55 protein-coding genes, 1 other RNA gene and 2 pseudogenes (1 of these 58 cut by a window edge) are annotated in these 56917 nt (G+C 53.0%); 28 read left to right on the top strand and 30 right to left on the bottom strand.

Going from position 1 to position 56917, the window contains the following annotated elements; genetic code table 11:
• From argS to FRIGORI9N_RS13050, 15 genes and pseudogenes are all read right to left on the bottom strand, one after another.
• Positions 1-1253, bottom strand: partial view of an arginine--tRNA ligase gene (gene argS, locus FRIGORI9N_RS13115; protein ID WP_159572046.1) — the 5' portion only. It extends 487 nt beyond the left edge of the window; the window shows 1253 of its 1740 coding nt (coding positions 1-1253); its start codon is at positions 1251-1253; the stop codon falls past the left edge of the window.
• A 96-nt stretch (positions 1254-1349) separates the two neighbouring features.
• Entirely contained in the window at positions 1350-3143 is a 1794-nt protein-coding gene (locus FRIGORI9N_RS13110) for a PAS domain-containing protein (RefSeq protein WP_236550896.1), read from the bottom strand.
• A pseudogene (locus FRIGORI9N_RS15595) lies at positions 3144-3500 on the bottom strand (GAF domain-containing protein); the annotation flags it as partial.
• Between the two features lie 311 nt (positions 3501-3811).
• A complete protein-coding gene (locus FRIGORI9N_RS13105) occupies positions 3812-5062 on the bottom strand; it encodes a DUF2254 domain-containing protein (RefSeq protein WP_159572040.1) in 1251 nt (416 codons plus the stop codon).
• A 10-nt stretch (positions 5063-5072) separates the two neighbouring features.
• On the bottom strand, positions 5073-5360 hold the full coding sequence (locus FRIGORI9N_RS13100) for a hypothetical protein (RefSeq protein ID WP_159572037.1): 288 nt from the start codon (positions 5358-5360) through the stop codon (positions 5073-5075).
• A 15-nt stretch (positions 5361-5375) separates the two neighbouring features.
• Complete coding sequence (locus FRIGORI9N_RS13095) at positions 5376-6008, bottom strand: FMN-binding negative transcriptional regulator (protein ID WP_159572034.1); 633 nt, start codon at positions 6006-6008, stop codon at positions 5376-5378.
• Between the two features lie 4 nt (positions 6009-6012).
• Positions 6013-6402 carry a hypothetical protein gene (locus tag FRIGORI9N_RS13090; protein ID WP_159572031.1) on the bottom strand — a complete coding sequence of 130 codons (390 nt, stop codon included), beginning with the start codon at positions 6400-6402 and terminating at the stop codon, positions 6013-6015.
• 43 nt (positions 6403-6445) lie between these two features.
• Positions 6446-7186, bottom strand: coding sequence for a sulfite exporter TauE/SafE family protein (locus FRIGORI9N_RS13085; RefSeq protein ID WP_236550895.1), 741 nt, complete (start codon positions 7184-7186; stop codon positions 6446-6448).
• 16 nt (positions 7187-7202) lie between these two features.
• Positions 7203-7730 carry a GNAT family N-acetyltransferase gene (locus FRIGORI9N_RS13080; RefSeq protein WP_159572025.1) on the bottom strand — a complete coding sequence of 176 codons (528 nt, stop codon included), beginning with the start codon at positions 7728-7730 and terminating at the stop codon, positions 7203-7205.
• Positions 7731-7735: 5 nt separating this feature from the next.
• Positions 7736-8302: a TIGR00730 family Rossman fold protein gene (locus tag FRIGORI9N_RS13075; RefSeq protein WP_159572022.1), complete on the bottom strand. Its 567-nt coding sequence runs from the start codon at positions 8300-8302 to the stop codon at positions 7736-7738.
• Between the two features lie 42 nt (positions 8303-8344).
• Positions 8345-9517, bottom strand: a complete 1173-nt coding sequence (locus tag FRIGORI9N_RS13070) for a hypothetical protein (RefSeq protein ID WP_371717279.1) — start codon at positions 9515-9517, stop codon at positions 8345-8347.
• 41 nt (positions 9518-9558) lie between these two features.
• The gene (locus FRIGORI9N_RS13065; RefSeq protein ID WP_159572019.1) at positions 9559-10554 is read right to left on the bottom strand and encodes a glutathione S-transferase family protein; all 996 of its coding nucleotides are present in this window, start codon (positions 10552-10554) and stop codon (positions 9559-9561) included.
• Positions 10555-10607: 53 nt separating this feature from the next.
• Positions 10608-12149 carry a cryptochrome/photolyase family protein gene (locus FRIGORI9N_RS13060; protein WP_159572016.1) on the bottom strand — a complete coding sequence of 514 codons (1542 nt, stop codon included), beginning with the start codon at positions 12147-12149 and terminating at the stop codon, positions 10608-10610.
• 8 nt (positions 12150-12157) lie between these two features.
• Positions 12158-12325: a DUF2256 domain-containing protein gene (locus tag FRIGORI9N_RS13055; RefSeq protein WP_159572013.1), complete on the bottom strand. Its 168-nt coding sequence runs from the start codon at positions 12323-12325 to the stop codon at positions 12158-12160.
• A gap of 5 nt (positions 12326-12330) precedes the next feature.
• A complete protein-coding gene (locus FRIGORI9N_RS13050; protein ID WP_159572010.1) occupies positions 12331-13272 on the bottom strand; it encodes a MerR family transcriptional regulator in 942 nt (313 codons plus the stop codon).
• Positions 13273-13673: 401 nt separating this feature from the next.
• On the opposite strand from FRIGORI9N_RS13050, the gene folE2 reads away from it, so the two are divergent.
• The 11 genes from folE2 (at position 13674) to rfaE2 (ending at position 23276) form a co-directional block, all read left to right on the top strand.
• On the top strand, positions 13674-14477 hold the full coding sequence (folE2, locus tag FRIGORI9N_RS13045) for a GTP cyclohydrolase FolE2 (RefSeq protein WP_159572008.1): 804 nt from the start codon (positions 13674-13676) through the stop codon (positions 14475-14477).
• Positions 14478-14594: 117 nt separating this feature from the next.
• Positions 14595-15908, top strand: coding sequence for an NAD(P)/FAD-dependent oxidoreductase (locus FRIGORI9N_RS13040; RefSeq protein ID WP_159572005.1), 1314 nt, complete (start codon positions 14595-14597; stop codon positions 15906-15908).
• Positions 15908-16726 carry a DUF1365 domain-containing protein gene (locus FRIGORI9N_RS13035; protein ID WP_159572003.1) on the top strand — a complete coding sequence of 273 codons (819 nt, stop codon included), beginning with the start codon at positions 15908-15910 and terminating at the stop codon, positions 16724-16726. Before FRIGORI9N_RS13040 ends, FRIGORI9N_RS13035 begins: the two co-directional genes overlap by 1 nt.
• The gene (locus tag FRIGORI9N_RS13030; RefSeq protein ID WP_159572000.1) at positions 16723-17949 is read left to right on the top strand and encodes a cyclopropane-fatty-acyl-phospholipid synthase family protein; all 1227 of its coding nucleotides are present in this window, start codon (positions 16723-16725) and stop codon (positions 17947-17949) included. The genes FRIGORI9N_RS13035 and FRIGORI9N_RS13030 overlap by 4 nt, the downstream gene beginning before the upstream one ends.
• Entirely contained in the window at positions 17946-18515 is a 570-nt protein-coding gene (locus FRIGORI9N_RS13025) for a chalcone isomerase family protein (protein WP_159571997.1), read from the top strand. Before FRIGORI9N_RS13030 ends, FRIGORI9N_RS13025 begins: the two co-directional genes overlap by 4 nt.
• Positions 18516-18531: 16 nt before the next feature.
• A complete protein-coding gene (locus FRIGORI9N_RS13020; protein WP_159571994.1) occupies positions 18532-19917 on the top strand; it encodes an MFS transporter in 1386 nt (461 codons plus the stop codon).
• Positions 19914-20468, top strand: coding sequence for a DUF3833 domain-containing protein (locus tag FRIGORI9N_RS13015; RefSeq protein WP_159571991.1), 555 nt, complete (start codon positions 19914-19916; stop codon positions 20466-20468). The genes FRIGORI9N_RS13020 and FRIGORI9N_RS13015 overlap by 4 nt, the downstream gene beginning before the upstream one ends.
• 36 nt (positions 20469-20504) lie before the next feature.
• On the top strand, positions 20505-21311 hold the full coding sequence (locus tag FRIGORI9N_RS13010; RefSeq protein WP_159571988.1) for an SDR family oxidoreductase: 807 nt from the start codon (positions 20505-20507) through the stop codon (positions 21309-21311).
• The gene (locus tag FRIGORI9N_RS13005; protein ID WP_159571985.1) at positions 21298-21774 is read left to right on the top strand and encodes a nuclear transport factor 2 family protein; all 477 of its coding nucleotides are present in this window, start codon (positions 21298-21300) and stop codon (positions 21772-21774) included. Before FRIGORI9N_RS13010 ends, FRIGORI9N_RS13005 begins: the two co-directional genes overlap by 14 nt.
• Positions 21775-21905: 131 nt before the next feature.
• The gene (locus FRIGORI9N_RS13000; protein WP_159571982.1) at positions 21906-22769 is read left to right on the top strand and encodes a ferritin-like domain-containing protein; all 864 of its coding nucleotides are present in this window, start codon (positions 21906-21908) and stop codon (positions 22767-22769) included.
• Between the two features lie 12 nt (positions 22770-22781).
• Positions 22782-23276: a D-glycero-beta-D-manno-heptose 1-phosphate adenylyltransferase gene (gene rfaE2, locus FRIGORI9N_RS12995; RefSeq protein WP_159571979.1), complete on the top strand. Its 495-nt coding sequence runs from the start codon at positions 22782-22784 to the stop codon at positions 23274-23276.
• Here the strand turns inward: rfaE2 and FRIGORI9N_RS12990 are convergent.
• The 5 genes from FRIGORI9N_RS12990 to FRIGORI9N_RS12970 form a co-directional block, all read right to left on the bottom strand.
• Positions 23273-24409, bottom strand: coding sequence for a mechanosensitive ion channel family protein (locus FRIGORI9N_RS12990; RefSeq protein WP_159571976.1), 1137 nt, complete (start codon positions 24407-24409; stop codon positions 23273-23275). The genes rfaE2 and FRIGORI9N_RS12990 overlap by 4 nt on opposite strands.
• Positions 24410-24507: 98 nt before the next feature.
• Positions 24508-24906: a hypothetical protein gene (locus FRIGORI9N_RS12985; RefSeq protein WP_159571973.1), complete on the bottom strand. Its 399-nt coding sequence runs from the start codon at positions 24904-24906 to the stop codon at positions 24508-24510.
• Positions 24907-24950: 44 nt separating this feature from the next.
• Positions 24951-25886 (bottom strand): PPK2 family polyphosphate kinase, encoded by a 936-nt coding sequence (locus tag FRIGORI9N_RS12980; RefSeq protein WP_159571970.1) that lies wholly within the window; start codon positions 25884-25886, stop codon positions 24951-24953.
• Positions 25861-29451, bottom strand: a complete 3591-nt coding sequence (locus tag FRIGORI9N_RS12975) for an indolepyruvate ferredoxin oxidoreductase family protein (protein WP_159571967.1) — start codon at positions 29449-29451, stop codon at positions 25861-25863. The genes FRIGORI9N_RS12980 and FRIGORI9N_RS12975 overlap by 26 nt, the downstream gene beginning before the upstream one ends.
• Before the next feature lie 111 nt (positions 29452-29562).
• On the bottom strand, positions 29563-30207 hold the full coding sequence (locus FRIGORI9N_RS12970) for an EcsC family protein (protein WP_159571964.1): 645 nt from the start codon (positions 30205-30207) through the stop codon (positions 29563-29565).
• A 322-nt stretch (positions 30208-30529) separates the two neighbouring features.
• On the opposite strand from FRIGORI9N_RS12970, the gene FRIGORI9N_RS12965 reads away from it, so the two are divergent.
• From FRIGORI9N_RS12965 to FRIGORI9N_RS12915, 11 genes are all read left to right on the top strand, one after another.
• Positions 30530-30712 (top strand): Flp family type IVb pilin, encoded by a 183-nt coding sequence (locus FRIGORI9N_RS12965; protein WP_159571961.1) that lies wholly within the window; start codon positions 30530-30532, stop codon positions 30710-30712.
• Positions 30713-30733: 21 nt separating this feature from the next.
• On the top strand, positions 30734-31228 hold the full coding sequence (locus tag FRIGORI9N_RS12960; RefSeq protein ID WP_256366124.1) for a TadE/TadG family type IV pilus assembly protein: 495 nt from the start codon (positions 30734-30736) through the stop codon (positions 31226-31228).
• Between the two features lie 24 nt (positions 31229-31252).
• Positions 31253-32218, top strand: coding sequence for a Flp pilus assembly protein CpaB (cpaB, locus tag FRIGORI9N_RS12955; RefSeq protein ID WP_159571955.1), 966 nt, complete (start codon positions 31253-31255; stop codon positions 32216-32218).
• Entirely contained in the window at positions 32215-33612 is a 1398-nt protein-coding gene (locus tag FRIGORI9N_RS12950) for a type II and III secretion system protein family protein (RefSeq protein ID WP_159571953.1), read from the top strand. The genes cpaB and FRIGORI9N_RS12950 overlap by 4 nt, the downstream gene beginning before the upstream one ends.
• Before the next feature lie 12 nt (positions 33613-33624).
• Positions 33625-34824, top strand: a complete 1200-nt coding sequence (locus FRIGORI9N_RS12945; protein ID WP_236550894.1) for a hypothetical protein — start codon at positions 33625-33627, stop codon at positions 34822-34824.
• A 119-nt stretch (positions 34825-34943) separates the two neighbouring features.
• Positions 34944-36185, top strand: coding sequence for a CpaF family protein (locus FRIGORI9N_RS12940; RefSeq protein ID WP_236550905.1), 1242 nt, complete (start codon positions 34944-34946; stop codon positions 36183-36185).
• Entirely contained in the window at positions 36182-37090 is a 909-nt protein-coding gene (locus tag FRIGORI9N_RS12935) for a type II secretion system F family protein (RefSeq protein WP_159571945.1), read from the top strand. Before FRIGORI9N_RS12940 ends, FRIGORI9N_RS12935 begins: the two co-directional genes overlap by 4 nt.
• Positions 37091-37100: 10 nt before the next feature.
• A complete protein-coding gene (locus FRIGORI9N_RS12930) occupies positions 37101-38054 on the top strand; it encodes a type II secretion system F family protein (RefSeq protein ID WP_159571942.1) in 954 nt (317 codons plus the stop codon).
• Between the two features lie 6 nt (positions 38055-38060).
• Positions 38061-38888, top strand: a complete 828-nt coding sequence (locus FRIGORI9N_RS12925) for a hypothetical protein (protein ID WP_159571939.1) — start codon at positions 38061-38063, stop codon at positions 38886-38888.
• A complete protein-coding gene (locus tag FRIGORI9N_RS12920; protein ID WP_159571936.1) occupies positions 38885-39187 on the top strand; it encodes a hypothetical protein in 303 nt (100 codons plus the stop codon). Before FRIGORI9N_RS12925 ends, FRIGORI9N_RS12920 begins: the two co-directional genes overlap by 4 nt.
• Positions 39188-39195: 8 nt before the next feature.
• The gene (locus tag FRIGORI9N_RS12915; RefSeq protein WP_159571933.1) at positions 39196-40179 is read left to right on the top strand and encodes an ATP-binding protein; all 984 of its coding nucleotides are present in this window, start codon (positions 39196-39198) and stop codon (positions 40177-40179) included.
• On the opposite strand, the gene FRIGORI9N_RS12910 is transcribed toward FRIGORI9N_RS12915, so the two are convergent.
• Positions 40176-41261 (bottom strand): HD-GYP domain-containing protein, encoded by a 1086-nt coding sequence (locus FRIGORI9N_RS12910; protein ID WP_159571930.1) that lies wholly within the window; start codon positions 41259-41261, stop codon positions 40176-40178. The genes FRIGORI9N_RS12915 and FRIGORI9N_RS12910 overlap by 4 nt on opposite strands.
• 149 nt (positions 41262-41410) lie before the next feature.
• On the opposite strand from FRIGORI9N_RS12910, the gene FRIGORI9N_RS12905 reads away from it, so the two are divergent.
• Positions 41411-41719: a hypothetical protein gene (locus tag FRIGORI9N_RS12905; RefSeq protein WP_159571927.1), complete on the top strand. Its 309-nt coding sequence runs from the start codon at positions 41411-41413 to the stop codon at positions 41717-41719.
• Here FRIGORI9N_RS12905 and FRIGORI9N_RS12900 read toward each other — a convergent pair.
• Together FRIGORI9N_RS12900 and FRIGORI9N_RS12895 are read right to left on the bottom strand one after the other, a co-directional pair.
• The gene (locus FRIGORI9N_RS12900; protein WP_159571924.1) at positions 41703-42206 is read right to left on the bottom strand and encodes a disulfide bond formation protein B; all 504 of its coding nucleotides are present in this window, start codon (positions 42204-42206) and stop codon (positions 41703-41705) included. The genes FRIGORI9N_RS12905 and FRIGORI9N_RS12900 overlap by 17 nt on opposite strands.
• 6 nt (positions 42207-42212) lie before the next feature.
• A complete protein-coding gene (locus tag FRIGORI9N_RS12895) occupies positions 42213-42563 on the bottom strand; it encodes a hypothetical protein (RefSeq protein ID WP_159571921.1) in 351 nt (116 codons plus the stop codon).
• 128 nt (positions 42564-42691) lie between these two features.
• On the opposite strand from FRIGORI9N_RS12895, the gene tal reads away from it, so the two are divergent.
• A complete protein-coding gene (tal, locus tag FRIGORI9N_RS12890) occupies positions 42692-43642 on the top strand; it encodes a transaldolase (protein ID WP_159571918.1) in 951 nt (316 codons plus the stop codon).
• On the opposite strand, the gene FRIGORI9N_RS12885 is transcribed toward tal, so the two are convergent.
• The 7 genes from FRIGORI9N_RS12885 to FRIGORI9N_RS12855 all read right to left on the bottom strand — a co-directional run bounded on the left by FRIGORI9N_RS12885 (position 43635) and on the right by FRIGORI9N_RS12855 (position 53554).
• Positions 43635-44855: a CaiB/BaiF CoA-transferase family protein gene (locus FRIGORI9N_RS12885; RefSeq protein WP_159571915.1), complete on the bottom strand. Its 1221-nt coding sequence runs from the start codon at positions 44853-44855 to the stop codon at positions 43635-43637. The two genes, tal and FRIGORI9N_RS12885, sit on opposite strands and share 8 nt — an antisense overlap.
• An 11-nt stretch (positions 44856-44866) precedes the next feature.
• A complete protein-coding gene (recR, locus tag FRIGORI9N_RS12880; protein ID WP_159571912.1) occupies positions 44867-45502 on the bottom strand; it encodes a recombination mediator RecR in 636 nt (211 codons plus the stop codon).
• 9 nt (positions 45503-45511) lie between these two features.
• Positions 45512-45838: a YbaB/EbfC family nucleoid-associated protein gene (locus FRIGORI9N_RS12875; protein WP_040512993.1), complete on the bottom strand. Its 327-nt coding sequence runs from the start codon at positions 45836-45838 to the stop codon at positions 45512-45514.
• Positions 45839-45860: 22 nt separating this feature from the next.
• On the bottom strand, positions 45861-47675 hold the full coding sequence (gene dnaX / locus FRIGORI9N_RS12870) for a DNA polymerase III subunit gamma/tau (protein ID WP_159571909.1): 1815 nt from the start codon (positions 47673-47675) through the stop codon (positions 45861-45863).
• Between the two features lie 35 nt (positions 47676-47710).
• Positions 47711-47807: signal recognition particle sRNA small type (gene ffs, locus FRIGORI9N_RS12865), an RNA gene on the bottom strand.
• Between the two features lie 10 nt (positions 47808-47817).
• Positions 47818-51045, bottom strand: a complete 3228-nt coding sequence (locus FRIGORI9N_RS12860) for an exodeoxyribonuclease V subunit beta (RefSeq protein ID WP_159571906.1) — start codon at positions 51043-51045, stop codon at positions 47818-47820.
• Positions 51038-53554 carry a PD-(D/E)XK nuclease family protein gene (locus FRIGORI9N_RS12855; protein ID WP_159571903.1) on the bottom strand — a complete coding sequence of 839 codons (2517 nt, stop codon included), beginning with the start codon at positions 53552-53554 and terminating at the stop codon, positions 51038-51040. The genes FRIGORI9N_RS12860 and FRIGORI9N_RS12855 overlap by 8 nt, the downstream gene beginning before the upstream one ends.
• Positions 53555-53709: 155 nt before the next feature.
• Between FRIGORI9N_RS12855 and trxA the strand changes: the two genes are divergently transcribed.
• From trxA to FRIGORI9N_RS12835, 4 genes and pseudogenes are all read left to right on the top strand, one after another.
• A complete protein-coding gene (trxA, locus tag FRIGORI9N_RS12850) occupies positions 53710-54039 on the top strand; it encodes a thioredoxin TrxA (protein ID WP_159571900.1) in 330 nt (109 codons plus the stop codon).
• A gap of 122 nt (positions 54040-54161) precedes the next feature.
• Positions 54162-55418: a transcription termination factor Rho gene (gene rho, locus FRIGORI9N_RS12845; protein ID WP_008250210.1), complete on the top strand. Its 1257-nt coding sequence runs from the start codon at positions 54162-54164 to the stop codon at positions 55416-55418.
• Positions 55419-55515: 97 nt separating this feature from the next.
• Positions 55516-56109 (top strand): LemA family protein, encoded by a 594-nt coding sequence (locus FRIGORI9N_RS12840; protein WP_159571897.1) that lies wholly within the window; start codon positions 55516-55518, stop codon positions 56107-56109.
• Positions 56109-56917: pseudogene (locus FRIGORI9N_RS12835) on the top strand (YgcG family protein); the annotation flags it as partial. The gene FRIGORI9N_RS12840 and the pseudogene FRIGORI9N_RS12835, both read left to right, overlap by 1 nt.

The following is a 56917-nucleotide window of genomic DNA, read 5'->3' as shown; positions in this document are numbered from 1 at the left end:
TCCAGCATAGGCTGGCTTTCATCCACCCCGCCCGACCAGCAAATCAGGTCGCGCACGGTGACATAACTGCCGGCACGCTTGGAAATTTTCACTTCCTGACCGCCCTTCATGACAGTGACCATTTTGTGCAGTACGTAATCGGGGTAGCCCTGCGGAACACCCACATTGCATGCCTGTAAGCCGGCGCGCACGCGGGCAATGGTACCGTGGTGGTCGGTGCCCTGCACATTGATTACCTTGCCAAAGCCGCGCTTGAATTTCTGGATGTGATAGGCCACATCGGGCACAAAGTAGGTGTAACCACCTTCGGATTTGCGCATGACCCTGTCTTTGTCATCGCCGTAATCGGTCGAGCGCAACCACAGTGCCCCGCCTTCTTCAAAGGTTTTACCAGAAGCAACCATCAGCGCCACTGCGTCTTCTACCTTGCCCTCGGAGTAAAGCGAGCTTTCAAGGTAAAACTGATCGAATTTCACACCAAAGGCTTGCAAATCCAGGTCTTGCTCGGCGCGCAAGTACGCCACAGCAAAGGCGCGAATTGACTCCAGGTCTTCCACATTGCCATTGCCTTTCACTGGTTCACCGTCAGCGGCCTGCACTTCCCGGCCAGCCAGAAAATCGACGGCGATATCGGCAATGTAATCGCCGTTGTAGGCACTTTCGGGCCATTCAGCATCGCCGGGTTTAAACCCTTTGGCACGGGCTTGAACTGAAATCGCCAAGGTTTGAATTTGCACCCCGGCATCGTTGTAATAGAACTCTTTGTGAACCTTCCAGCCCTGCGTTTGCATGGCTGCCGCCATGGCGTCGCCCAATGCAGCCTGGCGACCATGGCCTACGTGCAGCGGGCCTGTGGGGTTGGCCGAGACAAACTCGATGAGTACAGTTTCGTCAGCATGGGCCTGTGATTTACCAAATTCCGGACCTTGCTTCAGTACCTCGGCCACCACAGCAACCCGGGCTTGCTGGCTTAACCGAATATTGATAAAGCCTGGGCCTGCCACCTCAACAGCGTCGACCAGCCCCGCACATGACGGATTGGCCTTCACATGGTCGGCCAGCAATTGCGCGAGTTCGCGTGGGTTGCGGCGCGCGGGCTTGGCCAACTGCATGGCCAAATTGCAGGCTGCATCGCCGTGGCTGGCGTCTTTGGGCTTTTCCAGCGCCGCCACGCCCTCGAAGGGCTGATTAAGGGCAGCAGCAGCGGCCGCTTCGAATGCGGCGATCAGTGTGTTTCGTTGTTGGGCAAGCATGTGGAGGCGTCGGGGCAGTGTTGATGAGCTAAGCCCCTGATTGTACCAAGGATTCCACGCAAGGTACTTGAACCAACAACATGCCCAGCCTTTGAATTATTGGTAAGCGCCGGGTTCCCGCAACACCAACAGCACATGGCGCGTCGAACTGCGTACCTCCGTCGAAGGGCGAACCTCAACAACACACGAGCGGCTCACCCCGTTGGGGTCGAGGTACTGGAGTTGAACCGAAGCATTTTGCCACTTCATAATGGCCTGGGTTAACTTGCGCACGCCACTTGATCCAAATGTCGCGACAGCAAACCATTCGGGATCTGCATTCAATATTGAATCCGGGCCTCTATTGAACCTGTTCCCGAATGCATCATTGACATACACAACACTACACGTGTCAGTGGATTCTGCATTTAATTCAAGCAAAACAACGGGTGATTCACTAAGCGCAAGTGCCTGCTCGGCAAAGGACAGTTGCTGCTGGTTTCTGTGTTGACTTGTAACGTCATTAATTACGCAGTAAGACGCGTTGTGCCCACGAATAAACTTTGTTTTGATTAGTTTACCGGTGGTGGGTACATACAGTTCATACGACTCGGACGCACCTTGATATCTCATTTCCGAAAGCGCCTTCGACAGCGCTGCCGGGGTCAGCCCGGGAAGCAATGTTTGTATTGATATGCCAGCAACAAAACCACTTACAGCACCCAAAATACATTTGCGGGCTGCTGAATTGGCAAAAACCACCAAGTTCGAGTTGTCGAATTCAAGCAAGCCATCGCTCATATTCTGGAGAATCAAATCTCGAGTGAAAGAATTGGTTTCAGCGTCCAACCTGGCGGCTCTTGGCTCGGTCACGTCAATCAGAAAAACACTTAGATTGGGCTTCTCGCCAAGTACGGTGTCGACATTTAACAGGATCTGATACCAGTGTGTAAGCCCAAATTGTTCCCGTTTAAATTCAAGTCGCTCTGATGAACAGCTTTCCAGGCATCGCGAAAGAACGGCCTTCAACTCACGCCCAGAGAATATTTCCAGCGCGACAAGCACCTCATCCAGAGGTGGCGCGTGGCCCAAAAGGCCAATCGTTTTACGAAGCTCGGGCGCTATGTATATTTGACCAGTTGCTCCGTGACAAAAGAAACCGGGAGCGCACAAGGCTTTTGACATCGATTCGTTGTAGGCAGCGGCCAGATCCATACTCTGGGACTGCAAGTTAACAGTTAATGCTGCCAGGAACACACCAGCTGTGGATGAATCTGCACCGCCGTCCCAACTTAGTTGAACAGTGTATGTACGAAAGTAACCACCATGATTCTTGAGCTGAAGCGTTAAACTGCGCCGCCCACCATTGTCGCGTACTGCCTTGCAAGCCTTAATAAAGCTGGCGATATTGGCTGGGTGAAGAAAATCCAGCAGCCGGAAGGTCAAACTGTGGGTATCACCAACAACTTTTGCCGTGTAATCGGGGCAGATGTGAAATTCGCAGTGATCAGGAATAATCAACACCGACGATTTTGGTGCATCACGCTGCACGATGTGAATTTGCATCTCGCCACGTTTGTGTAACGATGCCCCCTGCCCTGCTATTTTTACCTGTTCGCAAACTTTAAGCACGGTGCCATCGGCTAGACCCATTTGATAGCTGAAAGGCTCACCAGAAGCCCTACTCCTTTCTTCCAGCACGCGCTCACGATCACAATCGAATACTTGTCTGGTAAACCAGTCTTTAACGACTGCGGTTTCTTTCGGGAAGCCCAGAAAATGCGAAAGGGTCGTATCCATTACCACGCTGTCATTGACCAGAACTCGGGTCCAAACAGCGTTGAACTCCGTTCCAGGGATGGTTCTAGGCGTATTTGAGCGGCTACTTTTCAGGAGCAACAATTCGGCCATGCGACCCATTTTCTCAATGATCTGTACCTCTGAAACAGTCCATTGGCGAGGCGTTACATCGAGAATACAAAAGCTTCCAATTCGCGAGCCCGCGGAACAATACAATGGAACACCGAGATACGATCTGAGCCCCAACGGGCCTGTGACCAAAGGATTCAACTTGTACAAGGGGTCCGTTAATGTGTCTTGGATTTTGTATGGCTCGCTACTTTGAATGGTGTGCGTACAAAATGAACCGCTTCGATCGGACTCGCAAACATTCAATCCTGTTTTCGCTTTGAACCACAAGCGATCCTGATCAACCAAAGAAATCAGACAATACGCCGCATTGAACACCCGAGATCCGAGTTTGACCAAAGCATCCAGTTCTGGCTCGGAAGGACTGTCCAACAGTTGAGTTCTGTATAAATCGGCCAACCGGTCCGATTCTTTTTGGTTGGGAAAGGCATCAGAAACGATCAAGAGAAACTCACCAGAATCAAGGATTTTTGCAATATCGAGCTCGGGCAGACAAACCTGAGACGCGTGCTTTTTTGCGTTGCAACACTTAGCACACGTTATCGCATGAACCAATTCAATGAACTGTGTGAAATAGTAAAATTATTGCGAATGAAACAATCGTTTTCAAATTGTGGCGTCAAAAAAACAAACTACTTAATAAATTTAAATTACTTACAGAGAGACGCCCTTCTGACCGCCTCAATGTCTTCGGGCAAAGTCATGGCCAACTCATTTCTGGCCAATGCCCTTCGAGAATGCTCCAGGCAAGCCGAGCGAATGGCTGGATTGCCAAAACCGGCCATGGCAACAAATGCCTTTTGCAAGCGGATAGACACCTCGACCGTGCCCGCTGCATCCCTGGCCAATCCATTGAAAGCATCATCAAACATGTCAACTTCTCGAATGGAGGGAACGCTGATGCGGTCGTACACCACCGTGTCATCCGGGCTGTTGTCCCCACTGGCCCATTGATGAAAAAGTCGTGTGGCCGTGCCAATGACGTCAATGGCAGTGCCGGGATCATTCACCGCCGGGGACAAGGCCCGGCTGGCAATCTCGCACAAAACAATCAAGCCGAATCTAGGGTCTTGGTCGTAAGTTCGCTGATCGGCCAAGTAAAAGGCAGCCGCCAATTCAGCCAGGCAATCAATTTGCTGCTGGGGTGAGCCCTGTATAAAGGCCACCGGGTTAGCCGGCGTACAAAACTTACCTGGCAACACGACCATTTCGATTTCGATATCAAATTTTTCAGCACAGGCTTGCAACGACGGCATGTCGACGCGTTGCAAATACCCTACCTTTGACAAGACCAGCGGAACGCCCTGCAAAGTGGTGGAATTTGAACCTGGCTTACCACCAAGATAGGGTTGCTTTAACCGGCTGACAAATGACGCTGCCACGGCCACTTCAACTTTGTCAATGGTGTTACCCATGCGACCAAGGCGGGCAATGCTGTCCATCCACCGTATGAACGTGAGGATAACCAAGGCAAAAACCAGCACACTGACCACGAACAGTGCAAACCGGCCCGCGTGCTCGTACAGATCGTTCTGAAGAGCCACCAATGACACAGCCCCATAAATAAACACGCCGATAAAAACAGACAGGGCGTTCTGCGAGGTGTCGTCTGCCAACACCACTGAAAAGGCGCGCGGCGTGGCGGAATTGCTGGCCGAGGCATAGGCAGTCACCATGGCCCCAACGGCAAACATGGCAATAACCAACATGCTGGAGGTGACCAAATTCAGCAAAGTCTCAATGGAATCAGTGCTGACATCGGGCACCCAGACGGACGCATTGGTTTGATCAGCCAATGTCGCCAAAAACGCAAAGGCAACTGACAGCAAACTGACCAGCAAGGGTTTCACCCAAAGCTTTTCGCGAATTCGGTTCCAGTGGAACAACAGGTTTTCCCGCATTGCTAAGTCCTTATTTCTTTTTGGCTACCCAGGCAAAATGCCTTTGCAAGGCTTCATCGGCGAGCAATGTTTCGGCGCTTGAAAATTGCTTGGCCAACCGCATTTCATCATACAAATCATGAATACCATCGTGACAAAGCCTGCAAATATTGACGCCCTTGTTCAAGGTTTCTTTGTCGAAATTCTTTCTGTAAAAGGCACGACGGTGCAACTTCTTGGGAATCAAGTGATGAAACGTGAGTGCTGTGAATCGACCGCAACACAGACAATGACCACTTTTCAGGCGTAAGGACGACATTGCAGTGGCACCTGCTCAAAGACTTTTCTTCACCAGGTCACGCATTTGAAGAGCCTTGTCAGTGCCTTCGCCTTCAAGTCCCTCAACAACTGTCACCCGGTTTTTAGGTGGTTGGTTTTGACTCACTTTCCATTTGCCCACCATGCTTTCGATTTGAACCTCAAAACCCACAATGGCCTGCTTGATTTGGTTCAGAAATTCAGCAGGCGCGTCATTCACGGACCAAGGCATGTCTCGCCGACTTTCCTGCTGCGCAGTTAAATCTTCAAGTTGCTGGTGCAGCCATGCGGCATCATCCACCACCTGCATCTGCCCTTTCACATGCACCACTGCGTAATTCCAGGTGGGCACCACCTTCTCCGTTTCCTTTTTGGTCGCATACCAAGAGGGCGTAATGTAATGTTCAGCCCCCTGAAAAACCAACAGGGTTTGTGGCGACACTGCCAAATCTGACAGCATTGGATTGGCCCGCGCCACATGGCCACGCAGTACTTTTTGCCCGCGGGTATTTTCAGCAAACACCATGGGAATGTGATTGGCATTCAGCCCCGAGACCGACATGGTGATTACCGTGGCTAACGGGTGGGCTTTGATCAAACTCAACAACACCGGAACCGAGGTTTCCTCAAACTGCTTGGGCAAATACATGGGCTTACTTCACGATTTGAATTTGGGCTGGGTCGACTACAAGAATTCGGGTTTGATCCGCAAATTGCTCAACCAAACCTGACACCACAATGGTTTTACCAAAAAAGAATTTTGGCAAGTCGTGAATACCTTGATAGGAATACCAAGTGGCGACACGGCCATCAATGACCACAGTCAGGTTGGCAGAATCGCGAAAATTGGTGTGTGAATTGAGATCGACTTCATCACGATCAGTGCGAAGTTTGCTGGAGCGAACTTTCATTTGAACCTGGACTTCCTGATTCAATCGGGTAAGCGCCTTCTCTGCAGCGATCGGGGCTGCCTGAACCAGGCCGATGCCCGCCAAACCGGTCAAACCCGCCGATACGCACAGGGCAAGAAGCATGCGCCGCATGTTTTACTCCAAGGCATTTGTGTGGCTTTCAGTGTATATCAGCCTACAGCCAAACGACACGCACAATCATGTACCCGCCCAAGGCCAGTAGGCCTACAAAAAATACGGTTTTGAATGTTTCTGCACTTATTAGCGTTCGGCATTTTTGCCCGGCCAATACACCTGCCATGGTGGGAATCAGGCACAAAGTGGATTCCCAGGCCGCCGCCAGTTCGAACCGCCCTTTGAAATACAAACCCACCGCCAAGGCAAAAGTGCCCACGGTGAATACAAGCCCCAAGGCTTGCAGCAATTCATCTTTGCTCATACCCAATGAATTCATGTAGGGCGCAGAGGGCACTGACGACACCCCGGTTGCCCCAGCCAAAAAGCCGGTAAGCCCACCCACTACTGGCGATGCCCAACGTTCATTGCCTGCATTCACATGCATATTGAACTTGAACAAGCCCAACATGGCGTACACGAACAACACCAAACCCAATGCCAGCGTGGCATAGACTGGCGTGCTACCGGTTAATACGCCCACGCCGAAGGCCGCACCAATGCACACCATGATCAACAGCGCACTGAACCGGCGCAAGGCCTGCAGAAAACCGGGACCAACCAGCATTTGCCACACATTGCTCACCATGGAGGGCACCACGATTAATGCAGCCGCCTGCACGGGCGGCACAACCACGGCCATCAAGCCGATCGCAATGGGCGGCAGGCCCATGCCGGTCACACCTTTCACAAAACCTGCCACCAAAAAAGCCAGCCCCACAACCAGGGTGTAATCGTTCACTTCCAAAATTTGTCCTTTAGATTGGTACTGGGCTGGAATTGCCGCCATCGCCCAAAGCACGTTGCATGATGAGTGTGCCCACCCAGCGATTGAATTTGTAGCCCACGTTGGGCATGCGCCCTACTTCTTCGAAACCCAGCTTGCTGTGCAATTCAGCCGAACCGGCCGTGCCCCCTTGTGTAATGACGGCCACCATTTGACGCCAAGGGCCTAGTTCACACCGGCGAATGACCTCGCTTAGCAAAGCCGCGCCGATACCCTTGCCTTTGTGGCTTGGCGACAAATACACCGAGTCTTCAACCGTGTATCGATATGCGGGCCTGGGCCTGTAAGTGGCTGCATAGGCATACCCCACAATTTCAGCGTCAATTTCGGCAACCAGGTAGGGCAACTTTGTGTTCAGTATCGCTTGCCAGCGTGCACACATTTCTTCAAGTGTGGGAGGCACCAACTCGAAGGTGGCCAGTTCATGCAATACGTAGTGCGCGTAAAGCGCGTGCACGGCAGTCATGTCAGCCAAGGTGGCATCACGAATCGTAAGCATGGTGCTTATACCCACTTCACCACTGCAGGCGCTTCGTATTCCTTGAACGCTGCCAAAAGCTTGCTGGCATCGGTGTGTGCCATCAGCATGTTGCGGTGCTGCGGGCGAATAAAAGCCTCTGCATGTGCATGGTCCAGAAATGAAAGCAAGCCATCGTAATAACCGTTTACATTCAAGATACCCACAGGTTTGTGGTGGAAACTGAGTTGCGCCCAGGTCAGGATTTCAAACAATTCTTCGAAGGTTCCCAAGCCACCGGGCAAGGCGATAAAGCCATCGGACAATTCCGCCATCATGGCTTTGCGCTCGTGCATGTCACGGGTTACATAGAGCTCGGTGAGCGCGGGGTGAGCCAGTTCTTTGGTGACCAGTGTTTGAGGAATGACACCAACCGCACGCCCGCCAAGCCTTAACACCTCTTCAGCCACAGCCCCCATCAAGCCCAAATTGGATCCGCCATAGACCAGCCCCAGCTGGTTGGCCACTAGCGCTTGGGCCAAAGCCCTTGCGCCTTCGGCATACTCGACCCGGCTGCCCGAGCTTGAACCACAGTACACACAAATGTTTTTCATAGAGGTTCAAGCAAGAAGATGGGGCTACCCCCGATCGAAGAATCAAAAAAATCTGGAATGCAATGCATTAACCCAAGCTTGGCGTGCTTTAACGGCCACTTGCGCCACTGGCTCGCCTGCTTGAGCATTGGCGATTTTATCACCAAGGAAAGCTTTGTAATGCCCCTGTTCCACTTCTGCCACAGCATGATCTACACATTGGCTTAATGGACTGTCACCGAGCAAGTGTTGAATCAGGCGGTTCACTTGTTGCAAACGTGCTGGCTTGCGAAATACATCCACCCGATTAAAAAACTGGCCTGTCGCGGCGGCATCAAAATGAGCTTGCTGCGCGAAAGCATGACTAATCGACGCAACCACTGCCAAGTCCTCGGTATCGCGGGGCAAACGCCATGCTTTGGCAAGTGACTTGATTTGAGCAGGATTCAGGAAAAACCCCAGTGAATACACCCAACGGTCCTCGGCATTTCGCAAACCGTTCAAGCGATCGTACTCGGGTTTATCGAAGCCGGAAAACGGCACCTGACAGCTTGGGGCCAGTTCGCCCCAGGCATTTAATTTGCCAATCAACTTCAGCATGCGAGAAGGCTTTTCTTCGCCCATGCCTTTGTGCAGCTCGGCATAGACCCGCTCAGCCACCAAGTGTTTCAACTCGCCGCTGTTACGCAGTTCGCCGCACAGGGCCATTGTTTCTTCAGCCACTGAGAAATCAAGAAAACGCGCAAGAAAACGCGCCAATCGAAGCACGCGCAGCGGGTCTTCAGTAAAAGCGCTGCTGACATGACGCATCAATTTGTTCTGAAGATCCTGAACACCATTGAACGGATCGACCAGCGCACCAGTCGCACTCATGGCCATGGCGTTCACGGTGAAATCGCGCCGCGCCAAGTCTTCTTCCAGGGTGACCGAAGGGTCTGCGTGAAAGGTGAAACCCTTGTAACCATGGCCACTTTTTCGCTCGGTGCGGGCCAAGGCGTATTCTTCTTTGCTCACAGGGTGAAGAAAAACCGGAAAATCTGCACCGACTGGCGTGAATCCCGCAGCCAGCATATTGTCTACCGTGGCGCCAACAACAACCCAGTCTCGATCGCTGCTGGTACGGCCCATTAAGGGATCACGAACGGCGCCGCCGACCACATAAACCTGCACAGTAGGCGGTAGTTGTGCGATCACGGAGTCAGTCTGAAAACCTTGTAGTTTGGGGTGAAAGGCCATGGGCAACACAGAAATCAATGTTGCCCAAGATTACCACCGAATCAAGCCAAGTGGCTTGAGGGCAAACGGGTGCGGTTGTGCTCACGCGTGTAATCAATTGAAGGACCGGCAGGCACAACCCGGGTTGGGTTGATCATGTCGTGGCTGTAATAGTAATGCCGCTTGATGTGATAAAAATCGACTGTTTCGGCAACACCGGGCCACTGGTACAACTCGCGCACATAATTGGAAATGTTCGGGAAATCCTCAAGCCGTTGTCGATTGCATTTGAAATGGCCGTGGTACACGGCATCAAAACGAATCAGGGTTGTAAACAAACGCCAATCAGCCTCGGTGATTTGAGCACCCACCAAAAAGCGGTTGTTCTCAAGAATTTTCTCAATTGAATCGAGTGCCATGAACACGCCGTTGTAGGCTTCTTCGTAGGCGCCCTGTGTGGTTGCAAAACCGGCACGGTACACACCGTTGTTGATGTTGTCGTACACCAGGCCGTTGACGCGATCGATCATCGTACGCAAGTGCTCGGGGTAATAATCGTCGCTGTTCCCTGTCATTTCATTGAATGCGGAATTGAACATACGAATGATTTCCGACGATTCATTGCTGACAATTTGATTCGTTTTTTTACACCACAACACAGGCACAGTGACACGCCCCGAATAATCGTTTTTGTGGCGCGTGTAAATTTGATGCATGAACTCGCTGTTGAACAGGGCGTCGCCCGTGCTGGCGGCATCGGTGTTGAAAGTCCAGCCGTTGCTCAGCATGTCAGGGCTAACCACCGACACGCCAATGTGACTTTCAAGATTTTTCAGTTTTCGGAAAATGAGTGTGCGGTGCGCCCAAGGGCAGGCCAAAGACACATAAAGATGATACCGACCACTTTCAGCCTTGAAGCCGCCCGCGCCTGTTGGCCCGGCACTGCCATCGGCGGTTACCCAGTTGCGAAGTTGCGCACTTTCGCGCTGAAATTTGCCACCACTGGAACTGGTGTCATACCACTTGTCATGCCACTGACCATCTACAAGCAAACCCATGTGTGTACTCCTTGAATTGCAACAACCAGCCTTAACCTTAGCAAAGCAGGCGCTTACAGTTGTTCAATATTCTTGAAGGTGTCGGCCACTTTTTCCCGAAGTTCAGTGCGTTGGGCATCATCCAGCCGCGCGATGTTCTTGGCCATCAGGCCGGTACGCGGGTTGGCCGACAGCATTTTTTCATGCTGATCCAGAAAGCCCCAATATAGCGTTGTGAACGGGCAAGCCTTATCGCCGGTTTTTTCGATCGGGTTGTATTTGCAAGCAGTGCAATAGTTGCTCATGCGTTTGATGTATGCACCCGATGCAATGTAAGGCTTGCTGGTGAATCGCCCGCCATTGGCAAACAAAGCCATGCCTGCCACGTTGGGTAGTTCAACCCACTCCACGGCATCCACGTATACGGCAAGAAACCAGTCTTCGACCTGTTGGGGAACAATACCGGCCAACAAGGCAAAATTACCAATCACCATCAAGCGTTGAATGTGGTGCGCGTAGCCATAATCAAGCGTTTGGCCAATGGAATCTTTCAGGCAATTCATGTGGGTTTGCCCGGTCCAGAACCACTTGGGCAAGTTGTGATTGGCCTGTAGAAAGTTGTCCTCACGCATCTTGGGCATGTCGAGCCAATACACACCGCGCATGAATTCGCGCCAGCCCAGAATTTGACGGATGAATCCTTCCGCACTGGCCACATCCACCTTGCCTGCGCGGTATGCAGCCTCTGCTTTTTGAATCACTTCAAGCGGATGCAGCAAATGCAAGTTGATAGCACTCGACACCAAGGAATGCCAGCCAAATGGCGTGTCGGTCCACATGGCGTCCTGGTAAGACCCGAAATTTGAAAATCGATGTTCGATGAATGTATCAAGCGCCTGCAAAGCCTGCGCGCGTGTTACTGGCCAAGCGAAGTTTTTCAGCGTGCCGGGGTGATCCGGAAAATTTGCTTCAACCTCAGAAAACACGGCGTGGGTTATTTCATCAGGCTCAAAAAACTCAGGGGGCGTAATGTTGCCGGGGCCAGCTTTTGGAAATGCACTGCGATTGTCGGCATCATAGTTCCATTTGCCCCCGGCTGGCTCACCGCCATCCATGAGCACACCCGTGCGCTTTCGCATTTCCCGGTAAAAGTATTCCATGCGCATTTGCTTGTAGCCGCTGGCCCATCTCGCAAACTCTGCACGGCTGCACAAATAATGCGTGTCTTCCAGCATGCGGAGCTTCAGGTTTTCGGACTTGGCCAGCTTTAAAAATTCCTGCTCCAGTCGCCATTCGCCGGGTTCAGCCATGTCCACACTGGTAAAGCCATGCTGTTTGCACAACGCAGCAATTTCCTGCACCAAGTTGTTTTGACCGGTGTCGCCAAGTTTGCGGTAGTGAACGGTGTAGCCGGCTTTGCGCAATTCTTCAGCAAAGTGGCGCATGGCACCGAGAAACAAGGCGATACGTACCTTGTGAACCCACACCACGGTTGACTCAACCGGTGATTCCACCATAAGGACTTCGGCTGATTCGGGAGGGTTCGCCAGTAGTGCCGGATTTTGAAGGTCGAGCTGATCGCCCAACACCACCACTGCTTTGACTTTGCTGCTCATATTATTGACTACTGCTTTTTTGGGGCTGCCTTGCGGCAGGCGTCTGAACAATACTTCACTTCATCCCAATTCTTGGCCCAGTTTTTTCGCCAAGTCATTTCCTTGCCGCAAGCCACGCAAGGCTTGCTGGGCAAATACGATTTATTGCCCTTGTACGACTGCTGCTTACTGGCCACAACACTTACTGTTGATTGAATTTATTGCGCAGGCGCCAATCGGCAATCGACTCGCTGATGGACTCCAGGCTGGAGAGCAATACAAAGTCCTCGGAGGGCTTTTTACGCAAGGCTGTCGAAGAACCACCACACCAGATTTCAACCATTGGTGGCAATTTCTCTCGCAACTCGGCAACGGCCTCGAGCACCGCAGGCGAGCTTTGAATGACAGAGAAAGACAAGGCCACAATGTTGATGTTCTGGGCTCGGGCGGCCAACACAATGTCATACGTTGGCGTTTGAGTTCCCAAGGAAACGCACTGTGCGCCTTCCATGGAAAAAATACATTCAGCCATCAACAAACCCAAGCCATGCAGCTCATTGGGCAGGGTGGTTAACAACACCCTGGGGCCTTTGCGCGTGGAGGGAATGGTGTTCAAGGCATTGCGCAACACAACTTGAATGGTTTCGGTGTAAATGTGTTCTTCGAAAATTTCAAAGTAACCGCGCGCCCAAGCATCGCCCACCATCGCATTAAGCGGAGCCACCACCTCAACCACAAAACGGCGCAAACCCATGGTAAGTGCAAGGCGCGACATGGTCTGTCGGAACTCCTCGGCGTCGTGTCGCTTGATCAATTCCATGTAGCCGTTCAGTTCATCGAGACTGTCTGGCGCCACATTCATGCGAGTGCCGGCACTGCTGACTTCGGCCAGCTTGACCAACTCATCAATGCTTAAACCTATGATTTTTCCGGGGCGATGACCGCCATCCAGAAGGCGCTTGATGACGCGAAGTTTTTCAACCTGATCGATCGAGTAAATGCGCTCGCCGAAGGAATCGCGCCCAGGTTGGGGAAAGTTGTAGCGTTTCTCCCAAACACGCAAGGTGTCTTTGGGCAAGCCGGTGTCCCGCTCGACTGCTGCTATTGAAAATGAGGGTTGGCTTAAATCTGCACGCTCATTCATACCTGAACCTGACCACGGTGAAACTTCAACATCTTTGTTTTGTCCTAGACAAATTGACTTGCCACACTGAACGAATAATAATGGAACTCAAAGCTTGATTGCTAATCAAATTAGCACATTGGCTGAGATTTAACCACACATATAGAGACATTCAAGTGGAATTCGTACATTGTAAAGACAACTATCTGTCTAGTCCAGTCCGGGTAAACCTGTGGAACACTGCCGCATTGTTTACCCCGGTATTGGGCACTCCGTTGCTTGGGTCTATGGCACAAGCGGCAAGTTGTGGAAACCTTCAAAAGCAATGTTTCACCGACACGCCAGGAAGTTACACAGGCAATACGCCGTGCACTCGATGCACATCCAATCACCAGCAGTAATTATTATTGGAGCGCTTCATCATGAATGCACCGGACGGACTATTTTTACCTGACGAACAATCACGCGCGGACAAGCGCAACATTGCCATTCAGCGCGTCGGCGTGCGTGCGATCAAACACCCGATTATCGTTGAAACCCTGGAAGGCCCCCAACCCTCTGTGGCCACGATTGACATGTCGGTATTTTTGCCTAGCGATGTAAAAGGCACCCACATGTCGCGCTTTCTGGAAATTCTGCAATCGCAAGAAAGCGCACTGACCCCGCAGGGCATGAAGCACATGATGCATGACATGCTTCAGCGACTTGATTCGAGCGCGGGCACCATCACCATGAAGTTTCCCTACTTCGTGCGCAAGGTTGCGCCCGTCTCGGGTGTGGCCAGTTTGCTGGATTATGAAGTCACGCTTGAAGCGGACAACAACGGCAAGTCGACCGATGTTTTCATGACTGTGGTGGTTCCGGTCACCAGCTTATGCCCTTGCTCCAAAAAGATTTCCGAATATGGTGCCCACAACCAGCGCAGTCACATCACGATTCGGGCTTTGGTGGCCGACAACATTGCGGTGGAAGAACTGATCCGCATGGCGGAAGAATCGGCTTCTTGCGAACTGTGGGGCTTGCTCAAGCGCCCTGACGAGAAATATGTGACCGAGCGCGCTTACGACAATCCGAAATTTGTTGAAGACTTGGTGCGCGACGTGGCCATTCGTTTGAGAGCCAGCAAAAAGGTTATGGCCTATCGAATTGAAAGTGAAAACTTTGAATCGATCCACAATCATTCTGCGGTGGCCTGGATAGAAGAGGACAAACGTCAAGAAAAGTAAGAAGTAAGAGGTAAGTTGGCCCTGGCTTCAAAAGCCGGGGTCAAATTCATTTACTGCAGTAAATAAAAGGTTAGGATGCTGGTAAAAACCCTTGCCTTTTTTCAACACCGAGTACAAATGACCAAGAATTCAAAAGAACTGCTGCCGAAAGTCGCCATTGTAGGTGGTGGTATTTCCGGTCTGACAGCCGCTTATGCGCTACGAGACCATGCACACACCACCCTGTTTGAGGCCAATGCGTACATTGGCGGCCACACCAACACGGTTGATATTGAAGTGGAAGGCAAGCAGGTTGCCGTGGACACCGGTTTTCTGGTTTACAACGAGCGCACCTACCCCAACCTGATCCGCTTGTTCGATGAGTTGGCGGTTGAAACCGTGGAATCGGACATGTCTTTTTCAGTGTGTTTGCCCGAGCTGAACATTGAATGGGCTGGCACCAACCTGAATACTGTATTTGCGCAGCGCCGCAATTTGTTGCGCCCGCGCTTTCTGCGCATGTTGCTGGACATTGTGCGCTTCAACAAAGAAGCAACCGCCATGGTGGCTGATGCAGGTCGAGCCGCTCTTTTCCAGAGCAAGGCAAAAATGCACCTTGGTGATTATCTGGTTGAAGAAAAATACAGTGCAGAATTCCGCGACTGGTATTTGATACCCATGGCGGCGGCCATATGGTCTTGCCCCAGTGAGCAAATGCTGGCCTTTCCGCTGGCCACGTTCATTCAGTTTTGCCACAACCATGGTTTGCTGCAAGTCAACGACCGGCCCAAATGGTTCACCGTGAAAAACGGGGCACGCAATTACGTGCAAAAAATATTGCCTTTCGTCGATTTGGTCCACTCGAACACACCCGTACTTGAAGTTGACACCACGGGCACAAAACCCGCCGTGAAGACAAAGCTGGGCGAGCAAGAGTTTGACTATGTCATCGTGGCCTGCCACAGTGATGAGGCGCTGGGCATGCTGAAAGGCAACGACCTGCAAAAGGCGCAGTTGCAACACATTAAGTACCAGCCGAACGTGGCCTATCTGCACACCGACGTGAAGCTGATGCCCAAAACACGGAGTACCTGGTCATCGTGGAATTACTTGAGCGATGTGCTGAATCCGCAACCGAGCGTGTCGGTGACCTATTGGAGCAACTTGCTACAACCCCTGCCTGTTGAAAAGCCGATTTTTGTGACCTTGAACCCGATTATTCAACCTGACGCGAAGCAGGTATTTCGGGAAATTCATTACTCTCACCCAGTGTTCGATGTGCCTGCGGTTCAAGCACAACAGGTCTTAAGCGAACTTCAAGGCTTGAACAATGTCTACTTGGCAGGTGCGTGGATGAAGTATGGTTTCCACGAAGATGGTCACACTTCGGGCTTGAATGCAGCGCGTGCGTTGATCGACAAACTGGCGAAAATCAAACAGAAGGCAGCTTGATGGCGCAAGAGCGTTTTCAACTCAGCAATGTAAAACTGGCTTGGGGCCTGGTGAAGCATCACCGGTCACTTCCCAAGCCCAATGGCTTTACCACGGGCGCGTGCTTTGTGCGCCTGACCTTCTCGACCCTGCATGAACCAAAACCAGCGCACGCTTACCCAGTGATCGATGGCCGGGGTTTGGTGTCGGTGTCTGCCAGCAATTATGGATTTGAACCCCACGCGCTGAAGTTTCCTGAGTTTGTGACTGAACTGGTGTCCAAAGTTGAGGCAAAAACAGGCAGATCGCTTCAAGGTGAAGTGCATTTGCACACCTTTCCCAAAGTATTTGGCTATGTATTCAACCCAGTCAGCTTTTGGTACTTTCACGATGAAGCACAACAGTGTCGCGCTGTGATGTGCGAGGTGAACAACACCTTTGGTGAACGGCATTTTTACTTGCTCACTGCACCTGAAAGCCAGGCACCACTGAACAAGGGCATGTTGTTGCACGCTAGGAAAGAATTTCACGTTTCGCCTTTCTTCCCGGTTTCAGGGCGTTACGAGTTCAGGTTTGCAAGCAGTGCGAACCGAACCATGGCGCGAATCAACTACTTTGAAGGCTCCATTCAACAGCTCAGCACCAGTGTTAGCGGCGAACTGGTGCATCCAAACACCCTGCTCTGGGGTAAAACCTTATTGAAATACGGCTGGTTTACATTGGCTGTAATCGCAAAAATTCATTGGCAAGCGGTGAAACTGCTGTTTAAAGGCGCGAAGTTTCATGGCAAGCCTGCCCCACCCCGTCAAACAATTACGCAGACTGAACTCGAAGCATGACTCAAGCCATTACTTTTTCCCAGTTTCGACTGCCCAGCCATGCACCGTCATCGGCACAGTGGACCCTGAAATTGCTGACCAAACTCAAGAAGGGACGCCTGGAGATTGTGACTCCTGAAGGCGTGCACCTGCTGTTTGGGGGCGAAGAAGACCAACCCAGTGCGAAAATCAAATTGAACTCGTGGGCGGTATGCCAGCGCGCACTGAAAGCAGGTGACATCGGCTTTGCCGAAGCCTACATTGCAGGCGAGTGGGAAACACATGACATTGCTTCGGTATTGGGCGTGTTTCTTGAAAACCGCAAAGCAGTGGAAACAGTGATTTATGGCAGTTTTCTGGGCAGTATTGCTTACAAAATCAAACATTTGTTGAATCGCAACACCAAGGCTCAGGCCAAGAAAAACATCCATGCCCACTACGACTTGGGCAACCCGTTCTACCAATTGTGGCTAGACCCCACAATGACTTATTCCAGCGCCCTTTTTGACGGCAACACCAGCCTGAGTCTGGAACAAGCGCAGCATGCCAAATACGAAGCCATGTTGAATTACCTGACACCCCAGACGGGCGAGCAGGTTCTGGAAATTGGATGTGGCTGGGGCGGATTCGCCGAGAAAGCATGCGCAGCAGGTGCCAGCCTGGTCGGCTTGACCCTGTCGACTGAACAACTGGCTTTTGCCAAAGCGCGTTTGGCAAAACAGGGTTTTGCTGAGCAGGCCGATTTCCGTCTTCAGGATTACAGGGATTGCCGTGGCCAATTCGACCACATTGCATCCATTGAAATGTTTGAAGCGGTGGGCGAAGAATATTGGCCCGCCTATTTCCAGTCGGTAAACCGCTTGCTGAAGAATGGTGGCAAAGCGGCAATTCAAACCATTGTGATTCAAGACGAGCTGTTTGACCGTTATCGCAAAGGCACGGACTTTATTCAGCAGTATATTTTCCCGGGCGGCATGTTGCCTTCACCCGCAAAATTCAGAGCCATGGCAGAAAAGCATGGATTGCGCGTGGTGTCGGAAAAAGCCTTCGGGAAAGACTATGCTGAGACATTGCGTCGCTGGCGCTCTCAGTTCATGAAAACGCTGGAGCAAGTAAAAAATCAGGGCTTTGACGATCCGTTCATTCGCACCTGGGAGTTTTACCTGGCCTACTGCGAAGCTGGCTTTGAATATGAAAGCACCGATGTCATCCAGTTTTACCTCGAGAAGGTGGAAAACCAATGAAGTTGTTCCCGGCCCAGTTCATTCAACATGTTTTGCTAGGCCTGACCTTGCTGGGCACAGCGCCCCTGGCCCTGGCCAACAGCAATTTGAATGCGCCGCCCAAACAAGTCATTCAAACCATTGAGAACGCGAAACGGATGGGCCATGGCACACTTCGCTGGTTTGGCCTGCGTGTGTACGACGGCCAATTGTGGTCCAACACCGACCCCGAAGGATTCAACTACAAGCGCGACCCCGCATGGCTTGAACTGAAATATGCCAGAGACTTTGACGGCAGCGACATTGCCGAACGCAGCATTGAGGAAATGGAAGAAATTGGCGCGGGCACCGAGGTGCAACGCCAAGGTTGGCGGGTGAAGTTGACATCAATCTTTCCAAATGTGGAAAAGGGGCACACCTTGAGTGCGCTATTCACGCCCGGCAAAGGCGTACTGTTTTTTCGCAATGGCCTGCCCCTGGCCAAAGTAGATGACCCGGAACTGGCCGAGGCGTTCATGGGCATTTGGTTGGACCCAAAAACCTCTGCGCCCGAAATGCGCCGCGAACTGATTGGCTTGAAGCGTTAATCACGGCCCCGCCGACATGAACCCAATGCCCCGAACCAGCGCCAAAGACCTGCTGAATTATGGCCTTCTGGGCTGGGCCTTGGGCGCCGTGGCAGTACCCATCTATATTCAGGTGCCCTACCTGTACTCCCGAATTTACGAAGTTCCATCGGCATGGGTGGGCATTATTTTGCTGTTGTCACGCCTGCTCGATGCTGTACTCGACCCCGCAATTGGTTTGTGGGTGGATCGCCGCAGCGGCCAGGGCAACCGGTACGCCCTTCCCCTGCTGCTTGCGGTGCCTTTGCTGTTGCTGGGTATGGCGGGTGTATTTTTTCCCTTGGGTAGCAACCCGACTGAATACGCAGCCAGCCTGATGGTGAGTTTGATTGTGGTGCACCTGGGCTACAGTTTTGCCAGCATTGCCTACCAAGCCTGGGGGGCAGAATTGGGCCACACCGACAAGGAACGGTCAACGTACGTGGCGGTGCGTGAAGGCGTGGGCATTCTGGGTGTGGTGTTCGCCGTGTCGTTGGCGCTTGAAACGAACGCAGGCCTGATATTCACGGTGTTCGCGGTGATGCTGGTGATAGGCATGTTCTTGCTCTTGAAGTTTTCACCCCAACCCGATCGTAGCGCGCAACAGCCGGTAAGTGCTCTGGCTCAAACATTCAACCATGTGCAAGCTGGCGCATTGGCGGCCATCCGCAAGGGGTTTGCCGATATTGTTCAACCTTTGCGCAGGCAAAACTTCCGAAAACTGATGGGTGTGTTTTTGTGCAATGGCCTGGCCGCTGCATTGCCCGCCACGCTGGTGCCTTTTTACATGCGCGACCGACTGGGTTTGGGCGATTCCGACCAATGGGTGCTTGCTGTGTACTTTTTGGTGGGTGCAGCATCCACTGTGTTCTGGGTTTGGCTTTCCAGCAAAATCGGCCTGGCTCGGGCATGGCTCTTGGGCATGATTTTGTCCATTCCAGCCTTCATCATTGTGATCGTACTCGGAGAAGGCGACCTGGCGGGTTACCTGCTTGTGTGCATTGTCACTGGCTTTGCATTGGGCGCAGACCTGTCGCTGCCTGCCGCATTGGTGGCACGCTTGATTGAAGAAAACGGCGAGCGCGGTAAAACAGAAGGCACCTATTTCGGACTTTGGAACTGGATCAACAAATTCAATTTGGCGCTGGCACCCAGCTTTGCGCTGGGCACCTTGCAATGGTTCAGTTATTCGGCCGACATGGCAACAACCGAGACCTATCAAAACATGGGGCTGTTACAACAATTGGCCAACGACCCGCTGCTGTGGGTGTACGCCTTGGTGCCTTGTGCACTGAAGCTTCTGGCCATTGTGCTGTTGGGCCGTAGCGGTCTGGCCAGCCTGAACCAAACCACAAGCAACACAGCAATCGGGAGTACTGCATGATTTACGCACAACAATGGGCACGCAAGCTGCAACTGGCTTTCCTCGCCTTGGCCGGCGCACTGGTTTTAACAGCGTGCGCAAGCCCGCAACCCACCGACTATGCACAAGAAAAACCGGTGCTGGACCTGAAAGAATATTTCAATGGCACCATTGACGCCTGGGGTGTGTTTCAGGACCGATCTGGCAAAGTAGTGAAGCGGTTTACAGTGGTGATGAAATGCACTTGGGACGGCAACACCGGCGTGCTGGATGAAGACTTTACTTACTCCGACGGCACCACACAAAAACGGGTGTGGACGCTGAAAAAAGACGGCAACAAATACACCGGCACGGCTGGCGATGTATTGGGGCAAGCCAACGGAGAAACTTCCGGCAATGCATTTCAATGGAAGTACACCATGCTGCTGCCCGTGGACGGCACCACCTACGAGGTGCAGTTCGACGACTGGATGTACCAGATGGACGACAAGGTGATGCTGAACCGTGCCACCATGAGCAAGTTCGGTATAGAGCTGGGTGAAGTATTACTTAGCTTTCGCAAACGCGACTGAGTACAAAACCGAGCGGCAAACTACAAAGGAAATCGCATGAGCTTTAATCCGAAACTGACCCAATGGCAAAACAAACGGGTGTGGCTGGTGGGTGCATCCACTGGTATCGGCGAAGCATTGGCCCGCCAACTCGACCAACTGGGCTGCAAGCAAATGTTATCGGCCCGCAGCGCAGACAAGCTGACCACATTGGCCGGGGAGTTGCAACATGCCACCGCCCTGCCCTTGGACATTACGCAGCAAACTGCGGTGAAGGCCGCTTTTGACAATGTCATGGCAGCGTGGGGAGGCGTGGATTTGATTGTGTTGATGGCGGGCACTTACTCGGAAATGTCGGTTGCTGAATTCGACATCGAGAAAGTGAAACAGCAAATCGACGTGAACCTGAATGGCACCATGTACGTGCTGGCCAACCTGCTGCCCAAATTGCTTGAACAAAAATCGGGGCACCTGGCGATAGTGTCCAGTGTGGCAGGCTATCGGGGCTTGCCGAACTCGCTGGCGTATGGCCCCACCAAGGCTGCGCTGATTAACCTGGCTGAGGCCTTGCACGTGGAGCTGCAGCCACACCACGTGGGTGTGAGCGTGGTCAACCCAGGGTTTGTCGACACCCCGCTCACCCGCAACAACACCTTCCCGATGCCTTTTTTGATTACAGCAGAAAAGGCTGCACAGGAAATTATTACAGGCCTTGAAAAAGGCGAATTTGAAATTCATTTCCCCAAGGCATTCACGCGTACCCTGCGCACCTTGCGTGTATTGCCCTATTCGCTTTATTTTGCGGCGGTGCGCCGAATCACGGCCAATAAAAACAAACCGGAACTGGGCAATGAACAAAGATAGTCACGCAAAAAGCCTGGCACCGCTAGACCGCCAGAAGCTCTCTGAACCTTTGCGCAGGCTGATTGATTTTTTTGAACACATCACCGAGCAAACAGTGGCAGACATGCCCAAATTTTATGCGGCTGATGCTTATTTCAAAGACCCGTTCAACGAAGTCAACCAGGTTGAGGACATCGCACGTATTTTTGGCGAGATGTTCCATCAGGTCAACAACCCACGCTTTGTGGTGCACACCGCATTTGAATCCGGCCAACAAGTATTCATGGCCTGGGACTTTCTGTTCGAAATGAAGCGCTTCAAGGCCGGGCAGGTGCAGTGCATCAAGGGTTCGTCGCACCTGTTGTTGAACCATAACGGGCTTGTACAGTCCCACAGAGACTACTGGGACACGGCTGAAGAGCTATACGAGAAGATCCCGGTGTTGGGAGGACTGATGCGCTGGCTAAAAAAGCAAGCGGGCTAAAAGCCTGAACCAGACGGGTTTTGGCGTACACTTGTGCACATAAATGCCCCGTGTCACCAAATCTTCATGCGCTTCATGACATGTCTTGTTAAAATCACAAAGTCAAATCTATTCAGTGAAGGTGGAGCAACATGTTGTATCCAGAGTTATTCAGGTCATTGGAATCCGTTCGTTGGAACATGGAGAAGGACATCAATTGGGATCAATTCGATGCATCCAGGTTGTCTGAAGAACAGGCCCAAACCATCAAAATGAATGCAATTACCGAGTGGTCAGCCTTGCCTGCCACTGAAATGTTTTTGCGAGACAACAAACACGACAGTGACTTTTCCGCCTTCATGTCGATCTGGTTTTTTGAAGAGCAGAAACACTCGCTGGTCCTGATGGAATACCTGCGTCGCTTCCGCCCCGACTTGCTGCCCACCGAAGAAGAGCTGCATGCAGTGCGCTTTGAGTTCGACCCGGCACCACCGCTTGAAACACTGATGCTGCATTTTTGCGGCGAAATTCGCCTGAATCACTGGTATCGCTGCGCCTCGGACTGGCACACCGAACCCGTGATCAAGCAGATCTACAAAATTATTTCCCACGACGAAGCCCGCCACGGCGGTGCTTACCTGCGCTACATGAAAAAAGCCTTGGTCGAAGTGGGTGATGGTGCACGTGCGGCTTTCAGCAAAATTGGTGTGCTCATGGCTTCGGCTCGCCGCACCCAAAAGCCTTTGCACCCCACCAACCTGCATGTGAACAAAGACTTGTTCCCCAATGACACGGTGCAAAGCCGCCTGCCCGATCCCGATTGGCTGGAAAACTGGCTGGATGGTCAAATTCGCTTTGATGCCGACTGGGAAAAGAAAGTGGTTGACCGCATTTTGCACAACATGAGCTTGCTGTTTGAACGCACCTTTGAATCGGTGCAAGACCTGAACCGCTACCGCAAGGAAGTGATGGCGCGCTTGGGCGCAACAGAACCACCTGTTGGCAACGCAGCCTGATTTGATTGCACTATGACAACAACAGGAAAACCGGCACGCTTTGAAAAAAAGGTGTGCCACCCCAGCGAACTTGCAGAACGCGCCAAACAACTCAAAGGCCCCGTGGTATTTACCAACGGGGTTTTTGATTTGCTGCACCGTGGGCATGTCACTTACCTTGACCAGGCTGCGCAAGAAGGCCAAAGCCTGATCGTGGCAGTGAACTCGGATGAATCAGTCAAACGCCTGGGCAAAGGCCCTGACCGCCCCATTAACACGCAAGCTGATCGAATGTATGTGCTGGCGGCGCTGGAATGCGTGGCCCTGGTCACCTACTTCGAAGAAGACACTCCATTGAATGCAATTTTGGCGGCCCGACCCGATGTACTGGTGAAAGGCGGCGATTGGCCCGTTGAAAAAATGGTGGGTGCCAAAGAAGTTCAAAGTTGGGGGGGCACCGCGCTTTCGATTGCGTTTGAACACGAGCGCAGCACCACGGCCACGCTCGAAAAAATCCGTAAACTCTAAACCTTGCCAGGCGCAACGCTGGCCTGCGCAAATTGTTCAGGCAAACTGGCCACATGCAACGTGGTGGTTGGAAATGCTATTTCAGCACCGTGTTGCTCAATGATCTCGGCGATTTTCAGCAACACGTCCTGCTTTACTTCGTGGAACTTCACCCAAATTGTGGTTTTGGTAAAGGTATACACCAACAAATTCACACTTGAACCACCAAACTGGTTCAGGTTCACAATCAAGGTTTGATCGTCGTCAATTTCGTCGTGATCAATCAACATGCGTTTCACACCGTCTGCAATCGCTCTAACCTGGGCAATGTCGTCGTAACGCACACCAATGGTTTCCTGAATTCGACGGTGCGTCATGCGCGATGGGTTTTCCAGGGAAATGGTACTGAAAGTGGCATTGGGCACGTACAGCGGGCGTTTGTCGAAAGTACGAATGCGGGTGAGTCGCCAGCCAATGTGCTCTACAGTGCCTTCAATGTTTTTATCCGGTGAACGCACCCAATCACCCACTACAAATGGGCGATCCATGTACACCGTTAAACCCCCAAAAAAATTGGCCAGCAAATCTTTGGCGGCAAAACCCACTGCAATACCGCCCACGCCACCAAAGGCAAGCACGCCTGAAATACTGAACCCCATATTTTGAAGAATCACCAGCACCGCGGTGATGATGATAGAGGCACGCAGCAACTTGCCAATTGCGCTCGCGGTGGTGGCATCAAGCGGTTCTTTGATCCGGTCGGGGTTTTGAAGCGCCACTTCAAACCGCTTTGCCAAACCAAACAAGAACCAGGTGATCAACACAATGATGCCAACCCGACGCGTGGGATCGATGAATTCGAAAATTTCGGCGTTGTTTGCCATGTGCGTAATTTTGGCCGCCCATGAAATACCCAACAGCCAAATCAGCAGCTTCAGTGGCTTGCGGGCACTTTCAAGAAATACATCATCCCAGGGATTGTTCGATTTTTCTGCAAGGCGCCCCAAATGATTGAACACCAAGCCAACAGAATAACTGACCAACAGGGTGAGAAAAACCACCGCGAAAACCTGGTACACCCATGTGTTGTAGGCCAAAAATTCAGGGGGCACACCCATGCCGACGAGCCATTCTTGTACGCTGGCAAAATTCATGACAACTCGTTCAATGAAACAAAAGAGACAGTGTAGAGAACCTGAAAAGCAAAAATGCCCCCGAGGGGGCATTTTTGGTGACTACATTTGACAGAAGTTTATTTCTTCTCGGCTTTTGCCTTACCGCTGGCCTTCGCATCGGCTTTCACGTTGGCGTTCACGTCGGCATTGGCCTTGACGTCAGCGGCTGACTCCACTTGACCAGTGCGCTTGCCAACTTCGCCTTTTGCTTCAGAATGCATGGCGCCAGCTTCGTTGCGCATTTCATTGCCCTTGGACTTTGCGCCTTTCACTGCCGCGCTGGATTTGCCTTTCAAATCTGCGTTGGCATTTGCATTGGCATCCGCTTTGGCCTTGGCATCGGCGTTCAAAGACACACCCGGCACTTCAGCGTTCACGCCAACACCAGTGTTCACACCCAAGCCCACCGCCATGGCGGAGGCCGAAAACATCAGGGTACTGGTGATAACGGCGAGTTTCAATGTAGTTTTTTTCATGGTTAAAGTCCCCTTGAAATTTTGTTTGGGAATCGAAATAACGGTTATGTTCCTTGGGCGGTTGACGACTTTCGCCAGAACTCGCTTTTTGCGACAACAGGATCTGGGTCAGGCCAAGCCAACCCCATGCGCTCCAGCGTGCCCACCAGGATTTCTGCCACCAGCATATTACGGAAACCTTTGTGGTCAGCAGGAATAATCCACCAAGGCGCCTGTTTGGTGCAGGTTTTTTCGAGCACCTGTTCGTAGGCATTGGCGTACATGCTGTAATTCTCGCCACAGTGAAGGTCTTTTTCAGTCAACTTCCAGCGTTTGTCGGGAGTTTCCCAACGCTCGACCATGCGTTGATGCTGCTCTTCACGGGAAATATTCAGGAAAATTTTGAGCACTGTGGTGTCTGTTTCAACCAGCAAGCGTTCAAAATCATTGGTCTGACGAAGGCGCGCTTCAATCCAGGTGGCCGACACATTGTCCTGAATAATCGGCATGATGATGCCATCGTAATGCGAGCGGTTGAAAATCACCGATTGCCCGGCACCGGGCACATGAGGATGAACGCGCCACAAAAAGTCATGTGCGGCTTCTTGCTCGGAAGGTTCTTTGAAGGACACCATGCGCAGGGCCATCGGGTGTACCGAACGCATAATGGCGCGGGCTGCACCGTCTTTTCCAGCGGTGTCCATGCCTTGCAAAATAACCAGCAGCTTGTGTTCGCCTTGTGCATAAAGGCAAGTCAACAAATGGTTCAGTCGTTCCGACAACTGGTCGACGCGCTCGTGCATGTCCTCTTTGGAAGGCATGTCGCCGTAACGGGTAGGCCATTGACGCAAGCGAACCGCTTTGCCATTGACCATACAGGCTTGCCCTAAAATTTCCCACTGACTTTCAGGCACCAAGGCATCGGGCAATACTTTTTCAGAGCGCTTGGTTTCTTTGCGTTTGGTGACTTTGGCTTCAGGTTTGTTGTCTGCTTTGGTCATGCTGATCCAGGTTGTGCTTGTTTTCCACGGACTTTTGAATCTCGAACCGCACTAGTTCAAATGATTGGGCACGAACCTGACCAAAACCTTTCACCTGATTGAACAGGTCAAGAAGGTGCTCGGTCTGTTTGCTGTGCTGCAACATTGAAGGATTATTGTGCATCAGTTCCAACCAGGTTTCAAACCAACTCACCAGTAAAGTCTGGTTTTTACGCTCTAAACTTCCTCTAAATGGGTCAAATGCAGTGTTTCGCAAGTGGCGCAAAGTGGCCAAAACCTTGAGCACAGGGAAAAACCAGGGGCCCAGTTTAATTTTTCTTGGGCGACTGCTGTGCCCGGCCAGCCAAGTGGGGGCAAAGTGAAAATACAGCTTGGCCCCCGGCTCAAATTGCGCCATGGCGTGCTGTTGCCAATCAGGGTTGGTGTGCAAGCGAGCCACCTCAAACTCGTCTTTGAAAGCCAACAATTTGAAATACGTGCCGCACAAGCGCACCCACTGGTGTTGTAAACCCAGCGACTCAAAACCCGAACGCAAAGGCAACACCTTGGCGGTAAAACGGCTTGCGAGTTTTGCGTTTTGATACTGCGTCAACTCGGACTCATAGCGGGCCAGCTTGTCATTGTCGGTCTCTGATTTGGTGGCAGAAGCGGCGTGGTTGTTCAACAAATCCTGCAGAAGGTCAGGCTGGGTCACCGCCAATCGACCCGCATCAAAAGCCATCAGGTTTTCATTCACTTTCACGCCATTTAATTCAATCGCTTTGCGCAGTGCAGCCAAGTGAAGGGGCAAACACCCCCGCTGCCATGCAGCCCCCAAGAGCAAAGCGTTTGCATACACGGTGTCACCAAAAAGGTGCTCGGCTAGCCACTGAGCACGAATGGGCGAATACTGCCGCTGCGGCTCGTGCAAGGCACGGGCAATATCTGCATGCATTTGATCTACGGGGGCGCACCAGTCTCGCTGGGCAATAAAATCGGCGGTGGGAGACGTGTCGGTATTCACCACGGCAAACGCAGCACTATTGAGTAATTCCAGAGTTTTCTCGTGCGCGGACACGACCAGGTCACCGCCTATCATCAAATCGGCTTCACCCACCGGAATTTTGGAGGACGCCAGGGTAATGCCCGCGGGCGCAAACTGCACATGAGAAAACACCGCACCGCCTTTTTGCGCCAAGCCAGCCATGTCCAGTGCCAATGCTTCCATACCCTGCAAATGCGCAGCCATGCCCAACCAGGCACCAATTGTTACTACGCCCGTGCCACCTACGCCATTGATCAGCACCGAATAACGATGTTCAAGATCATCGGGGTGCAGGTGAAATGGCGGCTCCACGAGACTGGCACACGCTTTGGCAAGCGCATGGTGATGCCCGGAAACATCGGGCTTGCGCAACTCGCCACCTTCGACAGTCACCAGGCTTGGGCAAAGCCCTTCCAGGCAACTGTAGTCTTTGTTGCAAGTGGATTGGTTAATGGTTCGTTTGACGCCCCAGGGCGTTGAAACCGGCTCTATCGACAAACAATTGGAATGCTTCGAACAGTCGCCGCAGCCTTCGCACACGCGTGGATTGATCAATACACGCTTGGCTGGGTTAGGAAACATGGGTTTGCCTGTGGCTGGATCAGTTCGCTTGCGCCTGCGGCGTTTTTCCGAGGCACAGGTTTGCTCGTAAACCAGCACCGTGGTGCCTTTGATGTCGCGCAGCAGTTTTTGCACCGTGTCCATGTCGCGGCGGTCGAACACTTCAATACCTTCGGCTTTGGGGTCTTCGGCCAAATCACGCAGGTGCACCCCAGGGTTGTCGCTGACAATCACAATTTTGGCAACATCCTCGGCTGCCAGTTGGCGGGTAAGTTGTGCAACGGTCAGCGTGCCGTCAAGGTGCTGCCCGCCCGTCATGGCCACCGCATCGTTGTAGAGTAATTTGTAGGTGATGTTTACACCGGCGGCGACACTGGCCCGAATGGCCAGAATTCCGGAGTGGAAATAAGTGCCGTCACCCAGGTTGGCAAACACATGCTGTGTTTCGGTGAACGGTGCCTGGCCGATCCACGGCACTCCCTCTCCGCCCATTTGTGTGTAGGTTTGAGTGTTTCTGTCCATCCACACAGCCATGTAATGGCAACCGATACCCGCCATTGCGCGGCTTCCCTCGGGCACTTTGGTTGAAGTATTGTGTGGGCAACCTGAGCAAAAGTAAGGCTTGCGTTCCACCGGCACGTGGGCTGAATGCCCTACTTCATGACTGCGTTCAATGGTTTTGATTCGGCTTTCAATCAGTGCTGTGATGTCGGCAGGCAATTGCATGTGGCGCAAGCGTTTGGCAATTGCCAATGCAATTAATGCTGGGTCCAGTTCATAGTGGCTTGGTAACAGCCAGTTACCCTGGGGCAAAGACCACTCCCCGCCCTCTCGACCATCTTCGGCCAGCCTTTCGTCAAACTTGCCATACACCTTGGGGCGCACATCTTCTCGCCAGGCATACAGCTCTTCCTTGATTTGATACTCCACCAATTGACGCTTTTCTTCAATGACGAGAATCTCTTGCAAACCCTTCGCAAAGTCCCGTATACCCACTGCATCAAGTGGCCAAACCATGCCCACTTTGTAAACACGCAAACCAATTTCCGCGCATCGCTGGGGGCTTAAACCCAAATCATTCAAACTCTGCAAGGTGTCCTGAAAAGCCTTGCCCGTGGCCACAATGCCGAATCTTGCACACGGTGAATCAATCACCGTTCGATTAATTTTGTTTGCACGGCAAAAGGCCAGCGCTGCATACAGCTTGTGATCAATCAACCGGGCTTCTTGAGCCAGGGCAGTGTCGGGCCAGCGAATATTCAACCCACCTTCCGGCATGTCGAAATCGGTGGGAACCACCGTAGTGTGGCGCAGCAGATCAATGTCGACTGTCGCCGAACATTCAACCACGTCAGCCACTGTCTTCATGCCAACCCAAACTCCCGCATAGCGGCTCATGGCATAACCCAACACACCGAAGTCCAGAATTTCCTGCACATTGCTTGGAAACAAGACCGGAATCATGGCCGCTTTCAGTACATGGTCAGACTGATGCGGCAAGGTGGAGCTTTTTGCGGCGTGGTCATCGCCAGCCACCAGCAATACGCCTCCGTGTTTTGATGTGCCTGCTGCATTGGCATGCTTGAACACATCGAGACTGCGATCTACACCGGGCCCCTTGCCGTACCAAAGACCAAATACGCCATCCACTTTTGCGCCCTGAAACAGATTAAGCTGCTGACTTCCCCACACAGATGTGGCGGCCAAGTCTTCATTGAGACCTGCCTGAAAATGAATGTTTGAAGGTTCAAGAAATTGTTTTGCCGCCCAAAAAGCCTGATCAACCGCACCCAAAGGGGAGCCGCGGTAACCCGAAACAAAACCGCCTGTGTTCAGCCCGTTCTTCCGATCCAGTTCGGATTGAAGCAACATGAGGCGCACCAAAGCCTGGGTGCCGGTGATGTAAATTTTTCCCTGGGAAAGCGTGTACTTGTCACTGAGCGTGACTGCGCGATACTGCGGTTGGTGTGGGGCATTCATGAGCACTTTCCTCCACGAAACAGATAAGTTTCAGCGAGTGCGAGTTGCCTTGCGTATGCCTTGTGAGCGACACGAGGCCCTAACCCAGTGTTACACAGAGCTCACAGGGCTTCAAGCCCCTTGGTCGGGTTGAATGTCTTTCACGTTGTCGACGTTGAACATTTCCTCGGGTCTTGGATAGCTTTTTTTGGATTTGCGTGCGGGCAATTTCTCCCCAGAGAACAACTCGACCGCAGTGCGCGCAACTTCTTTCGTATCCAAGGCGGCGTAAGCAGACACCACCGCGGCACCCGCCAGCGGAATGATTCGCGATGCAGTGCGCTTGGCCACCCGCTCGAATACCGCCTGTCCAATTTGTTTTGTTACACGGACTGCGATATCCCGGCTTCCGCTGCGGGTAAATCGATCAATCAGATCAAGCACCGATTTGGCTGATTTCTCTTCATGTTCCAGCGGAATCGATCTTTCATACTCGCGCACGGCTGTGTCCGTGACATGACTGAAAAGACAAGTCATGAGTTCTTGTTCGGTCAGTGGCTTCTTGTGACCAAAAGTTACGGCAATGTCAGCAACCATTTGCGCCTGAATCCGCCACACAATGATCAGATCGGGCAATACGGTGAGCATTCCCAGTGGGCCCACGGGCAAAGCCAATCCGCCCGACACGGCAGCCGCCTTTGCACAGGCTTTTTGCGTAATTTCCTTGGCGCGTTCATAAGGCCGCTTGGCCTTACCCGGCTCTTTGGAAACGGGCATACCGCCTGTGAGAAAACCAAAGAAGGCATGGAGGGGCCCCATTAGGGCTCTGGGTAAATTGGTCTTTTGCATGAATAGTTAATCAAAGGCAAATTGTTTCTGACAGTAACAATCAACAAGTCACAGACTTGGTTTACTATCGTAACTCACAAGGCGTAATCAGTTTGGGTGAAATTCCCTAAGATTGCTGTGGTCCTTGGGGTCAAAATTGTGAATAGACGGTGCAATTCACGGTCTGATCTTGGCTTTGATCCATTTGGAGTACCCCTAATATGGGGGAATTCGACCTAGAGTTCGATATTTTCACACAGGAGTGAATGTCATGAGCAATGCAGCAAACAAACAGTTGGTTTTGAAACGCAAGGAAGAAGGCGCTTCCTTGATCGAGTACGCAGTAATCGCGGCTTTGGTTGTAGCGCTGGCAGTGGCTGGTTTTGCTACGTTGGGTGGTGGTCTTGAAACAGCATTCGGCAACATCGTTAACGCCCTGACCGGTGGTGAGTAAGATCCTCGCCATTAATGCACAGTGAACTTCAATATTCGGGCCAGATCTTCTCTTTGCCACCGCACTGTTAAACAGCGCGGTGCCCAACTTGTTGAGCTGGCCCTGATGTTACCAATTGTACTCACAGTGATTTTTGCAATTGTGGGTTACAGCCTGTTGTTCATGGTGCAACACACGCTTAGTTCAGCAGTTTCACAAGCCGCACGAAGCGTGGCTGTTGCCGGTAGCACTGCCGACCCGGAAGCTGCGGCCAGGCAATTGTTGTTGAATTCCCTGCCCAGTGCAATGTACCCGGCGGGCTTTAGCTTTTCCACCGACCAATTGGCCGGTGCTGCTGATTGCGGCAACGCCTTGGGCGCGGGTACTAACCCAGCCTTGAGTTGCCTGGAATTTCGGGGGTTTTTTAACACTTCAGAAAATCCGTTTTTGTCCAATATTCCATTTGCAGATACTTTTTTTCCAGAACAACTCAGCGCCAGCGCTGTAGTTCTGTACCAGAACACCGACGCACTGTAAATTCTTCCGGGAGCCCTTCGCGACATGTCAGGAAAAACAAAAATACTCGCACTGCTGCTATTGGGAATCGGACTGATTTTCATGGTCATGGCCTTTTTGTCGGGTCAGAACGTGAAAAAAGGTGGTGAAGCCATCAAAACCGAACTTGAGCGTTTCCCGGTGGTGGTCAGCACAGTTGAAATCCAGTTTGGCAAACCAGTAACGCCCGAGATGTTGAAGGTCGAGAAATTTGCGATTGCCCCCAGTGGCTCGTTCACCGACATCGGCGATGTAATTGGCAAGAAGCCGCTGTTTAACATTGGCAAGGGCTTGCCCGTGACCAATCAATATTTTGAGTCAGGCGCGGTGGCTGCTGAAGTGCGTGAAGGTTATCGTGCTTTTGCCTTGCGTCTGGATGAAAACAACGTGGCCACCGCCAAGATCAAGGCCGGTGATTATGTCGATGTGTTCTCGATATTCAAATCCAACAGTCGCGACATTGAAGAAACAATTTCTCGCTTGATCATACCCAAGCTGCGTGTGCTGTCTGTCGGCTCCCAGTTAGTGAATGCGCCAGAAACAACCAATGCCGCCAATGACAAGGATGTAAACAACCGCCAGGTCAGATTGAAAGCAATGATGGTTGAGGTGCCCACCGCAGACATCAACACGCTGGCCATTGCGCAAACCCAAGGCGAATTGTTTGTGGTGTTGCGCAGCCCCGAGGAAGAAGAACTTCCTGACATGAGCAAATACCCTCAACCAGAGCCTGTGCTTAAGCCTGCGCTGGTGAAGGGCCCGGATGGCAAGGTCTTGAAAACCCAACCCACCGTAGAGTTGAGCGCAAGCGACAAGGCCTTCGCAGGAATTTCGCTGGACAACGCCATGTTGCCCGGCAGTGGCAACACAAAAGACAACAAGAAACCCGCGCAAACCACACAACGAGCAGCCGAACCGGCCACAGTTGAAGTGATTCGTGGCGGCGAAACAACCCGGGAAACAGCGCGATGAAGAACAACAACATCACCTTGAAAAGCGTGGTCGCAGCAATATCACTGATTGCCTGTGCAGGGCTGGTCAGCCCGCAAATTGCAGTTGGGCAAACACCTGCCGCGCCAAGTAGCGTAACGCCTTTTGTACTTACTTTGAGCACAGGATTCCAAAAAGTCATCAGCCTGCCCGGCATACCGGCACGGGTGTCCATTGGCGACCCCAGCATTGCTTCGGTTACCGTACTCAAACCCACCGACCGCGGCGGCAAAAATGCAGGTGTATTGGTAACCGGTTTGAAAACCGGCTCTACATCGCTTTTGATTTGGGACCGTGGTGCCAGCATGGCCCGGGTAATCACAGTATCAGTGACCGGTAAAGCGGCCGAAACCATATCAAACTTGAAAGACCTGAACCTTGAAACCGAAGGGCAGGTATTGAAATTGTCAGGTTCAACGCCCAATGTCAGCACCTATCAGCAAGCGCGTGAAAGCTTGATCAAGCCAGGCAGTGATGGAAAACAAGCCGAACTCATTGACCAAGCCACGATTCAAACATCAGGCACCGTGCAGGTGGATGTGAAAGTGGTTGAATTCACCCGCAGTGAATTACAACGACTTGGAATCAACCTAACAGGTCAAGTTAACGGTGGTGGATTTACCTACTCGATAGCAGGACCAGCGAGTGTGAGCGGTTCGGGCGGGTTATCCAATGCTTTCTCTTTGGCATTTAATAGCGCGGGCTGCGTTGGTGGAGCTTTGGTGGGCCAAGGCACCTGCGACTTGATCTCCGGCCTTAACGTCCTCCAAGCCGACGGTTACGCCAAAGTACTCGCCGAGCCTTCTCTGATTGCCCAATCCGGTCAGGACGCATCGTTTCTCGCGGGTGGTGAAATTCCAATTCCCGTGCCTTCTGGCAACGGCACCATTGGTATTGAGTACAAAAAGTTTGGTGTCGGTTTAAGTTTCACACCCACCATTTTGTCGAACAAAACAATTGCCTTGAAAGTATCGCCTGAAGTCAGCGACCTCGACTTTTCTCGTGGCACGTCCATTCAAGGTGTGCTGGTCCCCGCCATCTTGACTCGCCGCGCAAGTACCACTGTTGAATTGGGTGAAAACCAAAGCTTTGTGATCGGTGGCTTGATTAGCCGAAACATTATTGCCAATGCCAACCGGGTACCCTGGTTGTCTGAAATTCCGATTTTGGGCGCCTTCTTCAAAGGCAACACCTACAGCCGGGAAGACAAAGAACTACTTATCATCGTTACGCCACGATTTGTAAAACCCCGTGCAGCAGACGCGCCCGCCTTGGCCCTTCCGGGTCAAAACGTTGGCATGCGCCCACGCAGCGTGTGGAGCCAACTCTTCCTGCCCGCCGCAACAGAGCCAGTTCCAGGCTTCACCAACAATTAAAGGGAATCAGCGATGCAACAAAGCATGCCCCGAATATTGTTCATCAGTGGGTCTGACTCCAATTGGCTTTGGTTGTCAGACGCAGTGGGCGATCGTTTTATGCTGGTGCGCGAATCTGGCACTTTCAGCGAAATTACCAAACGCGTAGGCCTGGTATCACCCAGCATGGCGGTGGTGGATTACTCGCCACAGGTCGGCCTGGACGCCAGCCTGATCGTCAAGGAACTTCGAGAACTTGCACCCGACCTGCCTGTTGTGGCCATGGGCTCGAAAGACTCGACTGAAGACGTGGTCAATGCCCTGCGTTCTGGCGTAAAAGACTTTCTCAGCCTGGATTCCAGTGCAGGAGAAGTCACAAAAATTCTGACCGGTGTTGTTGAAAAAGCACCCAAACAAAGCAATGAGCGCAAAGGCTATGCCTTGGTTGTATTGGGTGGTCGCCAGGGTGTGGGTTCCACCACATTGGCAGTCAACCTGGCTGTGCAGCTGGCCAAACAAAACAAAGACAGCACTTTGCTGCTGGACTTTGGTTTGCCCTTGGGCGATGGCCTGGTGCATTTGCCAGCCGAAGACAAACAGGGCGCGATGGACTTTGTGGAATGTGTGCGCAACTTGAAACGCTTCGATGCCACCCTGGCAAAAACCGCGTTTCGCCGCAACAATGCCACCGGCGTGGCCATACTTTCACTGCCCAGAAACCTAGCCGACTTGCGTGACATTTCCGCGTCTGATGCATTGAAATTCCTGAACCTGATCAAATCCTTTTTCGAGAATATCGTGATTGATTTGTGCGGCTTCTCGAACATTGAATTTGTGGCCAGCCTGCTGCGAAGCGCTGATTCCACCATGGTGCTGACACCTCAGTCTGTACCCGGTATTGTGACCGCCGCCGAGCTAATCAAAGGCCTGAACGACAAAGGCATTGCAACCCAGACATTTGACCTGGTGGTCACGCCTTATCACAAAGACGTTGCGCTGGACGCAGAATCGATCGCCAAGAAACTGAACATTGAAACGGTACACACCCTGCCAGACCGGCGCGCACCCCTGATCAATGCCGTCAACGGCGGCCAGGTATTGTCCGCAGCCGATTCGAAAGACCCGTATGCCAAAGCAGTCGCACAACTACTCGACAGAGTGAATGCCAATCGCAAACACCTTGACGGACAGGGCGGCCTTGCAGGCACATTCAAGAAATGGTTCAACAAATGAGTGACATCATTTTCGGCCAGGAAGCGCCGCCCCCCAAGCCCTCGGAGCCTGAACACATTGAAGGCGCTGAGTCCAATGCAGCCGAGGACTTGCAGTTTGCCACCGCCAAAGTCAGCGACATGGACTCTGCGGTGTTGGCCGATGTGAAAGAAATGGCCCATGAACATATTCTGGCCATCATCGAGAAGAAAGGCGCTACTTTCGCCAAAATGGACAACAGCGCCCTTGAAAAATTTATTCAGGGTGAAGTGCAAAGTCTGATTTATGGCAAGCAGATTCCACTGAACGACTCCGAAGTCACCTTCGTGGCCGACTCGCTGTACAAGGAAATTGCAGGCTTTGGTCCACTTGAAGACCTGCTGGCCGATCCCAACGTTGAAGACGTCATGATCAATGGCTTTAAGGACGTGTATGTGTCCAAAATGGGCCGCATGGAACGCGTACAGGCCCGCTTTGTCGACAATGCCCACCTACTTCGCATTGTTCGCCGCATTCTGGCACCACTGGGCCGCCGGCTTGATGAATCCAGCCCCATGGTCGATGCCCGCCTGCCCGATGGCAGCCGGATCAACGTGATTATTTCTCCACTGGCCCGCGATGGCGTGGTGGTTTCCATTCGTAAATTCAGAAGCATCCCGCTGCGTGCCGACGACCTGATGGGTTTGGGCACCTTTGATGCCCGTGTGTACGAGCTTATGCAAGAGGCCGTTCGCAAACGTTGCAACCTGGTGGTCAGTGGTGCGACATCCACCGGCAAAACCTCCATGCTGAACGTGCTGGCCGAGTTTATTCCACCCGGCGAGCGCCTGATCACCATTGAAGACACCGCAGAATTGCAATTGAACCACCACCATGTGGTTCGCCTTGAAAGCCGCCCCGGTGGCCATGAGGGCGCGGGTGCAATTTCGATTCGCGACTTGGTAAAAAACAGCTTGCGCATGCGCCCGGACCGGGTTGTGGTGGGCGAGGTGCGCGGTGCCGAGGTTCTCGACATGCTGCAAGCCATGAGTACTGGTCACGATGGTTCCATGGGCACCATTCACGCCTCGACGCCACGCGATTGCCTGCACCGCCTTGAAATGCTGTCTGGCTTTGCGGGCTTCACCGGCAATGAAATGAGTTTGCGCCGACAAATTGCATCGGCACTGGACCTGATTGTACAAATCGTTCGGCTGCCGTCTGGCAAACGACGCATTTACAGCATCACGGAAGTGGCTGGCATTGTGGACGACAATATTTTGCTGCAAGACCTGTATCGCCATGAAAGCCGACTGGGCCCGGACGGTCAAGAACTGGACAACTGGGTCCCTGTGGTGCCTTATCCCAAAAACCCGAAAATCTCGCACATTCGCCTGACATGACATTCGGACTGATCGCCGCTGCCTTGGTATTCATCTCTCTGGCCCTGCTGTTGCTAGGCCGGGGTGCTGAAGAACAAAATCGCAAACTGGCGGAAAGTCGACTTGATGTCGCGTTGAGCAAATCCAGAGACCCATTGGCGCTGGAAAAAGATCCGCTTCGCAAAAAATACATTCCACAATGGATCACCGACAGCCTGATTTCAGCGGGCCTGTCGATCGACCGCGCATTGGGCATTCGTGTGGCCATGATCACACTGATACCGGCGCTGGCTGCTTTCGTTTTCCGGGGTGCCGCAAGTGCCGTCGGTGCACTCATTCTCGCCATTCTGGGCATTGCCGCTTATGTGTTGTATCGTCAGCGCAAACGCAGGCTGCAAATGCTAAGCCAATTGCCCAACTTTCTGGATGGCGTGGTGCGTGTAAGCGCGGTGGGTTACAGCCTCACGGTGTCTTTCAACACCGCACTGGAAAACGCCGAATACCCATTGAAAGAGGCACTCGGCTTGGCAGTGCAAATGCAATATGCCGGCCTGGAACTGGACCAAGCCATGCACCGACTGTCGCGCGTGTATGGCCTGACGGAATTCAAGCTGATTGCCTCCGTTGTTGCGCTGGCACTGAACTACGGTGGCAAAAGCGATATTTTGCTGGGCCGTCTGGCGCAGTACCTGCGCGACCGTGAACAACATCATCAGGAAATGTTGGCCATGTCCTCCGAGGCTCGCATGTCGGCAGTATTCATGTGCTGCCTGACACCCGCACTGGCCGGTATTATTCTGACGCTGAACCCTGCTTACCTGGGCACCATGTGGAACGACGACACAGGCCGCATGTTGCTGTTCGTCGCGGGACTGCTGCAAATTGCAGGCGCAGCGATTATTTATCGCATGGTCAAGAGCATTTAAGGGCGCCACCATGGACATGAACACATTTTTGGCGATTGGCATTTTCCTGTTGGGGCTGGGGTTTATCGGCCTGGCCTGGAGCCTGTTGAGCCAAAGCAACCGCAAAGAAAAAGCGCTGGCCCGAATTGATGAGTACACCGAACTTCGTCGCAGGGTTCAAAGCTCCGCTGCGGTGCGCAACCAGGTGCCCACCAGTGTGCTGACCGGAAGAATCGAAAGAATTGGCCAGCAATTCAGCAAAACCAAGGCATTTACCTACTTTGTAGAAGATGAAGACAAAAAACTGCTGGGACGGGCTGGCTTTGGGCGTGAAGAGGACCTTAGCCGGTTTGTATTGATCCGAATCGCACTTGGACTCCTTGGTTTGGCCATCGGGCTTTTCCTGAACTGGGATGCAGGTTTCGGGGCCATTGCGATGATTCAGGTGGTGGCGGTCACGGGCATTGGTTTCATGGCCCCCAAGTGGTACCTGAAAACCGTGGGCGAGGGTCGGGAAGCCGCTTTTGAACGTGAATTGGTGGCCGTGGTCGATGTGATGCGTTTGTTGCAGGGTGTCGGCCTGAGCGTGGACCAGTCCATCGAAGTCATGACCTCGCAACTGTATGACCTTGTACCCATTACCGGCCGCATGTTGCGTAGGTCCCGGGCTCAAGTCAAGTCGGGTGTACCGTGGATTGTCATGCTCAAGCGAATGAGCAACATGTACTCCAGCGACGAATTCAAATCATTTGTGCAGGTCTTGGAGCAAATCGAGAAGTTTGGCGGCGCTGTTCAGGAACCTCTGAAACAGTTCTCAGACCGACTCGTGGAAAAAGAAAGAGCCAATGCCAAAGAAACAATGGGCAAGCTGACTGTTAAACTGACGGGTGTCATGGTGATTACCATGCTGCCAGCACTTCTGATCATGACTGGCGGCCCGGGTATCATCTCCATTATTCGTGCATTTGAACGGGTCGGGGGTTAAAGCGTGTTGAGCAGTCGTCTAATTTTGGGGCATTTAAACCGGCAACTGGCCATATTGGCACTGCCATTCATTCTGGCCGCCTGTGCAACTCCGCAACAGGCACCCAATGCACCTGCATCGGAACCTGCAACAACACCCAGTGCGCCCAACATCGGCGCTACCAGCCCTACTCAAGACGCGCTAATTGAAGCCGAGCGCAAAGAACTTGACCGTGAAGACGAGCAAACCAGAAAAGCCCGTGCCGAACGCGAGAAAAACCTGCACCTGAAACTTGTTCAAACCATGATTGAGCAAGACAATGCCTACGCAGCCCTGGCTCACCTGGATGCTTACGACCAGAAATGGGGATCAGACAGGCAGAGCAAACAATTGCGCGCCGATTCGCTGCGTAAAACCAGTCAGTTGGACCAGGCAGAGCTGGTGTACAAATCGCTGCTCAGCGGACAAGGTCAGCAAAAAAGCGGGCCAGTCTGGTACGGATTGGGCAAAGTGGCCATTGAACGTGGCGACCTGAAAACAGCCGCGATTCGCCTGGAAAAATCGATTCAGGCGGATCCATTGAACATCAATGCCTACTCGGACCTTGGTTTGGTGTACCTGTTGGAAGGGCAAAAAGAACCCGCCTACAACACGCTGATGAAGGCCAACCAACTGGCCAGCGGTGATGCAAAGATCATGGCCAACCTTGCCCTTTGGGGTTTGGTGTTTGACGATTTCAACATGGCCATGGACATCGCCGACCGGCTGCAGTGGTCAGACAACACACGAAACCAAGTGATGTCACAAGCCAATTCCATCAAAAGGCGTTTGGACGCCAAAGGAAACCCACAATGAACTCGACCACGCCCTGGATATTGGCCGCACTCTTAGGTGCAGCCCCCCTGCTCGTTAGTGCGCAAGACACAGCCAGCAACTCTCAAGGTACCTTATCCATTTCAGGCACCACCGATGCAGAAACCGGCCTGAGCACGCGCACCTGGCTAAAAGAACAAGCCGAAGGCATCAATCGGGGTGAAGTCGAAGCCTACAGCGCTGAATCAGCGGGTAAAGCGTATCGTGCTTACACCGACTCCATTGGCGCGAAAGATCAGAAAGCACCCGTGTCGCAAGTTTCAACCATCAAAACCAATTAAATTTTCAAGTGCTGCGCCTGCTGCTCAAACTGCTTTCTTTCGTCACTGGCCAACGGCTGTTGACGCCAGAGCAGGCAAAAAGCCAACAGCTTGAGCTTGACGATTTGCGAACCAAGCAAGTTGCACTGGAAACCTTGTCGAGCAAGCTACGCAGCGAACTGAAGCGCCAACAGGCTTTGGCACTTCAGCAGATCGAGAAAAACCAAGACTCACACAAACAAACACTGACGGCCCAACTGTCGGAAATCGACAGCCTGAAGGAGGCGCTCAGCCAGCTGAATCAAAGTGTCGACATCGAAACCCAGCGACAAATCAAAGAGAACAATGACTTGCTCAGCCAACTCAACTGGTTGTCTGGCACCATTGCGCACGACTTCCGGGCACCACTGCGCGCCATAGACGCCTATTCCTTTTTTCTGGCCGATGACCTGGGTGAAAATGCCCCCCCCGAAGCCAGCAAATCACTGGAGGAAATTCGCCGCAATGGCAAACGCATGGGCGTGCTGCTCGATGCCCTGATTGAATACCTGCGCTTGGGTGTTTGCCCATTGAATATCCAACTGCACGATTTGAACGACACCCTGATGCAGGTGGTGAATGAGCACTTTGACTTCTCGCCTGTGCCGATTGAAATTCAGGTTCACGGCAAGTGGCGTTTTGACAAACCCATGATGATGAAAGCCTTCAAAGAGCTGATCGACAATGCAGTGAAATTCTCCAGACCTGTGGAGTCGCCAAAAATCATCATTCGACAAAGCAGCGCCAATAATCTTGAAATTATCGACAACGGTGTGGGCTTCTCAGACACACACGGTGCCCAGAAATTTCAGCTATTTCACCGCATGCACGGCAACGATGAATTCGACGGCGAAGGCATTGGCCTGGCCACCGCCGAACGCATTGCTTCTCGCCATCACATCACCCTGAATTTGAACCGCGTGGGCAATCAAACGGTGGCCAGTCTGCAATTGCCCGAACACGGATTGAACTAAACCACCTTCGACAACAACTCCAGCAGACCCGGCAGCTTGCCCAAATCACGCCTGGGCAAGGCATTGCGCACTTTGTTTCCGTCTGCAGAAGTGTCGACCAAAGCGGCACTGGGACCTGGCGAAGGTAAATTGCGAAACACCAAAACCACAGGGCTAATTGCGGTTTCACCCCGAATCAGGCTGCAACCAATTTGGCTACCGGTCAATTGCACCAAACTACCCGCTGGGTAAATACCCAACTCCTCGAGAATGATGGCTGTAAAGCAGCTGTACAAATGGTCCGCATGAGCAAACAAGTCTTTCACAGCCTGTTCAGCCGTGAAATTGTTGCGGTAGTCGCGCTGGGCCATTCTGGCATTAAATGAATCGCAAACACTCAACAACACCGACCCCACATTGTTGTTGGGTATCTGGTTTGGATAACCCGAACCATCCGGCAGTTCATGGTGCATGCGCACCGACTCAATCCAGATTTCATCCTTCACACCCAGCAATTTCAGCTTGTTCGCACTTTGCTCCGGGTGTTTGCGAATGGTCTCGCGCTGATCGCGCGACAAGGGCTCGGTTTGCGCCCGCAAGCGAGCTTGCAAGGTCAACATGCTGATGTTCATGGTCAACGCGGCTTTCAAATGCGAGGTAAGCTCACCGCCTGAAAACCGGTTACTGCACAAACCCACCCGAAACAGAGTCAAGGCCACCAGCATGTGGTGCATCACCGGGTAATCGTCGGCTGTGTGCCAAGCCAGGTAAGCATAGGCCAGGTCGAAATGATGAATGGCAATGTGCTTGAACCGCTCGGCAAGTTCGTCCATCACGACCACAAAGGTTTCAGGCTCTTCGTCCACCAGGGCCTTGGACAGCACCTTGTAGCAACAATCCAGCTCCTCAAACAAATCCTGTGCCTGAAGATACAGCAAGGTGGATTGGGTCAGTTCAGTTTCCAGTGCCACCAGGCTTTCACCCGCCACGCGTGTGGCAGGGTTGTAGCGTTTGCCGGAATACAAATACAAATGCTCGGGCGACAAAGACTTTCGTTGCAACAAAGGTTGCACCACCTGGGCATCTGAAATATTGATCAACATGGGGCAGACTCCTATTTGTCTTATTCATAACGTGTGAGCTGCCAAAAAAATGATCGCCCAATCGGTGGAGTCCACTTCGGGGATCTGCTGAACTGGGTCAAAAAAAGTGGTTTATTCGGAAAGTGGGGCGAAACACAAAAGTGAGATTCTTGGATCAAGTCAGATCCAGGTTCATCATCATGCAAACCATACAACTGCAAGCCACACCCAAACACGATTTCCGCTTTCCGGAAACCGTTGAGCTTCAAATGGCTGGCCCCTTACAGGGCAGTGATACCAACTTGGATGACGCACTGGCCGTAATTTTGCATGCCATCAGGCAAAGCAAAAACCCGAATGCCATGGACGCCTTGGGCACTTTGCTAGGCTATATGGAAACCCTTGAGAGAAAACAACAGGCCTGCCAAGGTACTGAGACTTGGGTCACCTTGGCCAACCCGGTCACCATGAGCCTTTAACGTATTGACGATTCCGGACTGTAACCAGCAACACAAGTCCCTGCGCCAGAAAACCGAGACCGCTCCACATGGGCAGCGACAAGCCCCACAGGGGCGGATATGCCTCGGTGCACAACCCATCTGCAATAAACATATCGGGCCAGTACTGCACCCAAGGCAAGGCATTCAAAGTGTTTTGAAGTGGATCCACCCCGCAGGTTTGAGCCGGATTGGACAACACCCACACATGGTAAAAAGCCACACCTGCACCTGCTAAAAAGCCGAGCAACGTCAACACCACAAATACCTTGGACCACACGCTTTGACGACTGCTCAAGCCGATACCCAAGAAGCCCAATGCGGTTGCAAGATAGGCATAACGCTGAATAATGCACAGCGGACAGGGAAACCATTCCTTGCTGATTTGAAAGAACAGTGCGGCAGCCAATGCGCCCAAGCTGATAAACAGACCAAGGCTGGCCCAAGGCCGTGCGGAAGAATATTGCATGATTTATTACTTGCTTTGAACCCAATCTTGGGTTGATTGAAAAATGGTACTCATGGCTGACAAATAGCGCTGGGTTTCTTCGCCCAGCGGGTTGTGTTCCATGCAGAGAAATACAAATCTGAGTTTTTTAAATCCAATGGTGCCGGCAGCACCAGCACTTCGATGTGCCATGGACTTGAAAGCTTTTTCTTCCATCGCAAACGGATCAAAACCTGGTACGAACCAGATCTCACGGGTTTCTTCAAAAAACTCTTGAGAAAATTCCCGCAGCATTTCAAGCCCCAGTTCATTTTCAAGACGTCCCCATTGATCAGAATCCATCAAGGGCTGTTGTTCAAGTTCTTGTTCGGAATACATGGCGGGTACTCATCGTTTGTTGTGTTTTTTTTAATTCCTACCCAAAGGATACTATTTCATTCATCAAACAAACGCCTTAAACGCCTATACTGAATCGTACTTCGTTGAATTTTCACTACCATCAAGACATGAGCAACGCATTAGAACAACTGAAACAAGTCACCACCGTAGTGGCTGACACAGGCGATTTTCAGGCCATTGCAGCCTTTTTGCCCCAAGACGCCACCACCAACCCCTCATTGATTTTAAAGGCAGTACAAAAACCGCAGTACATGCCTTTGCTGGAACAAATCAAGATCAAATATGGCCATGAGCCTCTGGAACTACAAACCGACCGGCTGTTGGTGGCTTTCGGCACTGAAATCCTGAAAATCATTCCAGGCCGGGTTTCCACTGAAGTGGATGCGCGGCTTAGCTTCGACACCGAGGCCACCATTGCCCGCGCCAAGCGAATTGTGTCGCTTTACAAAACAGAAGGCATTGACACCGAAAAACGGGTGTTGATCAAGATTGCATCCACGTGGGAAGGCATTCAGGCAGCAAAAGCACTGGAAGCCGAAGGCATTCACTGCAACCTGACTTTGCTGTTTTCACCCATTCAAGCTCACGCCTGTGCGCAAGCCGGTGTCCAACTGATTTCACCGTTTGTGGGCCGAATTTACGACTGGTACAAAAAGTCCGCAGGCAACACCTGGGACGAAGCGGCCAATGCGGGTGTGAACGACCCGGGTGTGCAATCGGTGCGCCGCATTTACGCCTATTACAAGCAAAATGGAATTCGCACCGAAGTGATGGGCGCAAGCTTTCGCAACGCGGGGCAAATCAAGGCACTGGCGGGTTGCGACCTGCTGACCATCAGCCCCGAACTGCTGGCCGAGTTGAAAGCCGATGAAGTGGCATTGAAAGTGGACTTGAACACCGAATGGGCACTTGCCCAAGCACAGGAAACCTTCCCGAACGGTGAAACCGCATTTCGCTTTGAACTGAATGCCGACGCCATGGGTACAGAAAAACTGGCCGAAGGCATTCGGGCATTTGTGAAAGATTCAATGACGCTGGATGAGTTGCTACTTAAATAACGCCGTCATCCACCATCCGTTGAATGTCTTCAGCTGAATACCCAAGGTCAGCCAACACCTGCGCATTGTGCTCCCCAAGCTTGGGCCCAAGCCAACGGGTTTGCCCGGGCGTGGCGCTGAGCTTGGGCACAATGCCGGGCACCTTCAGGGTACGGTCCTCGCCAAAGGCATGTTCTTCGATCATGCCGCGTGCCGCAAATTGCGGATCATGCACAATGTCTTCGATGCTGTAAATTTTGCTGGCAGGCACATCGGCTTTTTCGAGTACATCCAGTGCCTCGTCAATGCTGCGTTCCTTGCACCATTGTGCAATTGTGTCGTCAATTAACTCGGTGTGGCGCACCCGGCCATCGTTGCTGGCCATGTCTGGGTTTTCAGCAAAATCGCTTCGGCCCATGGCCAGCATCAAGCGCTTGAAAATGGCATCGCCATTGCCGCCAATCACAATAAAACCACCGCAACCACAGGTGTATGTGTTCGAAGGCACAATGCCCGGCAAGCTGGCACCCGAACGTTTGCGCACCACGCCCGCGAAATCGTATTCCGGCAACAGGCTTTCCATCATGTTGAACACTGACTCATACAAAGCCACATCCACCACTTGGCCCTTGCCTGTTTTGTGGCGGTGCTGAAGTGCCATCAGCGCACCGATGACCGCATGCAAACCTGCCAGGGAATCGCCAATTGAAATACCCACACGCACAGGCGGGCGGTCGGTGTCGCCACTCAAAAAACGCATGCCCCCAATCGATTCCGCAATGGCACCAAAACCCGGGCGATCTTTGTAGGGGCCTGTTTGCCCATAGCCACTTAGGCGCACCACAATCAGGGCAGGATTCATGGCCTGAAGTTGCTCAGGGCTTAAACCCCATTTTTCAAGTTGACCGGGGCGAAAATTCTCCACCAGCATGTCGGCACTTTCAATCAACTTGCGCAACACAGCAAGCCCTTCTTCGGCTTTTAAATTCAGCGTAATTGATTTTTTGTTGCGAGCCTGAACAGCCCACCACAATGAATTGCCCTCGTGCAGAACACGCCATTTGCGTATGGGGTCGCCACTTCCGGGCGTTTCAACCTTGATGACTTCCGCGCCAAACTCGCCGAGCATTCTGCTGGCAAAAGGGCCTGCAATCAAGGACCCCAATTCAAGCACACGAATACCAGTCAACGGACCGTTTTGTGCAGTTTCGGAATTGCTGTGTTGGTCGGTCATGGAGATCAGCGTCAGTCGGAGTCAGTGCCCAACTGGCGGCGGTCCAACAGGGCCCGTGCCACAGTGCTGGGGTCGGTGTATTCAAGTTCGCCCCCAATGGGCACGCCACGGGCAAGGCGGCTCACCTTCAATGCCATGCGGCGAATGCGGTCGGTGAGAAATACAGCCGTGGCCTCGCCTTCATTGGTGAAGTTGGTGGCCAAAATCACTTCTTTCACTTCGCTGTCGTCCAGGCGCTGGCTCAGCTTGGGCCAATCCAGCGACTCAGGGCGCACACCATCGAGCGGCGAAGCGCGCCCCATGAGCACGTAGTAGTAACCACGGTAAGTTTGAGTGGCCTCAATGGCGGCCAAATCGGCAGGTGTTTCAACCACGCACAGCAAGCCGGGGTTGCGACGCGTGTCGCTGCAAATACTGCACACATCAGCATGGCAAAAGTTGTTGCACATGCTGCAGTGGCGAATTTCCGCCACCGCCTTCAACAACGATTCGCCCAAAGCCGTGGCGGCCTGGCGATCGTTTTGCAACAAATGAAAAGCCAGGCGTTGCGCCGACTTTGGCCCCACACCGGGCAAGCGCTTAAGCGCCTGCACCAGATCAACCAAGGGGTCGAGGCCATCGAAGGCGTCAAACGCGGAACGGCTCATGGGTGATAATTAAAATGGCATTTTGAAGCCGGGGGGCATGGGGAAGCCAGCTGTGACCGATGACATTTTCTCAGTCATGGTTGCTTCGGCTTTGCGCACGGCGTCGTTAAACGCGGCGGCCACCAGGTCTTCCAGCATGTCTTTGTCTTCGCCCAACAGCGAGGGGTCAATGGTAATGCGCTTGCAATCGTGCTTGCAGGTCATCACCACTTTCACCATGCCACCACCGGATTGGCCTTCCACTTCCAAAGCACCAATCTCGGCCTGCATCTTGGCCATTTTTTCCTGCATTTGCTGGGCTTGTTTCATCAAGCCGGCCAGTTGGCCTTTCATCATGTTCATATTGAATTCTCTCCTGTCAAATATCGGCTGGGCCTGTGTTGCTCAGCGTGCGTTCTGAACCTGAGACCACCGTTGCGCCCATCAAGTTCTGTATGTCTTTCAAAAACGGGTCTTCCTGCAAGGCCTGTTTGGCCCCTTCCAGGGCCTGCCTGCGGGTTTCACTTTGCACCGCATGCGCAGTTTGCTGCGCTTCGCCGAACTGCATTTGTAAACGCACGGTGCTGCCATAGTACTGACCAAGCGCAGCTTCAAGCCGGGTCACCATGCTTGGTTCAGTGTATGCCTTGATGGCGGTGCGCAACACAATTTGCAGCACATCGCCGTCGCGGCCGGCCTCAACCAATTCAGCCTGCACCAGCGCTTGGCGGGTCAAGCCCTTGGCTGGCACTTCCTGTGAAACTTGTGGCCAGTTGGCCGCACTGGGCAAATCACCACTGGCCGATTGTGCATGCACAGCTGGCTGCGTTGGCGCTGGTGCGGCTGGCTTCGCCTGGGCCACCGGCAAATCATCGGCAGTGTCCCAAGGCGGTGACTCATCAAAATTATCAGGCAACGAAGGCGTGGGTGCAGGCGGCGGTGCTGGCCGAGTGGCCAACGGAACAGCTTGCGGCACTTCAGCCTTGACCGGCGCAACAGGCACCGGTTTGCTGACCGGCTGAACAGGCACACTCGCTTTGGGTGCTACCGGTGCGAACGCTTTTGCCGACGCTGGGGCTGCACTGCCCGCCACGGCCACTTGCCCACCCGGCTTGAAAGCCAGCATGCGCACCAAGGCCATGGAAAAACCAATTGCTTCCTCGGGGGCCAAATGCAATTCAGCGCGGGCGTGGGTGGCAATTTGGTAAATCAATTGCAGGTCTTCTGCACCGAAAGCACCTTGCAGGTTTTGCAGGGCTGCTTGGTCGGGGTCGTCTGCATCGAGCCCGCCCGCAAAATGCGCCACTGAAAGGCGATAGGCAATGGCAGCCAGTTCATCCAGAATGGCACCAAACGGCGCACTCGCGGTGGCCAAGGCATTGCTCAATTCCAGCAGGGCTTTGCCATCGCCTTGGGCCAAAGCTTGCAGCAACTGGTGCACCACCTGCTGGTCGACTGCGCCCAGCATGGTGCGCACTGTTTCCTCGCCCACATGGCCTGCGCTGTAGGCAATGGCCTGGTCCGTTAGCGACAGGGCATCGCGCACACTGCCGCGCGCTGCCTTCGCAAGCAGGCGCAGGGCACCGGGCTCGAAAGCAATTTGTTCAGCAGTCAGAATGTGTGCAAGGTGGTCCGCCAGCTGGTCAGGTGGCAATTGGCGCAAGGCGAATTGCAGGCAACGCGACAACACGGTGGCCGGGATTTTTTGCGGATCGGTGGTGGCCAAAATAAACAACACATGGCCCGGCGGTTCTTCCAGCGTTTTCAGCATGGCATTGAAGGCGCTGGTGGACAGCATGTGCACCTCGTCAATGACATACACCTTGTAGCGGCCCGCAGTGGGTGCATACATGGCGTTTTCCAGCAGTGCACGCATTTCATCCACGCGCGTGTTGGTGGCCGCATCCACTTCCAGCAAATCGACAAAGCGCCCCTGGCTGATTTCAACGCAGGCCTGGCATTTGCCACAAGGCGTACGGCTGATGCCTTGTTCGCAGTTCACGGCACGCGCCAGAATTCGGGCGATGGTGGTTTTACCCACCCCGCGGGTGCCGGTGAACAAATAAGCGTGATGCAGGCGTTGATTGTCTAGCGCATGGGAAAGCGCTTTGACCACATGGGCTTGACCCACCAGCGAATCAAAGTCTCGCGGTCGCCATTTTCGAGCCAAAGCCTGGGAAACTGTTTGATTCATTCAGATTGGGTCCAAGAGTTGGGTCCAACAAAGTAAGAGGCGAGCCAGAACCCCGGCACTGACTTCACGGTTGTGGCTGCTTCCTTCCGGACCTGACCAAGTTGGCCGCTACGCCATGCGGGGAGGCCCGCCAAACTGAATTCTACACCGAAGTCAGCCAGTGAACTTCGCCGTGCCGGTCAATCAGTGCAGCTTGTGTGGGGGCTGGCTTGGCACCCTTGTTCAAGGTTTGATCAACTAAACCCACGTATTCAAGCACTTGTTGGGTGTAACCCGGCAAATTGCCGGGGTTGACCGCCCATTTGTAATCCAGAACCAGAAACCGATCGGGCAATTCAAGCACCCGGTCGGCCCGCAAAGCGCGCCCATCGCCCAGCACCCATTCCAGTTCATTGAACACGCGGTTGTTGCTGGCACCCGCAGCGTGTAACCACGACTGCAGATCAGCTTTGTTCACCAGCTGGCGGCAAGCCTGTTGCACATCCTGCACTTCATCGTGCTGCAAGGGTTTGAACACCGCCTCGCAACGCACTTGCACTTTTGCCCACCAGTCGCCGAACTCCACAACAGCCAGCTCATCGACCCACTCCAGCGCTGCATGCCAGGCGGTGCCCTTGCGTAACTCGGGCGTTGTAAGGCGTGGCACCACCTTGCCCACCGGCGTACTCAGGGCCTTCAGCACCGGAAACTGCGGGCGAACCCACGTTGCAGGCGGATCGAACAAACCAGTTAGTTCAATTTGAGCAGGACCATGCGCGGGCGACTCCGGCTGCGGCCAGGTGTCGTGCACGCGCGTGGCAAAAGGCAGCAGGCGCTCATACCACCCCTTGGTGGCACCGCGCTTGTCGCTGCCACTTAAGTGAATGGAGAACCGCGCGCGCGTTAGCGCCACATACAACAAATGGTCTTCTTCATCGGCATAGGCCTGTTGTTCTATGACTTGCGCAGCGGCCCTGCCGGGGCTGGGGCTGCTCAAATTGCCCATCACAGTGACCGAGTTGGGATGAGATTCACCCAAGGCCCAATCAATGAGCAAACCCGCATTGCTGCCGCCCGGCCTGGGCGAGGAATTCGCGTCGAACAACCACACATGATCTGCCTCCAAACCTTTGGCAGAATGCACAGTCATGATGCGCAGTACATCGGGGTTGTTCGCTGCACCTTCGCTGTCTGAACTGGCATAGTCCCGCAGTTTTACAGCCTCATCAAATGCCTGCTGCACACTCGGAAAACGCCCTTTGTTCAAACCCAGCGCCCAGGCTTTCAGCCAATCCCAATGCTCGGCCATCATGACCCGCTGTCGGGGCGAAGCCGAATTCAAGTACTTTTCTGAAGCGTGTGTATCGGCCACCACCTTTGACAAGGTTTCGAACAAGGGCAAGGCACGCGCCATGTTCAACCAATTTGACAGTTGCGCATGCAGGGTCACCCATGGTTGCTCGTTTTGCTGGGCCAGAGTTTCAAGCGTGGCCCAAACAGTGTTGGCTTGCGTGGTTTTTCCCGCCTGAATCAATGCCTGAAACTGGGCTGAAGAAAGCCCGATCAGCGGACAACGCAGCAATTCCAACACATGCAAATTGACATGTGGATCATTCAAAAATCCCAATAGCGCAATCGTGTCCAACCACACTTGCGAGGTGTAACGCTCACCCTTGTCTTTGATGGTGTAAGCCAAACCCGCTTCACGCAAAGCAGCCATCAGGGGCACACCACTTTTGTGGGCGCGCACCAGCACCATCACCTCACTTAAATTGTTGATGCTGCCATTGCCCAGCCACTGTTGCAGGGTTTGCACCACACGCTTCGCTTCATCGGGGCCGCCGTCTTCTTTCAGCAATTTGGGGTAAATGTTCAAACCACTTAGCGACGAATCACTTGCCCCAGCCAAACTGGCATGGGTACGAAAGGCTGTTTGTCCGCGGGTTTGCCCCGGCTCAAACACAGTATTAACCACGTCAACCACCGCCTGCGCGCAACGCCGCGTGGTATCCGACTCGAGTGTTTTGGCTGCGAAGTTTTCAACCAGCCAAGTGCGAGCGTGGTTGAACAAACGCGCCTCTGCACGGCGAAAGCGGTAAATCGATTGCTTGGGGTCGCCCACCAAAAACACACTGGGTTTGTCATCGCCACTGTAGTCTTGCAACCAAAGCTTCAGAATGTTCCACTGCACGGGGTTGGTGTCTTGAAACTCGTCCACCAACAAATGACGAACGCGCGTGTCCAGTTTTTGTTGCATGTAGGCACGCTGCTCATCATTCATCAACATGGCCAATGCGGTAGCTTCAAGGTCATCGAAATCACACAAGCCCTGTTCCAGCTTGATCAACTTGTAGGTTTCAAAAAGCGGCTCGATCAATTGCGCCAATGCGGCTGTGGCCTGCATGTCGAGCTGGTCTTTTTCCAGCTGCAAGGCCTGCACGGTTTGCAGCGCCAAATCTTCCAGCGTTTGCACATATTCGGTGTCAACCACGCCGGCTTTCAACTGCCCGGCTGTGGGTTTGCTGAACGCTTTGCTGGGCTCATTTTTTGCGGTCAAACACACCGCTTTCAACTGCTCAAATGCGCTGGCAGCGTCGCCACCTTCCCGCAATTCAGTCAGCGCCTTTTCTATTTCCACAGCATTGCCCTGTTGCTTGGCTGTGCCCAAAGCCAGCCAGCGGGCGGCGGTGCCCCACTGCGCAAGGTAATGCTGGTTTTTCAAAACCTGCAGTGGCCAATCGTCACCCTCATCGATTCCAAACACGGTGTTCAAAGGTGGCGCAACGTTGTTGTGCAACCAAAGGCTGCAGGCCACGCGATTGGTCAACGCATGTTGCAGCACCTGGCGCACCACGGCGCGGTCCATTTGCGAGACCAAGGTATCGAAGGCGGGAAGCAAATCCGATTGTTGGTTCAGCAAGTTGACGGTGAACACATCAATGGCCTGGTCCATCCAGAACAGGGTTTGATCTGTGGGCTCGCTTTGCCGTGAAAAACCGCTGGCCAGCGGCGCCATTTGGCACAGCGATGCAAACCAGCCATGAAAGGTGTCTATGGTGACACCGCGGGAATTGGTCAGCACTTCGCCTGCCAGCGCACGCGCTTTTTTCAGGTTGGATTCAGTTGCGGGTGCGCCGCGTTCAATCAACAAGGCGCTCAGTTTGTCGTCACTGAACAAGGCGCATTCACGCAACAAGTCAAACAGGCGCTCTTGCATTTCCTGTGCGGCTTTGCGGGTAAAGGTAATTGCCAGAATCTGATCTGGTCGCGCTCCCTCGAGCAACAAGCGAAACAGGCGCGCGGTGAGCAACCAGGTTTTGCCACTGCCCGCACAGGCTTCAACCACAACACTGTTGGCGGGGTTACAGGCAGTGGCGGTGAAATTACTCATCTTCACCCTCCTCGCCCGCATCGCCACCATTGAATGCAGGGTGTGTTTCCGGCCGGCACACGCTGCGCACTGCGCAATATTCACAGGCATCGCCAGGGTTGGCCTGCCACACTGCCTGGCCTTCAAAAAATGAATTCAATTCCTGTGAAAGTTCACTGAGCAGCACATCGCCCCAGGATTCAAAACCTTGCTCTCGGTATTCATCGCTCAATGGCGGAAAACTGACCCAATCCACCTTGTCTTTGTGCAATCCCAAAAAATCGAGTTGCGCGCCCGGCTTATTCAACATGGCTTGGTAGGCGGGCAATTGCGGCTGGCTCAAGGGATCTGCCAACCGTTTTTTCAACACGGCTGGGTTGGTGAATTTGATGTCGGAAACGGCCAATGAATCACCCCGCATGTCGAGCCTGTCGACTCGACCTTTCAACGCAAGCGACGCGCCACCTGGTTGAAGAACCAGCTTGTGCTCTACCTTCTGCTCGGCACCCTTGAATTGCCAGCCCTGAATTTGACGTTCCATCAACTTGCCGGCAAGGCGCGGAACAATTTGATCAAAAAATTTCAGGAAGGGATAAACAGTGGCTTGCTGCGCCAACTCAAGGTTGTTCCAAACCAAGCGGGCCTGATCCAGCAAAGTTTGCTTCCAGGCCTGCAACTGGTTCACTGGCTGCCCTGGCAACACCATGTGTTGCGCCGTTTTTTCCAACACTTTGTGCACAAAAATACCGCGCAATTGTTCATAGCGCATGGCAGCCTCTTCGCGTTGCTGCGGCCAAGGCAGCGCATGCTTTAAACCAAAACGCAGGCGACAAGCGGCCCAATCGTCCAATGCGGTTACGCGAATTGAATCGGGCAGTGATCCCGCATTGCCCAAGGCCGTAATTTGCAGGGCCTGTTCCGCTTGTCTTTGCACTTCAATTTCAAGGTTGGCAGGTGTGCGGTGCCAGCTGCTCGACCAGTGTTGTTCAACACTGGCGCAATCGCGCAACACAATGTCAAGCCAAGTCAATTCGGGCAACAACATTTCAGGTTTGCCAGCCACCTGTGCACTGTGCAACAGGGTCACTTCGCTGCTGTGCAAAAGCAGTTCATAAAGCGCGGAAATTTTTTGAATGCGGGCCAGGCGTGGCCCTGGAAAACCCAGTTCCTGTGCCACGGCGGGTGGCAACAAACCAGGCGGACTTTCCTGAAAATGCGACTGCGCACAGCCCAACACCAACACGCGCTGAAATGGCCGCATGCGTGTACTCAGCAGCGGCACCATGCGCACCGGGCTTTCAATGTCGAGTGGGCGGAAACGCTGCGATTCGGCCCAACTGCGCCAGGCGGCCAAAAACTCCTTCGCATCAAATTCGGTTTCAGCAGGCACCTGTTGCATCAGGCCCAACACGGTCAGCAACTGCTGCCCTGCTTCATCGGGCTGCAATGCAAGGTCAAGGCCGTGTTTTTCAAACAAGGCTGCGAAAGCTGCAGCCCACTGCGCCAAGGTGTATCGGCTACCCGATTTGCCGAAAGCCCAGGGTTCCAAATGCTCAAGTGGCAGGCCGGTAAAGGGTTGGGTAACCGCCGTTAACTGCCCATGCTCAACAAATTGCTGCAACAGGTGGTCAAACCAGCCTGCCACGTTCGAGGTGGACAAACGCCAACCCGTGCGGTCGTCCACCAACACGCCAACATCGGCCAACAAACCCACCATGCGGCGCGCAGCCAATCGATCAAGCACGGCCACAGCTATTTCAGTGGTGGGGTCGGCGCGCAACCATTCCAGAATTTGATGGGCTGCTTGCTGAGCTTGCGTGGTTTCATCGGGCGCAACTTGTAACACCACCGGGTTGGGTTTTTCAGCAAAGCGACTGGCGCCCAAGGCTTGCCAGGGTTGGGGACCTTCAATGGCGGGCAATTTGAACACCTGCACCGGCACCCCGGGGTAAAACAACTCAAGCCAAAGGCCCGGCACGGTCTCGCCGTCGTCGAACCACACCACTTGAAGTGGCTGCCTGCCCATGGGCTCTGCCGGCTTGGGCAATAAATCCATCAATTCTGCTTGATAGGTTTGGGCCAGTGTGGCCACCACTTGCGCCTCTTCCCAGGCAAAAGTGTTGTGCTCTGCGTACTCGGCCAGCGCGTTTGTGTTGCGTTTTTGCACCAACACCTGTCGCAAGGCCAACTCCAGGTATTCCTGCGCCAAACCCCACAACTGCGAGGGCGATGAACCACCGCCCAACAAGGGTAATTCGCGCAACACCCCCACCAAATCGGCCTGCAAGGCCAACCACGGGCCCATGGCAGCGGGCTGGCTTAAACGGTCTGCTGTTTGCACCCAGGGCCCCAGTGCGGCAAGGCCGGCGTGGTGCTGCGCCCAACACCGCTTAAAGCTGCCCACCGTTTCAATACGGGGCATGACCCACAATACTTGCTGGGCATCCAGTTCCGATTGGGCCAGCCAATCGAATGCAAGCCCGAATGGTGTGGCTTGAAAAGGGTCAATGGAAATGATGTGTTGGGTCAAAACGCGTGTTTGGTTTGTGTTTCAGTTCGATTTCGCTGTACCATTCAGAATAGCATTTTCTTAAATGAAGAACTTTCATGGTCTGCGCGTGTGCTTTAATCACCCGGACACGCTTTGTGAACACCCCCAAAGCAATTACCCACTTGAGGATTTAAATGAGCAGTGACCTGATCAAACACGTCAGTGACGCATCTTTCGACAGCGATGTTTTGAGTACCGACGGCCCCGTGCTGGTGGATTACTGGGCTGAATGGTGTGGTCCTTGCAAAATGATTGCGCCCATTCTTGATGACCTGTCTTCGGAATACCAAGGCAAGTTGCAAATCGCCAAGCTGAATGTGGACGAGAATTCAGAAACACCCGCCAAGTACGGCATTCGCGGCATTCCAACCTTGATGTTGTTCAAGAATGGTGCCGTGGTAGCCACGAAAGTAGGCGCCTTGTCCAAATCCCAGTTGGCCGCTTTCATCGACAGTCACCTGTAATACAATATTGTTTAAACCGCCCGGCGTGTGCCGGGCTTGAAAACCCCTCACCGCAGCAAAACTCCCACCCTTTGTCAACCTGTTTACCTCGCGGCGTTCGCCACCTACACAAATAGCCAAACATGTATCTATCTGAACTAAAAACGCAACACGTCTCTGCCCTGCTTGAAGTGGCTGGTGGCCTTGAAATTGAAAACGCCAACCGCATGCGCAAACAGGAATTGATGTTCGCCATTCTGAAAAAACGCGCCAAAAACGGCGAGCAAATTTTCGGCGACGGCGTGCTGGAAGTGCTGCCTGACGGCTTCGGCTTCCTGCGCTCACCTGAAACATCTTACCTGGCCAGCCCGGACGACATTTATATTTCGCCCAGCCAGATTCGCCGCTTCAACCTGCACACTGGTGACAGCATTGAAGGCGAGGTTCGCACCCCCAAAGACGGCGAACGTTACTTTGCGCTGGTGAAAGTGGACAAGGTCAACGGCGAAGCGCCCGAGGCCAGCAAGCACAAAATTCTGTTTGAAAACCTGACTCCATTGCACCCGAACCAGCCCCTGAAGCTGGAACGCGACATGCGGGGCGAGGAAAACAACACTGGCCGTATCATCGACCTGGTGGCGCCAATCGGAAAAGGTCAGCGTGGCCTGCTGGTGGCACCGCCCAAGTCGGGTAAAACAGTCATGTTGCAGCACATTGCACATGCCATTACCGCCAACCACCCCGACATCACCTTGATCGTTTTGCTGATCGACGAGCGTCCCGAAGAAGTAACGGAAATGATGCGCTCAGTGCGCGGCGAAGTAATTGCCTCGACATTTGATGAACCAGCAACCCGCCACGTGCAAGTGGCAGAGATGGTCATTGAAAAGGCCAAACGCCTGGTTGAACACAAGCGCGACGTGGTCATTTTGCTCGACTCGATTACACGCTTGGCCCGTGCGTACAACACCGTGGTGCCTTCTTCTGGCAAGGTACTGACCGGTGGTGTAGACGCCAACGCCCTGCACCGCCCCAAGCGTTTCTTTGGCGCTGCCCGTAACATTGAGGAAGGTGGTTCACTGACCATCATCGCCACTGCACTGGTTGACACCGGCAGCCGCATGGATGAAGTGATTTACGAAGAATTCAAGGGCACCGGCAACATGGAAATTCACATGGAACGCCGCATGGCGGAAAAACGTGTGTACCCAGCCATCAACATCAACCGTTCTTCCACACGTCGCGAAGAACTGCTGATCAAGCCCGATTTGCTGCAAAAGATTTGGGTGTTGCGCCGCTTGCTGCACGACATGGACGAAATCGCTGCAATGGAATTCTTGATGGACAAGATTCGCCAGACCAAGAACAACGCAGAGTTTTTCGAGATGATGAAGAAGTAAATCAAATCTTCTTTTCAGACCAAAAAGCCCATGCTGCAGTTGCACCATGGGCTTTTTTAATTGCACAATCAGGCAACCCCCACCAAGGAGCGTTCACATGAATCGCGTTTTCTCTCTATTCACTTTAATGTTCACACTGCTACTCAGCGGCTGCGGTTACAACACCATTCAAAGCAACGATGAACAAGTCAAAGCGGCTTGGGCTGAAGTGTTGAACCAATACCAGCGCCGCGCCGACCTGGTACCCAATCTGGTGAATGTGGTGAAGGCTGAGGCCAACTTTGAGCAAGAAACCCTGACACAGGTCGTGGAGGCCCGCTCAAAAGCCACGTCCATTCAAGCCACTCCTGAATTGATCAACGACCCGGAAGCATTCAACAAATTCCAGCAGGCGCAAGGTGAACTCAGCGGTGCGTTGTCGCGCTTGTTGCTGATTACCGAGAACTACCCCAACCTGAAGGCCAATCAGGGCTTCAGGGATTTGCAAACACAGCTTGAGGGCACTGAAAACCGAATTACGGTGGCACGCAACCGCTACATTAAATCCGTTCAGGAATACAACATCACCGTGCGCTCGTTCCCCAACAACCTCACCGCGATGGTGATGGGTTATGCAGTAAAACCAAGCTTCACTGTTGAAAATGAAGCCGCTATTTCGAAGCCGCCCACTGTGGACTTCGGTACCAAGTGATGGTCGCTGTGCGCAATGCAATTGACCGGTTTTGGCTTTGTGGCTTGTTGGCGCTGGCACTCATTCCAGTGCCAGGCCTGCTGTGGGCACAAGAAGTACCAGTACCCCCATTAAGCGCCCAGGTCGTGGACACCACGGGCACCTTAAGCAGCGAGCAGCAAAGCGCACTGATTCAAAAACTACAGGCATTTGAAGCCAGCAAGGGCAGCCAGATTGCCGTGCTGCTGGTACCAACAACACAACCTGAAACGATTGAGCAATACGCCTTGCGTGTGGCCGAGAGTTGGAAAATTGGCCGCGAGAATATTGATGATGGGGCTATTTTGGTGGTGGCCCTGCAAGACCGTGCACTGCGTATCGAGGTAGGCTACGGGCTTGAAGGTGTGCTCACCGACCTCACGTCAAAACGCATTATTGACGAAATCATTGTTCCGCAATTTCGACAGGGCGACTTCGCGGGCGGCGTAACGGCTGGCGTAGACCAAATAATCAAGGTCATCGAAGGCGAGCCCTTGCCCGCCCCCGTTGCCACTGGCACAACGAGTTCCTCCAGCACCATTGAAGACATTGCACCACTTCTGTTCATGGGAACACTTTTCATTGGTGGATTTTTACGCAAGGCCGTTGGAAAATTGCCTGCTGCCTTGGCCACCGGTGGATTGGTATTTGTGGTGGCGTGGCTGTTTGCTGGTGCTGTTATTTTTTGCCGTGCTTGCCGCTGTGGTGGCAGCACTGCTGACATTGTTTGGTAATTCCGTGGGCGGCATTGGCGGCGGGCGTGGTGGATTCGGCGGTGGTGGCTTTGGCG

It is taken from the genome of Limnobacter sp. 130, assembly GCF_902506325.1.
Classification (GTDB): domain Bacteria; phylum Pseudomonadota; class Gammaproteobacteria; order Burkholderiales; family Burkholderiaceae_B; genus Limnobacter.
The sequence above is the reverse complement of the archived record's forward strand: the minus strand, read 5'-3'. Positions and strand labels throughout refer to the sequence as shown.

What these genes read in the sequence shown, in the direction of transcription:
- FRIGORI9N_RS13110 (WP_236550896.1), bottom strand. Translation starts at nt 3,143, where the DNA reads ATGGCCGAATTGTTGCTCCTGAAAAGTAGCCGCTCAAATACGCCTAGA.
- FRIGORI9N_RS13105 (WP_159572040.1), bottom strand. Translation starts at nt 5,062, where the DNA reads ATGCGGGAAAACCTGTTGTTCCACTGGAACCGAATTCGCGAAAAGCTT.
- FRIGORI9N_RS13100 (WP_159572037.1), bottom strand. Translation starts at nt 5,360, where the DNA reads ATGTCGTCCTTACGCCTGAAAAGTGGTCATTGTCTGTGTTGCGGTCGA.
- FRIGORI9N_RS13095 (WP_159572034.1), bottom strand. Translation starts at nt 6,008, where the DNA reads ATGTATTTGCCCAAGCAGTTTGAGGAAACCTCGGTTCCGGTGTTGTTG.
- FRIGORI9N_RS13090 (WP_159572031.1), bottom strand. Translation starts at nt 6,402, where the DNA reads ATGCGGCGCATGCTTCTTGCCCTGTGCGTATCGGCGGGTTTGACCGGT.
- FRIGORI9N_RS13080 (WP_159572025.1), bottom strand. Translation starts at nt 7,730, where the DNA reads ATGCTTACGATTCGTGATGCCACCTTGGCTGACATGACTGCCGTGCAC.
- FRIGORI9N_RS13075 (WP_159572022.1), bottom strand. Translation starts at nt 8,302, where the DNA reads ATGAAAAACATTTGTGTGTACTGTGGTTCAAGCTCGGGCAGCCGGGTC.
- FRIGORI9N_RS13070 (WP_371717279.1), bottom strand. Translation starts at nt 9,517, where the DNA reads ATGGCCTTTCACCCCAAACTACAAGGTTTTCAGACTGACTCCGTGATC.
- FRIGORI9N_RS13065 (WP_159572019.1), bottom strand. Translation starts at nt 10,554, where the DNA reads ATGGGTTTGCTTGTAGATGGTCAGTGGCATGACAAGTGGTATGACACC.
- FRIGORI9N_RS13060 (WP_159572016.1), bottom strand. Translation starts at nt 12,149, where the DNA reads ATGAGCAGCAAAGTCAAAGCAGTGGTGGTGTTGGGCGATCAGCTCGAC.
- FRIGORI9N_RS13050 (WP_159572010.1), bottom strand. Translation starts at nt 13,272, where the DNA reads ATGAATGAGCGTGCAGATTTAAGCCAACCCTCATTTTCAATAGCAGCA.
- folE2 (WP_159572008.1), top strand. Translation starts at nt 13,674, where the DNA reads ATGAATGCACCGGACGGACTATTTTTACCTGACGAACAATCACGCGCG.
- FRIGORI9N_RS13040 (WP_159572005.1), top strand. Translation starts at nt 14,595, where the DNA reads ATGACCAAGAATTCAAAAGAACTGCTGCCGAAAGTCGCCATTGTAGGT.
- FRIGORI9N_RS13035 (WP_159572003.1), top strand. Translation starts at nt 15,908, where the DNA reads ATGGCGCAAGAGCGTTTTCAACTCAGCAATGTAAAACTGGCTTGGGGC.
- FRIGORI9N_RS13030 (WP_159572000.1), top strand. Translation starts at nt 16,723, where the DNA reads ATGACTCAAGCCATTACTTTTTCCCAGTTTCGACTGCCCAGCCATGCA.
- FRIGORI9N_RS13025 (WP_159571997.1), top strand. Translation starts at nt 17,946, where the DNA reads ATGAAGTTGTTCCCGGCCCAGTTCATTCAACATGTTTTGCTAGGCCTG.
- FRIGORI9N_RS13020 (WP_159571994.1), top strand. Translation starts at nt 18,532, where the DNA reads ATGAACCCAATGCCCCGAACCAGCGCCAAAGACCTGCTGAATTATGGC.
- FRIGORI9N_RS13015 (WP_159571991.1), top strand. Translation starts at nt 19,914, where the DNA reads ATGATTTACGCACAACAATGGGCACGCAAGCTGCAACTGGCTTTCCTC.
- FRIGORI9N_RS13010 (WP_159571988.1), top strand. Translation starts at nt 20,505, where the DNA reads ATGAGCTTTAATCCGAAACTGACCCAATGGCAAAACAAACGGGTGTGG.
- FRIGORI9N_RS13005 (WP_159571985.1), top strand. Translation starts at nt 21,298, where the DNA reads ATGAACAAAGATAGTCACGCAAAAAGCCTGGCACCGCTAGACCGCCAG.
- FRIGORI9N_RS13000 (WP_159571982.1), top strand. Translation starts at nt 21,906, where the DNA reads ATGTTGTATCCAGAGTTATTCAGGTCATTGGAATCCGTTCGTTGGAAC.
- rfaE2 (WP_159571979.1), top strand. Translation starts at nt 22,782, where the DNA reads ATGACAACAACAGGAAAACCGGCACGCTTTGAAAAAAAGGTGTGCCAC.
- FRIGORI9N_RS12990 (WP_159571976.1), bottom strand. Translation starts at nt 24,409, where the DNA reads ATGAATTTTGCCAGCGTACAAGAATGGCTCGTCGGCATGGGTGTGCCC.
- FRIGORI9N_RS12985 (WP_159571973.1), bottom strand. Translation starts at nt 24,906, where the DNA reads ATGAAAAAAACTACATTGAAACTCGCCGTTATCACCAGTACCCTGATG.
- FRIGORI9N_RS12980 (WP_159571970.1), bottom strand. Translation starts at nt 25,886, where the DNA reads ATGACCAAAGCAGACAACAAACCTGAAGCCAAAGTCACCAAACGCAAA.
- FRIGORI9N_RS12975 (WP_159571967.1), bottom strand. Translation starts at nt 29,451, where the DNA reads ATGAATGCCCCACACCAACCGCAGTATCGCGCAGTCACGCTCAGTGAC.
- FRIGORI9N_RS12970 (WP_159571964.1), bottom strand. Translation starts at nt 30,207, where the DNA reads ATGCCCGTTTCCAAAGAGCCGGGTAAGGCCAAGCGGCCTTATGAACGC.
- FRIGORI9N_RS12965 (WP_159571961.1), top strand. Translation starts at nt 30,530, where the DNA reads ATGAGCAATGCAGCAAACAAACAGTTGGTTTTGAAACGCAAGGAAGAA.
- cpaB (WP_159571955.1), top strand. Translation starts at nt 31,253, where the DNA reads ATGTCAGGAAAAACAAAAATACTCGCACTGCTGCTATTGGGAATCGGA.
- FRIGORI9N_RS12950 (WP_159571953.1), top strand. Translation starts at nt 32,215, where the DNA reads ATGAAGAACAACAACATCACCTTGAAAAGCGTGGTCGCAGCAATATCA.
- FRIGORI9N_RS12945 (WP_236550894.1), top strand. Translation starts at nt 33,625, where the DNA reads ATGCAACAAAGCATGCCCCGAATATTGTTCATCAGTGGGTCTGACTCC.
- FRIGORI9N_RS12940 (WP_236550905.1), top strand. Translation starts at nt 34,944, where the DNA reads ATGGACTCTGCGGTGTTGGCCGATGTGAAAGAAATGGCCCATGAACAT.
- FRIGORI9N_RS12935 (WP_159571945.1), top strand. Translation starts at nt 36,182, where the DNA reads ATGACATTCGGACTGATCGCCGCTGCCTTGGTATTCATCTCTCTGGCC.
- FRIGORI9N_RS12930 (WP_159571942.1), top strand. Translation starts at nt 37,101, where the DNA reads ATGGACATGAACACATTTTTGGCGATTGGCATTTTCCTGTTGGGGCTG.
- FRIGORI9N_RS12920 (WP_159571936.1), top strand. Translation starts at nt 38,885, where the DNA reads ATGAACTCGACCACGCCCTGGATATTGGCCGCACTCTTAGGTGCAGCC.
- FRIGORI9N_RS12910 (WP_159571930.1), bottom strand. Translation starts at nt 41,261, where the DNA reads ATGTTGATCAATATTTCAGATGCCCAGGTGGTGCAACCTTTGTTGCAA.
- FRIGORI9N_RS12900 (WP_159571924.1), bottom strand. Translation starts at nt 42,206, where the DNA reads ATGCAATATTCTTCCGCACGGCCTTGGGCCAGCCTTGGTCTGTTTATC.
- FRIGORI9N_RS12895 (WP_159571921.1), bottom strand. Translation starts at nt 42,563, where the DNA reads ATGTATTCCGAACAAGAACTTGAACAACAGCCCTTGATGGATTCTGAT.
- tal (WP_159571918.1), top strand. Translation starts at nt 42,692, where the DNA reads ATGAGCAACGCATTAGAACAACTGAAACAAGTCACCACCGTAGTGGCT.
- FRIGORI9N_RS12885 (WP_159571915.1), bottom strand. Translation starts at nt 44,855, where the DNA reads ATGACCGACCAACACAGCAATTCCGAAACTGCACAAAACGGTCCGTTG.
- recR (WP_159571912.1), bottom strand. Translation starts at nt 45,502, where the DNA reads ATGAGCCGTTCCGCGTTTGACGCCTTCGATGGCCTCGACCCCTTGGTT.
- FRIGORI9N_RS12875 (WP_040512993.1), bottom strand. Translation starts at nt 45,838, where the DNA reads ATGATGAAAGGCCAACTGGCCGGCTTGATGAAACAAGCCCAGCAAATG.
- dnaX (WP_159571909.1), bottom strand. Translation starts at nt 47,675, where the DNA reads ATGAATCAAACAGTTTCCCAGGCTTTGGCTCGAAAATGGCGACCGCGA.
- FRIGORI9N_RS12860 (WP_159571906.1), bottom strand. Translation starts at nt 51,045, where the DNA reads ATGAGTAATTTCACCGCCACTGCCTGTAACCCCGCCAACAGTGTTGTG.
- trxA (WP_159571900.1), top strand. Translation starts at nt 53,710, where the DNA reads ATGAGCAGTGACCTGATCAAACACGTCAGTGACGCATCTTTCGACAGC.
- rho (WP_008250210.1), top strand. Translation starts at nt 54,162, where the DNA reads ATGTATCTATCTGAACTAAAAACGCAACACGTCTCTGCCCTGCTTGAA.
- FRIGORI9N_RS12840 (WP_159571897.1), top strand. Translation starts at nt 55,516, where the DNA reads ATGAATCGCGTTTTCTCTCTATTCACTTTAATGTTCACACTGCTACTC.